The 54,046-nt window shown below is 54.1% G+C and carries 41 protein-coding genes and 1 tRNA gene (1 of these 42 running past the window's edge); 17 read left to right on the top strand and 25 right to left on the bottom strand.

The window, feature by feature from the left end:
- Positions 1 to 210: zinc ribbon domain-containing protein (locus tag FRY97_RS10080; RefSeq protein WP_211356841.1), on the top strand; the 210-nt coding region annotated here is incomplete at its 5' end.
- Between the two features lie 279 nt (positions 211 to 489).
- Complete coding sequence (locus tag FRY97_RS10075; protein ID WP_147167387.1) at positions 490 to 6,594, top strand: cadherin-like domain-containing protein; 6,105 nt, start codon at positions 490 to 492, stop codon at positions 6,592 to 6,594.
- Positions 6,595 to 7,155: 561 nt separating this feature from the next.
- On the opposite strand, the gene FRY97_RS10070 is transcribed toward FRY97_RS10075, so the two are convergent.
- Positions 7,156 to 8,310: an NAD(P)/FAD-dependent oxidoreductase gene (locus FRY97_RS10070; protein WP_147167386.1), complete on the bottom strand. Its 1,155-nt coding sequence runs from the start codon at positions 8,308 to 8,310 to the stop codon at positions 7,156 to 7,158.
- A 77-nt stretch (positions 8,311 to 8,387) separates the two neighbouring features.
- Here FRY97_RS10070 and FRY97_RS10065 point away from each other — a divergent pair, with 77 nt between their 5' ends.
- Positions 8,388 to 8,828: a DUF4293 domain-containing protein gene (locus tag FRY97_RS10065; protein ID WP_147167385.1), complete on the top strand. Its 441-nt coding sequence runs from the start codon at positions 8,388 to 8,390 to the stop codon at positions 8,826 to 8,828.
- Positions 8,829 to 8,924: 96 nt separating this feature from the next.
- Here FRY97_RS10065 and FRY97_RS10060 read toward each other — a convergent pair whose 3' ends face one another.
- The 6 genes from FRY97_RS10060 to FRY97_RS10035 form a co-directional block, all read right to left on the bottom strand.
- The gene (locus FRY97_RS10060) at positions 8,925 to 9,401 is read right to left on the bottom strand and encodes an ExbD/TolR family protein (RefSeq protein WP_147167384.1); all 477 of its coding nucleotides are present in this window, start codon (positions 9,399 to 9,401) and stop codon (positions 8,925 to 8,927) included.
- A gap of 118 nt (positions 9,402 to 9,519) precedes the next feature.
- Positions 9,520 to 10,074, bottom strand: coding sequence for an ExbD/TolR family protein (locus FRY97_RS10055; protein ID WP_147167383.1), 555 nt, complete (start codon positions 10,072 to 10,074; stop codon positions 9,520 to 9,522).
- A gap of 6 nt (positions 10,075 to 10,080) precedes the next feature.
- Complete coding sequence (locus tag FRY97_RS10050) at positions 10,081 to 10,566, bottom strand: hypothetical protein (RefSeq protein WP_147167382.1); 486 nt, start codon at positions 10,564 to 10,566, stop codon at positions 10,081 to 10,083.
- Between the two features lie 15 nt (positions 10,567 to 10,581).
- The gene (locus tag FRY97_RS10045; protein ID WP_147167381.1) at positions 10,582 to 11,442 is read right to left on the bottom strand and encodes a MotA/TolQ/ExbB proton channel family protein; all 861 of its coding nucleotides are present in this window, start codon (positions 11,440 to 11,442) and stop codon (positions 10,582 to 10,584) included.
- A 150-nt stretch (positions 11,443 to 11,592) separates the two neighbouring features.
- Positions 11,593 to 11,680: transfer RNA gene (locus tag FRY97_RS10040), tRNA-Ser, on the bottom strand.
- A gap of 138 nt (positions 11,681 to 11,818) precedes the next feature.
- Positions 11,819 to 12,628, bottom strand: a complete 810-nt coding sequence (locus tag FRY97_RS10035; protein WP_147167380.1) for a TatD family hydrolase — start codon at positions 12,626 to 12,628, stop codon at positions 11,819 to 11,821.
- Positions 12,629 to 13,043: 415 nt separating this feature from the next.
- On the opposite strand from FRY97_RS10035, the gene FRY97_RS10030 reads away from it, so the two are divergent.
- Positions 13,044 to 13,676, top strand: coding sequence for a ribonuclease H1 domain-containing protein (locus tag FRY97_RS10030; protein WP_147167379.1), 633 nt, complete (start codon positions 13,044 to 13,046; stop codon positions 13,674 to 13,676).
- A gap of 2 nt (positions 13,677 to 13,678) precedes the next feature.
- Here the strand turns inward: FRY97_RS10030 and def are convergent, their stop codons facing one another.
- From def to FRY97_RS10015, 3 genes are all read right to left on the bottom strand, one after another.
- Positions 13,679 to 14,233, bottom strand: coding sequence for a peptide deformylase (gene def / locus FRY97_RS10025; protein WP_147167378.1), 555 nt, complete (start codon positions 14,231 to 14,233; stop codon positions 13,679 to 13,681).
- The gene (gene ruvX, locus FRY97_RS10020) at positions 14,234 to 14,653 is read right to left on the bottom strand and encodes a Holliday junction resolvase RuvX (protein WP_147167377.1); all 420 of its coding nucleotides are present in this window, start codon (positions 14,651 to 14,653) and stop codon (positions 14,234 to 14,236) included. It abuts the gene before it with no gap.
- Between the two features lie 88 nt (positions 14,654 to 14,741).
- Positions 14,742 to 16,553 carry an ABC transporter ATP-binding protein gene (locus FRY97_RS10015; RefSeq protein ID WP_147167376.1) on the bottom strand — a complete coding sequence of 604 codons (1,812 nt, stop codon included), beginning with the start codon at positions 16,551 to 16,553 and terminating at the stop codon, positions 14,742 to 14,744.
- Positions 16,554 to 16,796: 243 nt separating this feature from the next.
- Between FRY97_RS10015 and FRY97_RS10010 the strand changes: the two genes are divergently transcribed.
- Both FRY97_RS10010 and FRY97_RS10005 read left to right on the top strand, forming a co-directional pair.
- Positions 16,797 to 18,707, top strand: a complete 1,911-nt coding sequence (locus FRY97_RS10010) for an AAA domain-containing protein (protein WP_147167375.1) — start codon at positions 16,797 to 16,799, stop codon at positions 18,705 to 18,707.
- Positions 18,708 to 18,962: 255 nt separating this feature from the next.
- A complete protein-coding gene (locus tag FRY97_RS10005; protein ID WP_147167374.1) occupies positions 18,963 to 19,277 on the top strand; it encodes an ArsR/SmtB family transcription factor in 315 nt (104 codons plus the stop codon).
- A 389-nt stretch (positions 19,278 to 19,666) separates the two neighbouring features.
- Here FRY97_RS10005 and FRY97_RS10000 read toward each other — a convergent pair whose 3' ends face one another.
- The 8 genes from FRY97_RS10000 to FRY97_RS09965 all read right to left on the bottom strand — a co-directional run bounded on the left by FRY97_RS10000 (position 19,667) and on the right by FRY97_RS09965 (position 29,292).
- Positions 19,667 to 20,386 (bottom strand): lipoprotein signal peptidase, encoded by a 720-nt coding sequence (locus FRY97_RS10000; RefSeq protein ID WP_147167373.1) that lies wholly within the window; start codon positions 20,384 to 20,386, stop codon positions 19,667 to 19,669.
- 827 nt (positions 20,387 to 21,213) lie between these two features.
- Positions 21,214 to 21,585: a TraR/DksA family transcriptional regulator gene (locus FRY97_RS09995; RefSeq protein WP_147167372.1), complete on the bottom strand. Its 372-nt coding sequence runs from the start codon at positions 21,583 to 21,585 to the stop codon at positions 21,214 to 21,216.
- Between the two features lie 176 nt (positions 21,586 to 21,761).
- Positions 21,762 to 22,241, bottom strand: a complete 480-nt coding sequence (locus FRY97_RS09990) for a hypothetical protein (RefSeq protein WP_147167371.1) — start codon at positions 22,239 to 22,241, stop codon at positions 21,762 to 21,764.
- Between the two features lie 28 nt (positions 22,242 to 22,269).
- Entirely contained in the window at positions 22,270 to 24,624 is a 2,355-nt protein-coding gene (locus FRY97_RS09985) for an OmpA family protein (protein WP_170254576.1), read from the bottom strand.
- Positions 24,625 to 24,737: 113 nt separating this feature from the next.
- Positions 24,738 to 26,057 carry an SWIM zinc finger family protein gene (locus FRY97_RS09980; protein ID WP_147167369.1) on the bottom strand — a complete coding sequence of 440 codons (1,320 nt, stop codon included), beginning with the start codon at positions 26,055 to 26,057 and terminating at the stop codon, positions 24,738 to 24,740.
- Between the two features lie 25 nt (positions 26,058 to 26,082).
- Complete coding sequence (gene rnc, locus FRY97_RS09975) at positions 26,083 to 26,817, bottom strand: ribonuclease III (protein ID WP_246141660.1); 735 nt, start codon at positions 26,815 to 26,817, stop codon at positions 26,083 to 26,085.
- A 540-nt stretch (positions 26,818 to 27,357) separates the two neighbouring features.
- Positions 27,358 to 28,605, bottom strand: a complete 1,248-nt coding sequence (fabF, locus tag FRY97_RS09970) for a beta-ketoacyl-ACP synthase II (RefSeq protein ID WP_147167368.1) — start codon at positions 28,603 to 28,605, stop codon at positions 27,358 to 27,360.
- Positions 28,606 to 29,052: 447 nt separating this feature from the next.
- Positions 29,053 to 29,292 (bottom strand): acyl carrier protein, encoded by a 240-nt coding sequence (locus FRY97_RS09965; RefSeq protein ID WP_147167367.1) that lies wholly within the window; start codon positions 29,290 to 29,292, stop codon positions 29,053 to 29,055.
- A 499-nt stretch (positions 29,293 to 29,791) separates the two neighbouring features.
- On the opposite strand from FRY97_RS09965, the gene pyk reads away from it, so the two are divergent.
- The 8 genes from pyk to FRY97_RS09925 all read left to right on the top strand — a co-directional run bounded on the left by pyk (position 29,792) and on the right by FRY97_RS09925 (position 40,001).
- Positions 29,792 to 31,225 carry a pyruvate kinase gene (gene pyk, locus FRY97_RS09960; RefSeq protein ID WP_147167366.1) on the top strand — a complete coding sequence of 478 codons (1,434 nt, stop codon included), beginning with the start codon at positions 29,792 to 29,794 and terminating at the stop codon, positions 31,223 to 31,225.
- 436 nt (positions 31,226 to 31,661) lie between these two features.
- Positions 31,662 to 32,666 carry a sugar phosphate nucleotidyltransferase gene (locus tag FRY97_RS09955; protein WP_147167365.1) on the top strand — a complete coding sequence of 335 codons (1,005 nt, stop codon included), beginning with the start codon at positions 31,662 to 31,664 and terminating at the stop codon, positions 32,664 to 32,666.
- 4 nt (positions 32,667 to 32,670) lie between these two features.
- On the top strand, positions 32,671 to 34,434 hold the full coding sequence (locus tag FRY97_RS09950; RefSeq protein WP_147167364.1) for a tetratricopeptide repeat protein: 1,764 nt from the start codon (positions 32,671 to 32,673) through the stop codon (positions 34,432 to 34,434).
- A 100-nt stretch (positions 34,435 to 34,534) separates the two neighbouring features.
- The gene (locus FRY97_RS09945; RefSeq protein WP_170254575.1) at positions 34,535 to 35,314 is read left to right on the top strand and encodes a DUF4292 domain-containing protein; all 780 of its coding nucleotides are present in this window, start codon (positions 34,535 to 34,537) and stop codon (positions 35,312 to 35,314) included.
- Positions 35,259 to 36,548: a murein hydrolase activator EnvC family protein gene (locus tag FRY97_RS09940; protein WP_147167362.1), complete on the top strand. Its 1,290-nt coding sequence runs from the start codon at positions 35,259 to 35,261 to the stop codon at positions 36,546 to 36,548. Before FRY97_RS09945 ends, FRY97_RS09940 begins: the two co-directional genes overlap by 56 nt.
- Before the next feature lie 96 nt (positions 36,549 to 36,644).
- Positions 36,645 to 37,859: a GTPase HflX gene (gene hflX / locus FRY97_RS09935; protein ID WP_147167361.1), complete on the top strand. Its 1,215-nt coding sequence runs from the start codon at positions 36,645 to 36,647 to the stop codon at positions 37,857 to 37,859.
- Positions 37,860 to 37,878: 19 nt separating this feature from the next.
- Positions 37,879 to 38,982, top strand: coding sequence for an aminopeptidase (locus tag FRY97_RS09930; protein WP_147167360.1), 1,104 nt, complete (start codon positions 37,879 to 37,881; stop codon positions 38,980 to 38,982).
- Between the two features lie 287 nt (positions 38,983 to 39,269).
- Positions 39,270 to 40,001 carry a hypothetical protein gene (locus FRY97_RS09925; RefSeq protein ID WP_147167359.1) on the top strand — a complete coding sequence of 244 codons (732 nt, stop codon included), beginning with the start codon at positions 39,270 to 39,272 and terminating at the stop codon, positions 39,999 to 40,001.
- A 100-nt stretch (positions 40,002 to 40,101) separates the two neighbouring features.
- Here the strand turns inward: FRY97_RS09925 and FRY97_RS09920 are convergent, their stop codons facing one another.
- The 5 genes from FRY97_RS09920 to FRY97_RS09900 all read right to left on the bottom strand — a co-directional run bounded on the left by FRY97_RS09920 (position 40,102) and on the right by FRY97_RS09900 (position 45,647).
- On the bottom strand, positions 40,102 to 41,505 hold the full coding sequence (locus tag FRY97_RS09920; protein ID WP_147167358.1) for an MBL fold metallo-hydrolase RNA specificity domain-containing protein: 1,404 nt from the start codon (positions 41,503 to 41,505) through the stop codon (positions 40,102 to 40,104).
- 452 nt (positions 41,506 to 41,957) lie between these two features.
- Positions 41,958 to 43,097, bottom strand: coding sequence for a hypothetical protein (locus FRY97_RS09915; protein WP_147167356.1), 1,140 nt, complete (start codon positions 43,095 to 43,097; stop codon positions 41,958 to 41,960).
- Positions 43,098 to 43,108: 11 nt separating this feature from the next.
- Positions 43,109 to 43,663 (bottom strand): hypothetical protein, encoded by a 555-nt coding sequence (locus FRY97_RS09910; protein WP_147167354.1) that lies wholly within the window; start codon positions 43,661 to 43,663, stop codon positions 43,109 to 43,111.
- A 43-nt stretch (positions 43,664 to 43,706) separates the two neighbouring features.
- Positions 43,707 to 44,294, bottom strand: a complete 588-nt coding sequence (locus FRY97_RS09905) for an RNA polymerase sigma factor (RefSeq protein ID WP_147167352.1) — start codon at positions 44,292 to 44,294, stop codon at positions 43,707 to 43,709.
- Positions 44,295 to 44,609: 315 nt separating this feature from the next.
- Positions 44,610 to 45,647, bottom strand: a complete 1,038-nt coding sequence (locus FRY97_RS09900) for a tetratricopeptide repeat protein (RefSeq protein WP_147167350.1) — start codon at positions 45,645 to 45,647, stop codon at positions 44,610 to 44,612.
- A 155-nt stretch (positions 45,648 to 45,802) separates the two neighbouring features.
- Here FRY97_RS09900 and FRY97_RS09895 point away from each other — a divergent pair, with 155 nt between their 5' ends.
- Positions 45,803 to 47,413, top strand: a complete 1,611-nt coding sequence (locus FRY97_RS09895; protein ID WP_147167348.1) for a hypothetical protein — start codon at positions 45,803 to 45,805, stop codon at positions 47,411 to 47,413.
- On the opposite strand, the gene FRY97_RS09890 is transcribed toward FRY97_RS09895, so the two are convergent.
- Positions 47,410 to 48,972 (bottom strand): M48 family metalloprotease, encoded by a 1,563-nt coding sequence (locus FRY97_RS09890; RefSeq protein WP_246141658.1) that lies wholly within the window; start codon positions 48,970 to 48,972, stop codon positions 47,410 to 47,412. The genes FRY97_RS09895 and FRY97_RS09890 overlap by 4 nt on opposite strands.
- 351 nt (positions 48,973 to 49,323) lie before the next feature.
- On the opposite strand from FRY97_RS09890, the gene FRY97_RS09885 reads away from it, so the two are divergent.
- Together FRY97_RS09885 and FRY97_RS09880 are read left to right on the top strand one after the other, a co-directional pair.
- A complete protein-coding gene (locus tag FRY97_RS09885) occupies positions 49,324 to 50,205 on the top strand; it encodes a mechanosensitive ion channel family protein (RefSeq protein WP_147167347.1) in 882 nt (293 codons plus the stop codon).
- Positions 50,206 to 50,264: 59 nt separating this feature from the next.
- Complete coding sequence (locus FRY97_RS09880) at positions 50,265 to 53,357, top strand: ligand-binding sensor domain-containing protein (RefSeq protein ID WP_147167346.1); 3,093 nt, start codon at positions 50,265 to 50,267, stop codon at positions 53,355 to 53,357.
- Between the two features lie 9 nt (positions 53,358 to 53,366).
- Here FRY97_RS09880 and FRY97_RS09875 read toward each other — a convergent pair whose 3' ends face one another.
- Positions 53,367 to 54,046 carry the 3' portion of a segregation and condensation protein A gene (locus tag FRY97_RS09875; RefSeq protein WP_147167344.1) on the bottom strand. 91 nt of this gene lie beyond the right edge of the window, so the window shows 680 of its 771 coding nt (coding positions 92–771); its start codon lies off the right edge, out of view; its stop codon occupies positions 53,367 to 53,369.

Below are 54,046 nucleotides of genomic sequence, written 5' to 3'. Positions count from 1 at the left end.
GTAAACGCCTGCGACAATTTGGCTTACCCCCACTGGAACGATAAACAAGTGGTTAAGATCAATCGCTTTTGCCCATCAAGCAAGACTTGTAATGTGTGCGGATGGATAAATCAAGATTTAAACCTTTCAGTTCGAAAATGGCCTTGTAAAAATGGACATCACTTAGACAGAGATGAAAATGCAGCAAAGAACATATTGAACGAAGGATGAAAAACAATATCGGCTGAGACGGCTGATTACACGGGTGGAGACTTAAATCAGACTTCTTTCGAGAAGCACAGGTCTGTGAAAACTGAAGCCCATTTGTCGTTAGCAAATGGGTAGTTCACTTTGTACTGAATGATCTTTCTGCCAAATATTGCTCTTTGAAGGGAGAGCCGTACATTTACCCCATTCCTAAAAACAGCCCAGCCTGAGCCGGTGCTCCCCGATCCTGTCCCGAACCGATGTTAATTTTTTCTCAAGCGTTGTAAAACACTCCGTACTAATATGCGACAACTTCTACTTTTACTCCTGATGAATCTATGGCTGGCCAGTACCATCACTGCCCAGACCGCCCCCAAAACAACAAAGCGCCTACTCCCCCTCAGTACAGTCCCTGTACTGGCAATGCCTCCTCAGGACAATGGCCAGCTCTGGGAAGAAGAACTCGCCCGGCGCGACAGCAGCGTCATAGCCCCCCGCTACGCAGTCAATATCCCAGTTGAAGCAACGCCCGATACGCATGGGCAATGGGAAAGCACCCCTGAAGGCCTGCACTGGCGCCTAAGGGTAAAGTCTGCCGGAGCAAAGTCCCTAAACTTTGGCTTCGGTGAATACTACATGCCCCCAGGCGGGGAGCTGATGCTTTACACCCCCGACGAACGGGCCGTACGTGGGCCTTTCACCCCCGCCGACAACGAGGAGCACGATCAGCTTTGGACGCCCCTGCTGAGCGGAGACGATATCATCCTAGATGTAAAGCTCCCCCACGGCAGCCAGCATTTGCTTAGGCTCAAACTTACCTATGTCAACCACGCCTTCCAGGATTTCAATGCCCTCATTTCCGGCTCCTGCAACCTTGATGTCATCTGTGGAGCTGCCGATGGATGGGGCATTGTAGATGATCACCGCGACATCATACAGTCTGTGGCTGTCATTTCCACCGGGGGCGGCACCTTTTGTACGGGCTTCCTCGTCAATAATGTGGATAACGATTGTACGCCTTTTTTCATGACGGCCGACCACTGCAACATCAATGCCAACAACGCACCATCGTTGGTCACCTACTGGAACTTCCAGAATAGCACCTGCCGGCAGCCCAATACTCCCTCAAGCGGGGCAGGTGGAGACGGGCAGCTCAACGATTTCAATACAGGTTCTATTTTCCGGGCAGCCCGCGCTCAGTCCGACTTTGTGCTGGTAGAGCTCGATGACCCCATCTCCCCTACTGCCAATGCCTACCTCGCTGGCTGGGATGCCACAGGGGCCAATATCAGCAGCGCCATTGCAGTACACCACCCTAGCACTGATGAAAAAAGGATCAGCTTTGAAAACGACCCGCTCTCTTTCACGACCTATGGCGGCACCACTCCGATCCCCAACTATACCCACGTACGAGTGGCCGACTGGGATGTAGGCACTACTGAGGGGGGCTCATCAGGATCGCCCCTCTTTGACCAAGATGAGCGTGTAGTAGGACAGCTACATGGCGGAGGTGCCGCTTGTGGCAACAACGCCTCCGACTGGTATGGCGCCTTTGCGGTGTCTTGGGATCAGGGCTCCTCCCCCAGCTCTAGGCTCAAAGACTGGCTGGACCCCAGGAATACCGGCACTTTAGTTATCGATGGCCGATGGGCCAGCAGCTGTTCCTTCGCTTTATTCAGCGAACCAGCTGTACAGCAGGCTTGCCAAGGAGAAAATGTAACCTTTTCCATCAATAGCAGCAGCGGCTATACCGGCAACGCCACCCTTAGCCTGAATGGGCTGCCAGCTTCAAACTACCAGTTGAGCAGCACCTCTGTCGCTCCGGAAGGCTCCGTTTCCCTTACCATTTTCACCTCTACCCTTGCCCCTGGCAATTATGAGATCGAAGTCATTGCCGCCAACGATGGCAATACCACTTCGACTTTTATGACGCTCAACCTGCTCGCAGGAGCCGCCACTCCCCCTGTCCTCTCTGCTCCTGCCAATGGTGCAACGGGCATTTTCCCCAACCCACTGCTCACCTGGCAGGGGGACAATAGCGGGGCCACTTCTTACACGGTCCAAGTGGCCAGCGATGCGGGCTTCAGCAATATCTTGGAGACCGCAAATGTAAGCCTGCCTGCCTTTCAGCCTACAGTAGCCAATACGGCAAATACATCTTACTTCTGGCGAGTCCAAAGCAGTACTTTTTGCGGCAACAGCAGCTTCTCCAACGCCTTTTCCTTTAGCGTAGGGGACATCAGTTGTGCCCCCTATTCCAGCTCCTCTTCCACTACAATCAGTGCCTCCGGTACACCTACTATCTCGAACAGCATCAACATCAGTGAGGACTTTACCATAGGGGCCATTACAGTCAGCTTAGATATAAACCATTCTTATGTCGGAGATCTTGAAGCGGTACTCATCAGCCCCAGCGGGACAACCTTCACGCTCTTTGACCGCCCCGGCGTTCAGGGCGGTGGCTTTGGCTGCCCCGAAGACAACCTGCTCCTCTCTTTCAGCGCAACTGCCCTTGCCTCCGCCAATGAGCTGGAGAATACTTGCGAGTCAGGAGCTTACGCCATCGAAGGAGACTTCCAGCCCATCAGCAGTTTTGCAAGCCTGAGCGGGCAGAGCAGTCAGGGCGATTGGACCTTGCAAATCACAGATAATGCCGACCAGGACGGGGGGCTGCTGACGTCTTGGGGCATTACCTTTTGCTACACCAACCCTGGGGCGCCGCCCTTTGTCGTTACCAATCAAGGGCTGACGGTAGATTACGGGGGAGCCGCCGCCATCTCGAGCACGCTCCTCGAAGCTGACGATGATGAAAGCACAGCTAACAACATTTCTTACACCTTGTCTTCTGCGCCAGCTGAAGGGGAATTACGGCTCAACGGGCAGGCACTGAGCACTGGCCAGTCTTTCACTCAGGCACAGATCAACAGTGGCCAGCTCTCTTACCTTCACCTGAGCGGGAACACCGCTTTATCGGATGCTTTCACCTTTGACCTGTCCGATGAGGAGGGGCTGCTGCTGATTGGCAGTACTTTCAATATCACCATTCTCATTGACCCGCTAGCAGTTACTGCAGTGCAGGGCGCTCCCGTTAGCTGTAGTGGGGAGGCAGATGCCAGCCTGTCCGCTTCCGCAAATGGCGGCATTCCCCCTTACCAATATGCCATCAACAATGGCCCGTACCAAGCTGATGGCAATTTTAACGGTATCCCTGCTGGCAATTATAACATTATCGTACTTGACCAACTGGGGAATACGGCCAACGCTGTACTAGCCATTGAAGAACCGGATCCGATCTCCGCTTCCGCTCTGACCGATGGCATGGACATCACCGTCTCTGCTCAAGGAGGCACCCCGCCGTTCTCCTATCAGATCAATCAGGGGGAGCCGCAGAGCAGCCCCGTCTTTTCCGGCCTGCCTAACGGCGTTTACGACATTACCGTTTCCGACGACAATGGCTGCACCTTCAGCCTGCAGGCCACTGTCCTGACCAACACCCTCAGCATTACTGCGGATATCCTTTCCAATGTCTCCTGCTTTGGGGAGAGCGACGGCGCGGTACAAGCTTCCGCAAACGGCGGGACGCCGCCTCTGCTCTTCTCTATCGATGGCGAAAACTTCCAGGAGAGCCCCGTTTTCTCCGGCCTGCCCGCAGGATCATACACCATCACCGTGCAGGATGCCGACGGGTTCAGCGCAAGCAGCAGCACGCTCAGCCTAAGCCAGCCGGGCCCTCTACAGGCTTCCGCTCTGACCGATGGCATGGACATCACCGTCTCTGCTCAAGGAGGCACCCCGCCGTTCTCCTATCAGATCAATCAGGGGGAGCCGCAGAGCAGCCCCGTCTTTTCCGGCCTGCCTAACGGCGTTTACGACATTACCGTTTCCGACGACAACGGCTGCACCTTCAGCCTGCAGGCTACTGTCCTGGCCAACACACTCAGCATTACTGCAGAGATCCTTTCCAATGTCTCCTGCTTTGGGGAGAGCGACGGCGCGGTACAAGCTTCCGCAAACGGCGGGACGCCGCCTCTGCTCTTCTCTATCGATGGCGAAAACTTCCAGGAGAGCCCCGTTTTCTCCGGCCTGCCCGCAGGATCATACACCATCACCGTGCAGGACGCCGACGGGTTCAGCGCAAGCAGCAGCACGCTCAGCCTAAGCCAGCCGGGCCCTCTACAGGCTTCCGCTCTGACCGATGGCATGGACATCACCGTCTCTGCTCAAGGAGGCACCCCGCCGTTCTCCTATCAGATCAATCAGGGGGAGCCGCAGAGCAGCCCCGTCTTTTCCGGCCTGCCTAACGGCGTTTACGACATTACCGTTTCCGACGACAACGGCTGCACCTTCAGCCTGCAGGCTACTGTCCTGGCCAACACACTCAGCATTACTGCAGAGATCCTTTCCAATGTCTCCTGCTTTGGGGAGAGCGACGGCGCGGTACAAGCTTCCGCAAACGGCGGGACGCCGCCTCTGCTCTTCTCTATCGATGGCGAAAACTTCCAGGAGAGCCCCGTTTTCTCCGGCCTGCCCGCAGGATCATACACCATCACCGTGCAGGACGCCGACGGGTTCAGCGCAAGCAGCAGCACGCTCAGCCTAAGCCAGCCGGGCCCTCTACAGGCTTCCGCTCTGACCGATGGCATGGACATCACCGTCTCTGCTCAAGGAGGCACCCCGCCGTTCTCCTATCAGATCAATCAGGGGGAGCCGCAGAGCAGCCCCGTCTTTTCCGGCCTGCCTAACGGCGTTTACGACATTACCGTTTCCGACGACAACGGCTGCACCTTCAGCCTGCAGGCTACTGTCCTGGCCAACACACTCAGCATTACTGCAGAGATCCTTTCCAATGTCTCCTGCTTTGGGGAGAGCGACGGCGCGGTACAAGCTTCCGCAAACGGCGGGACGCCCCCTCTGCTCTTCTCTATCGACGGCGAAAACTTCCAGGAGAGCCCCGTCTTCTCCGGCCTGCCCGCAGGATCATACACCATCACCGTGCAGGACGCCGACGGGTTCAGCGCAAGCAGCAGCACGCTCAGCCTAAGCCAGCCGGACCCTCTACAAGCTTCCGCTCTGACCGATGGCATGGACATCACCGTCTCTGCTCAGGGAGGCACCCCGCCGTTCTCCTATCAGATCAATCAGGGGGAGCTGCAGAGCAGCCCTGTCTTTTCCGGCCTGCCTAACGGCGTTTACGACATTACCGTTTCCGACGACAACGGCTGCACCTTCAGCCTGCAGGCTACTGTCCTGGCCAACACCCTCAGCATTACCGCAGAGATCCTTTCCAATGTCTCCTGCTTCGGGGGGAGCGACGGCGCGGTACAAGCTTCCGCAAACGGCGGGACACCCCCTCTGCTCTTCTCTATCGACGGCGAAAACTTCCAGGAGAGCCCCGTTTTCTCCGGCCTGCCCGCAGGATCATACACCATCACCGTGCAGGACGCCGACGGGTTCAGCGCAAGCAGCAGCACGCTCAGCCTAAGCCAGCCGGACGTACTCGGGGCTATGGTAGAGGCAGATGGGAACAGCCTTGGGGTAACTGCGAGCGGAGGCACCCCGCCCTACACCTATCAAGTTGATGGCGGAATTCCTCAAACATCCCCCATATTCCCTGGGCTGGAGAACGGCTTCTACGAAATCACTGTAATTGACAGCAACGGCTGCCTATTCACGACCGAGGCCACCCTCATAAGCGTACCGCTTAGTGCGGACATCAGCCTTGGTGCGGGAATCAGCTGTGCCGGAGCCGCCGATGGCGTCATCAGCATTGAAGGGGCAGGTGGCATCCCTCCTTATACCTACAGTGTAGATGGAAGCAATTACCAAGACAGCGGTCTATTCGAAGGGCTGCCCGCTGGCGAATATGAGCTACAGGTACAGGATGCGACCGGCACCATATTCAGCAGCAATTTCACCCTGAGCGAACCTGCGCCCCTTGGGGCTGCCCTAAGCCTTATGGGCGATACCCTGACCGTAACGCCGGAAGGGGGCACTCCTCCATTCAGCTACAGCTTAAACGGAGCTGCCTTCCAGACAGATAATGTTTACCCAGGCATCGCTACCGGAGGTTACGCCGTGAGCATCTTGGACGGTAATGGCTGTGCTTTCGACACTACGGCCAACTTAGTAGACCTTCCAGTGCATCCAAAAGCAGATTGGGACCTTTCTTTATACCCTAACCCTGGGAAAGGGGTTTTTACGGTAGAACTGAACCAGATCACCGGAACATGGCTAGAAGCTGAGGTTTTCAATATGCTTGGGCAGCGGGTATGGCATGAACGGGTCCGCAAGAACAGTATACAGGCCAAGTGGGCTTTCCATCTAGGCCAGCTGCCGGCCGGCACTTACAGGTTTATGCTGAGCGACGGATCGGCTAGCCAAAGCTTACCATTGATAATTGTACGTTAAAGCCCTTATGGGCAAATGCGTTTCAGCGGGGCGTTCCATTTAGATGGGGCGCCCCGTTGTTGTTGGGCGTAAACCAAGATGCCGCAGTCATTTATACTTTTCGGGCTTTTACAGCTTGGCATTGGACTAGTGCCTTAAGCCATAAATCTCTGATACTTAAGTTGAAGTTATTTTCCGGCTAATCAAGGCGAAGGTTCGCGACTTTAGCCCAAGCTAAAGGAGCGGTTCTTTAACGAAGAGTAGGCGGAAAAGAACGAAACTTGGGGTGGCAAGGATTTATGGCTTGAGGCACTAGCGCTGCGGAGGGGGGCTAAGGCCAGACCCGACGCCCGTAGGGCGAGGGGCCGAGCGGATAGCGAGCCCCGCAGCATAGCGACCCCTGCCGTCCGGCGGGGGTAGGCCCCATCCCGTTGGGCAGGCTGGCCAGGCCCCCTCCTTGCGGTAGGGGCAGGCAAAAAAAAGCAATCTGGCTTGTGCCCTTGTTGTTTATGTATTGGAGTTGGCGGGCATTGCAGTCAAAGCAGCCCCTTCTCCAACCATACTGCCCGGTGCGCAGCAAGCCTACTGCTGACGGCCCATAATTAAAGCAGCCCCTGTTTCTCCAACCAAAGTGCCAATGGCGACGCCCATACCTCCAAGGCGGACCGCAAGCGCGACGTGGTCAGAAACCGGCCTGATAATGGGCGATTTATGGCTGCCCACCCCAAGAATACCGCTCCACCAATGATCAACAGCTACCTCCTGCCCCGGCAGGATGACCTCCCTTAGTAAATTCAACAGATAGCCTTGTATAAGGGGGGTGGTGCCAAAAGCAGTTGTCGTTTCACCCTCCGGATCGAGGTTGCGCCCGCCCCCGAGCAGTACCCGCCCATTGATATGGCGGAAGTACGTGTACCCCCGGTCGTAATGGAAGCCCCCTTTCCAGCTAAGCCCAGGTACTGGAGCAGTCACTAGCACTTGGTTGCGAGCCGGTTTCAAGTCAGCCTCGGGGACCAGCTGCCCGGCAAAAGCATTGGCCGCAAGCAGCACTTTCCCTGCTTGTATGTAAAACCCGCTTCGGGTCTGCAGCGCCACACCGCTGCCCGTGTCTGTAAGCTCAGTCACCTCTATACCAGGAAAGAACAAGACCCCAGCCTGCTGTGCTAATGCGATAAGCTGGCCCATAAGCTTCCCAGGGTTCAGCAATCCTTCCGCCTGATTGAAAATCAGCTGCTTTACTCCCGCAAAGCCGAAAGTACCGCCCACTTCTTGCCCTGTTCTAAGAAAAACCTCCTTATTGCCTGTGATGCGATGAAGCTCCTGATTGAAGCGGCTCAGATTGTCCATACAAGCTTCGTACAACCGGTGGTCTGCAGAGCGGAACAGCTCAAAGCCGCCAACCTGTTCGTACTGCAACGCCCGGTCACCAATGCGCTGCCGCAGCCGCCTTAGCCCTTCCCAGCGGTCGGCGACCAAATTCCACACCTCTTCTTCGGGCCTGCTGCCCAAATCATCAAGGAGTTCGGAAGCACTGCCAAAACAGGCAAAACCAGCATTCCTGGTACTTGCGCCTATCGGCAGCGGCCCTCTTTCTAGAACAACGATACGTGCAGCGGGCGAAATCTCCCGCGCCCTTAACGCGGCGCTCAAGCCTACTATCCCACCTCCGATAATGGCCAGGTCAATGCCCTTAAAGAAAGTTTCCAGTTCCCAGTAGCTGAGGGCGTATTGAGGCATAGCAAGAGTCATTTGCAGGTAAAGGCTAAATTAGGGGACAAGCCTTATCTTTGTGGCGAAATCAACGAATATACCATATGATACAACGTATTCAATCTGTTTTTCTATTCTTGGCGGGCGGTGCTTCGCTTGGCCTATTCGGCCTCCCATTTGCCAAAACGCCAGCGCCTATTGCAGAGTCTGCTATTTTCAGCGATGCGGTCTACAATCTTAATGACCAAGTAGGGCTGATGGCCATCTTCGGCTTAGCTGGAGCTGCTGCGCTGATCAGCATCTTCCTCTTCCGCAACCGGAAACTTCAGATGCGCCTAAGCCTGAGCGCGCTCATTCTGAACATTGGCGGGTTAGCATTTGCGGGGCTTTACTTGTCTGAGCAGCTTACAGAAGCTGGCAAAAATGCCATCCAAGACGCAGCAGGTATGTATTTGCCCCTGCTCGCCATCTTCTTCTGCTTCCTGGCCTATCGTTTTATCGGAAAAGATGAGAAGCTTGTCCGTTCAATGGACCGCCTCCGCTAAGTAAACAAAAGGGAAGGCTCAAAACGAGAAGCGCCTTTTACTGCTAAGAGCAATAAAAGGCGCTTTTATTTATACCAAGTAACAGCACTGCTAAAGCTAGTTTTTGGCGTTCGGATCTTTTTTAGCTGAATAATTTACTTTCAGCTGCCCCGATTTGCGGAGCTGAGTCTTTACATCGGTAACGATACCCATAGTAACCTCTCCATCCACACGCAGGGAAGACGTAATCTGTCCGTGGCGGGCTTCCGGCACTTTGATTTTGTGCTTTTCAAGGAAGAGCGGAATATCAGCAATAGTAGCAAACTTATCGCCCAGCTGCAGGCGTGGCTTGGTACCATAGATATTCTGGTATTTCTGAGTAGGGCGGCCGATATAGAGGTAATTGACCAATGACTTTTCTTCCAGCTTGGTCAGTTCAGACGCATAAGGCGTAGAAACTTTGACCATGAGCTCAGCATCACGGAGTACTGTTACAACCATGAAGAAGAACAGCAGCATGAAGATGATATCAGGAAGAGAAGCCGTGGAAATCGCCGGTTTAGACTTGCCCCTTTTTTTAGTGAACTTTGCCATAATCTATCATTTTTGACAGCCTTTGCACAGGCCGATCGTGAAGAATAAAGAGTGCTAAAGGTGAAGGGAGCGGGCATACAGAAGAGCACACCCGCCGGCCTGATGTCTTTTAGCGTTGTTATTCCTCACCGAATGAAGTAGGTTCAGCTTCCGAAAGTACGAAAGGGATTTCTTCCCGAATCGCTTTCCGGTAGGCGAACGGCATATCCTCTGAATAAGGCACGCCGTAATTGCGTTGGCTCAACTCATCCCAAAGCTCGCTATAAGCGGCTTTCAGCTCATTGTACACCCGCAGGTAAGCATCATAGCTTGTACCGCGGTCGTTTTTGAGCGAAATAATCGCTTTGGTTGGTTTTTCAGCCATTTCAGGGTCTTGGTACGGATTGCTGATGAAGACCTTTGCGCGCTCGCGCAGCTCTTCTACCCGAGCAGGCTCGCCCCGTACAAGTAGCTGATCCTGTGCATTTACCAGAACTGAGAATACGTTACGCTGCTTCAGCTTGGTCACATCGGGCTCTTCCTCCGACCAGGGTGGAAGCTTGACCGTGATCCCTTTATCTTCTACGATCGTTGTTGTAACGAGGAAGAAGATGAGCAGCAGGAAGGCAATATCAGCCATAGAGCCTGCATTGATCTCGTTGGTCATCCGATCTCTGGTGCTCGTTTTTGCCATAATGCCTTATTTGAAGAGGTTAGAAATCTCAGAAATGACAAAGGCAGCTGCCGCAAGAATGACGAGGATAACAGTAGTTGAAATACCCCCTGAGATAAACTTCAGGTTGCCTTCAGTAAATACTGCACCGCCTTGTTCGAACTTATCAATTGCGCCCTGAATGTAAGGGGACACATTGGTGTCGGTCATAGAATAGGAGACGAAAAAGATAACCAACAGCGCCACAAAACCCAGGATGCCCTTCATAGAGCTTTTGAAGCTAGTCGCTACCTGGACCAAGCCAAACAGCACCATGGCGATTGCAGCAACGATGGACAGTGCGATTGCACCATAAAGCCCAAAGTCGAAAATCGTGGTTTCTGCTTGCTTCTCTTCCGCCATCGCTGTGAATTCTCCCATATTAGAGACCACAGAGATTAGGAAGATCGCGGTTATCACAACTCCTAAACCGAAGGCCAGTGTCTGGCCATTTTTGGTTAAGAATTTATACATAATGGTTGGTTTCTCTTACTTCTTGAAAATGTTGTTTGCTGCCATGATGTCTACCAGTGCGATAGAAGCATCTTCCATTTTGTTGACGATGCCGTCAATCTTAGAAACGATGTAGTTGTAGAAAATCTGCAAGATAATCGCTGTGATCAGACCGAATACCGTTGTCAGAAGGGCAACTTTGATACCACCAGCAACAACTGAAGGAGAAAGGTCACCTACCGCTTCGATGCGGTCGAATGCCTGAATCATACCAATTACCGTACCCATGAAACCAAGCATAGGTGCGATGGCAATGAAAAGAGAAATCCAAACCAGGCCACGCTCGAGCAAGCCCATTTGTACGCTACCGTAGGAAACGATTGCTTTTTCAACCGCCTCTGCACCGTCGTCAGCATTTTTCAGCCCTTCGTAAAGGATGCTAGCTGTTGGGCCTTGAGTTGACTTGCAAACCTCCATAGCGCCTTGAACATCGCCAGACTTCAGGTGGTCGTCAATACGAGCCAGCAGCTTATCTGTGTTGGTCGTTGCGATGTTAAGCGTAATGATACGCTCGATACAGAAAGCCAGGCCAAGGATCAAACAAACGAGTACGAAGCTCATGAAGCGCCAGTCACCGTCGATGAAGTACTTCTTCAGTACCTGATAGCCGCTTTGGTCCTCAGCCATTTCTTCTGCACTGCCAGCATCAGCTGCCGGTGCTTCCGGTTGCATAGGCTCGACCTCAGCTTCTGCCGCCGTTGTCGTGTCTTCTGCAGTGTCTTCCATTTGCTCAGTAGCCTCGCCTTCAGCTTCTGCTCCGCTGTCTTGTGCGTACACGAAGTTGCCTGAGGTAACTGCCATGCCAAGAATGAGCAGCAGTGCTATTAATTTTCGCATAGTCAATAAGGTTTTACGATTGTTTTTTAAAAGTTAGTCAAACCATGAGTTGAAGGCAGGCAAAATGGCAGGAACAGTATAAAAAACAGGGTTAGGCCAGTTTTTTCCTGCTAACAGCCTATCACCGGCCGATAATCTGAAAGTCATTAGCGGAGAGAGAGGGATTCGAACCCTCGATACCCTGTTAGGATATACACGCTTTCCAGGCGTGCCTCTTCAGCCACTCGAGCACCTCTCCTTTAATTCTGTCGCTATGGCCCAGACCTTTTATCCGGGCAGCTCACGAGCAAATATAGTTATTCAGAACCTTTTGCCAATATCGAGCCTCACAAAAATTGCAAAAAGATCATATTCCACAAAATACTTTTTGGGGCCGCTAGCTCTTAATGCCCGGCAAGACAGCCCCTTCTGGCAGCCGCTCAGTATTGAAAATGGTTTCTGCATTTTCGGTCGTTGCCCGGGCCACTGCCTCTAGGCTTACGCCCAAAACCTCTGCCACCTTCTCCGCTATAATACGGATGTATGCGCTCTCGTTGCGCTTCCCGCGGTATGGTGCAGGGCTCAGGTAAGGGGCGTCTGTCTCCAGCACCAGGCTGCTTAAAGGCAGCTGAGCTACCACCTTGTCGAGCCCTCCATTCTTGAAAGTCACTACCCCGCCTATGCCCAGCAGGAAACCAAGCGCTATAATCCGGTTGGCTTCTTCCAAGCTGCCTGTAAAACAATGGAAAATCCCACGAAGCCGGCTATCTTGTTCCTCCTCCAGGATCGCCAACACTTCCTCCGTGGCATCGCGGGAGTGGATGACAATAGGGATATCCAAAGCTTTCGCCCAGCGTATCTGCTGACGGAACGCATCCTGCTGCTGACGGAAAAAGGACTTATCCCAATAAAGGTCTAGCCCGATTTCGCCCACCGCGCAAAAAGGGCGGCTGCTCAGCCAATGCTCCACTTCGGCCAGCTCTTCCAGATAACCTTCCTGAACAGAGCACGGGTGCAGCCCCATCATCGCAAAGCACTGCCCGGGGTAGCTTTCTTCCAACTGCAACATGCCCGCGATAGAGGCCCGGTCGATATTTGGAAGAAAGAAACGGTCTATGCCATTGTCTAGCGCTCGCTGCATCATCTCCGCCCGGTCGGCATCAAACTTGCCTGCGTATAAGTGTGCGTGCGTATCTATCAGCCTCATATCCCTTTTTTCCGTTTCAAAATGCTGCGCGAAGATAACAGATTTCTGCTGCTCTCCTACCTCCATAACCAAGAAGAGGTGCGGATATGCCACCGCTCCTGCTTAGCCTTTAAGCGCTTATTTGGATGGGTTTAGTTGTAAAAGCCAAGCATTTATGCCTTCCTGCTGTAACTGCATAGCCGCAGGGTTCTGGCGAAGCTGCTAAATTTTAGCCTAGCATCTCTTAGTGCGGAAGCCAGGCAAAGCATCGATTGGCAGCAGGAACGAGCTGCAAATATGCTCTAAGATTCATCTACTTGTGTTTTTGGTGTATGCGGGGAAAAGGATTGAGGCACTTACCGGTATGGGATTGCCTGGAATTCGGGCTCGTGCCTTACCTTAGCGGCCAATTAACTCCGCTCTGTAAAAACTGCACATGGCAAAAAAAAGCAAATTCTATACCGTTTGGGAGGGGAGCACTCCCGGCGTTTACAGCACTTGGGCAGCGTGCCAAGCGCAGATCAAGGGCTACCCTAACGCCCGTTACAAATCTTTCCCCACCAAAGAGGAAGCAGAAGCCGCCTTCCGCGGCAGTTTTGCCGACCACATCGGGCAGGGCAGCACTAAGCCTAAGTCATCAAAACCAAGCCTGACGCCGCGCAGCGAAATCATATGGGACAGCATCAGCGTTGATGCGGCCTGTAGCGGCAACCCTGGCATAATGGAATACCAAGGGGTTGGCACCAAAGACAAAAGCCAGATCTTCCACAAAAAATTCAGCCTGGGCACCAATAATATCGGAGAGTTCTTGGCCATCGTACATGCCTTAGCCCTGCTCAAGCAACAGGGCGCCAATACGCCTATTTATACAGACTCTAAGATCGCAATGGGGTGGGTGCGGAAAAAAAAGGCCAATACCAAATTGGTGAAGAACCCAAAAACTGCAATACTGCATGAGCTCATCGCCCGCGCAGAGCATTGGCTGCAGCACAACACCTACCCCAACCGCATCCTCAAATGGGATACCGACAGCTGGGGCGAAATCCCGGCCGACTTTGGGCGCAAGTAGCCTTACGGCAAAAACTTCATCTTGTAGCCCGCTTGGACCTTGCCCTTCCTAATGTTGTCCAGCTTGCGCTTAACAAGCCGTTTCTTAATGGGCTTCAAGTGCTCCGTGAAAAGGATGCCATCGATATGGTCGTACTCATGCTGGATCACGCGTGCGTTGAAGCCCGTGAACACCTCCTCATGGGCATTGAAAGCCTCGTCCATATACCGTAGCCGGATCTGGGCGGGGCGCTCTACCTCGCCCCTTACATCAGGTATGCTCAGGCAGCCTTCCTCATAAGGCCAGACCTCGCCCCCTTCTTCTACCTTGTGGGCATTGATGAATACCTTCTTTATCCCTTCCCCTTCTTTGTCCTCCCGCTTGATCTGCTCGGTATCCACCAGAAAAAGCCGTATAGACTTGCCAATCTGAGGCGCGGCCAGCCCAACCCCTTCAGCGTAGTACATCGTTTCCCACATATCCGCTATAAGCTGTGCGAGCTCGGGGTAGCCTGCATCAATATCCCGGGCCTCCTTCTTGAGCACGGGCTGCCCGTATGCATAAATCGGTAAGAGCATCTATTGTCCTAAGTTTGAATCCATATAATCCCGCAGGATGATCACAGCGCTGATTTTATCGACCAGCCCCTTATCCTGCCGTTTTTTCTTCTTAGCCCCGCTTTGCCGGATGGCGGCCTTGGCCTCTTCCGAAGTAAAGCGCTCGTCCTGCATTGCGATCCTGACCCCCGGGAAGAGCTTCCCCAGCTTGCGGGCCAGCCCTACAACAAAGTGGTGGATCTGAGCCGGGTTCCCGTCTGGATAGAGGGGCTCCCCTATTACAATGGCCTCCACCTCCTCCGTTTCCATATAGGCCTTTAAGTAGGCCTCGAGCTCATGGGTGGGGACCGTTGCCAGCCCCGTGGGGATAATCTGCAGGGGGTCGGTTACCGCCAGCCCCGTCCGTTTGGTCCCATAATCAATCGCTAATATCCTAGCCAATGTTTTCAATTTAGGCTGCAAAGGTACTGCAGCGATCAGGTATTTGCACTATCTAGAGGGAGTTTCCGCAATTTGCCCCTTCCGGCCCTTACTCATAACCTTGAGCCTGTAGCTTGAACAGCTCGGCATATTTACCGTCTTTGGCGAGCAGCTCTTCGTGGCTGCCCAGCTCCAGCAGCTGCCCGTTCTCCAGAAAAAGGATCCGGTCTGCCATACGTACAGTGGAAAAGCGGTGCGAAATGATGACCGCCGACTTCCCGTCGATCAGCTCTGCGAACCTCAAGAACACTTCATGCTCTGCACGGGCGTCGAGGGCAGCGGTCGGCTCGTCCAAAATCAGCAGTTGCGCATCGCGCATATAGGCCCGGGCCAAAGCTATTTTTTGCCATTGCCCGCCGCTGAGGTCAATGCCCCCGGCAAAGCGCTTGCCCAACAACTGCCGATAACGCTCCGGCAGCGTATCGACCACCGTATCTGCAAGGCTCTTCTGAGCCGCCTGCTCGATAACGGATGCTTCTTCCAGCTGGCTGATGTTGCCAATAGCGATGTTCTCTCCAGCTTGCAGCTGAAAGCGGATGTAGTCTTGGAAAATGATGCCGATCTGGTTGCGCAGCTCCTGCAGCCCAAACGAACGGATATCTTTCCCGTCTATCAATATACGGCCCTCCGTGGGCTCGTAAAGCCGGGCCAGCAATTTGACCAGGGTGGTCTTGCCAGCCCCGTTTTCTCCTACCAAGGCCAGTTTCTCCCCTGCTCCAAGATGGAAGGATAGCCCCCGTATAGCCCAGCGCTCGCTGCCAGGGTAACGAAAGCCGACATCCTCAAAGGTAAAACCTTCACGGATGGGCTGGGGGAAGGGCTCAGGCTCTGCCGGCGAGGTGATCTGAGGGCTGATCGCCAAGAAGTCAAACAGGTCCTGCAAGTACAAAGCGCCCTGCGCAATTTTGGAAAACCGGTTCATCACCCCCTGCAGCATACCCCGCATCCGCTGAAAGGAGCCCGCCAAAAACGTCAAAGTGCCCAAAGTGATCATGCCGCCCACTGCCTGTAGTATGATGTAGACATAGGCTCCATAGTAAGATAAAGTGCCCAACGCGGACAGGGCGCTGCCCCACAGCGCACGGCGCACGGCTATGCCGCGGTTGGCCTGATAATAGCGTGTGGACAGGTCCGCAAAACGCCTTGCGATAAAACCCGACAGGTTGAATATCTTGACCTCCTTCGCCGTTTGGTCACTGGCACCGATATAACGAAGGTAATCGAGCTCCCTGCGCTCGGGCGTCCAGCTCCGGGTAAGGGAATAAGTGCGCTGATTGAAGTGGGTCTCCCCTAGGAAAGAGGGGATGACGGCGACAACCAGCAACAAGATCAGCCAAGGGCTGAATGCGATCAAGCCGCCGGCCAGGAAGAGCAGCGTGACCATATCCTGCAGTTGTGCAAGCACCTGTGACATCAGCACCGTCCGGCCAGTCGTCTGCCGGCGTGCCCTTTCCAGTTTATCGTAAAAGCCGGCGTCCTCAAACTGGTAAAGGTCTAGCCGGGCAGCATGCTCGATGAGGCGGACGGAAGTTTCGTTAGCAAACAAATCGCCCAGCAGGCTGTCCAATAAGGTAATGCCCCGGTTCATTAGATCGGAAAGTATGGCCAAACCCAGCTCTATGCCGACCAGCAGCCAAAGGTAATCCATGCCGCCGCTGCCTTCCATCAGGCGCAGCACCTCGTCTATGATCTCCTTGCCCACCCAAAGGGTTGCCAAGGGTATGGCCGACTTGAAAAGCCGCAGTGCCACATTGCCTAAAGCCATAACAGGGCTCGCCTGCCAGATCAGCCTAAAAAACGGGATCAGGTTGTGCAGTGCACTGAACTGCTCCCGGAAACCTTGTTTGTCCTTTTTCTCCATACCTGTGTTGAGGAGCGCTTTCCTCCGCGCCCAGTGATAACCATTGCCCGGCCCCTACGGTTGCCAGCACTTCCTGAGTCTTAACACTTGATGCACTTAGTAGTTGCCTCCCATGCCGAGCGGCTGTCAGGGCTGCTGCACACGTCCATTTCATACCGGTGCCGCAAAATTATGAATGAGGAGCAGCTAAACCCTTTACCTTAGCGGTCGTTTAATGGACTTCATGCAAACAATCCTGACACTATGCCTTCACCAACCGAAGAGCTGCAACAGCTCGCCGCCCTACTGCAGCTCGAAAAAGAAGAAGACCTGGAACAATTCAAACAGCGCGTACAGCGGCTTCCGCTCACGGAGCGCAAAGAGAAAGGCTATGCCTGGTACCCTGTGCAGGTCATCAAATCAGGCTACACCTACGGTGAGCGGGCTTACGTGACCATAGAACGGGATGTGCCCCAAGACAGCCACCACCACTTCAGGGCGGGCATGGTCGTCAATTTTTTCAGCCAGCAGCCAGGGCTGAAACGGCCGGAGCGCACCGGCGTGGTCAACTTCGTCAACAAAAACCGCATGCAGATCATCCTGAACAGCAAAGACCTGCCAGAGTGGATGAAGCTGGGGCTTGTAGGGGTAGACCTCCTCTTCGACGAACGCACCTACCAAGAAATGGAAAAAGCCCTTAAACAAGCGATGAATGCCAAAGGGGACCGCTTGGCTGAACTCCGGGACATCCTCTTGGGCGTACGCCCCACCCAAAACACCTCATTGGCGCACACTTATCTCCCCAGCCAGCTCAACCCCTCCCAGCAGGCTGCCGTCAATGACATCCTCTCTGCCAGAGATATTGCTGTCGTACATGGCCCTCCAGGTACCGGGAAGACCACCACCCTTGTACAAGCAGTGAAACAATTGGCTCAGCAGGAACACAATATCCTCGTCACTGCCCCTAGCAATACTGCCGTAGACCTCCTCGTGGAGCGCCTGTCCGCCGAAGGGCTCAATGTCACGCGCATTGGCAATATCTCTAGGGTAGACGAGCAAGTTATCCGGCATACGCTGGAAATGAAAATCAGCGATCACCCCGACAGTAAAAACATCAAGAAGATCAAGATACAAGCGGCAGAGGCCCGGCGGAAGGCTCAAAAGTTCAAGCGGAAATTTGGGCATGAAGAACGGGCAGAGCGCCACCGCCTTTTCCAGGAAGCCCGCGAGCTCTCTGCCTGGGGCAGGCAAATGGAAGACCGGCTGATTGAGCAAATCCTCGACGGCTCACAAGTCATTGCCGCAACCTTGGTCGGCACAGCTAATGACGTCATCAGCCGGCGCAAGTTCCGCACCGTCTTTATCGATGAGGCAGCCCAAGCCCTTGAGCCCGCTACATGGATACCCATTGCACGGGCCTCCCGCGTCATTTTCACCGGCGACCCCTTCCAGCTGCCCCCCACCGTCAAATCGCGGAAAGCTGAAAAAGAAGGGCTCAACATCACGCTCATCGAAAAGCTCCTGAAACGGCTGCCACAAGTGAGCCTGCTCAATGTGCAATACCGCATGAACGACGCCATCATGGCTTTCTCCAATCAGGCTTTTTACGAGGGCAAACTGACGGCTGCCCCGGGCGTAGGGGGGCAGCGCGTACCTCTCCTCCCTGACGACCCCATCATTTTCATCGATACAGCAGGCTGCGGGTTTGACGAAAAAATGCACCCCATGTACAAGAGCCGCTACAACCCCGAGGAGTTCCTCATCCTCCGTGAGCACCTCTACCAGCTGATCAAGGCAAAACCGGAGGGGTATGAGCCTAGCATCGCCATCATTTCGCCCTACCGGGAGCAAGTCGAACATATGCAGCAAATGATCGAAGAAGACGAGGGCTTGCAAGCCCTCGATATGACCGTCAACACCATCGACGGTTTCCAGGGGCAGGAGCGGGACATCGTCTTCATCTCCCTTGTACGGTCCAACCCCAAAGGGGAAATTGGGTTCCTGAACGACTACCGGCGGATGAACGTGGCCATCACCCGGGCCAGACAGCAGTTGATTATTGTAGGGGACAGCGCCACTGTGGGGGCAGATGAGTTTTACAGCCGTTTCCTTTCCTTCTGCGAGGAAGAAGGGGGCTACCAAAGTGCTTGGGCTTATCTCCAAACCCCTGACTAACCTTGGCTTTTAGCCACACCAAAACAGGGAACGGTAGCTTTTTTAAAGAAAACGGTAGTTTTTTAAAGGAAAAGGTTGTTTAAGATAACAAAAAATCCCATATTTGTGAATGTAAGATATGGGGAAAGATGCTGTTGTGTCCTTCCACACCCTACAAAAAGCAACTGTCCAACTTAAAATGGGCCGTCCAAATGGGCTGCTACCAACTTCAACACTTTTGCCCCCAAACATTTAGCACAGTCCAAACAACCTACTATGAAAAAAACAAATGTAAGCGTAAACGACGAGCGCCTTCAGGTTTCTTCCGAAGTGCTCCGCGCCATTGCTCACCCGCTCCGCATGCAAATCCTTGAGTTCATCGACCGCAACAGTGAAATCAATGTCAATAAAATTTATGGCACGCTAGGGCTTGAGCAGTCTATCACTTCACAGCACCTGCGCATCCTCCGCACAGCCGGCCTCGTCGACACTGAACGAGACGGCAAGTATATCCACTACAGCCTCAATTACGATAAGATCGGCGGCACCATAGAGGCTATCAGACGGTTCTTGGAGCAAGATCGCGTCTAATTAGAAAGCATAATAGAGAAAACACACTGGATTACTAAGGAAGGCTGTCCTTCTGCATTGGCTGAAGGCAGCTTTTTTTATTGCTGCCAACAGGGAGGTAACTAAGCGGCCATTCTCCCCCATTCCTGATGGTACAGGGGCCTGCCCCTGCCTCGCGGCAGGGAGCCGCTATGCTACGGGGCTCGCTCTTCGCTCGGCCCTGCCGGGCTTCCCACCCCTTCGCAGCGCTAGGCCGATGCCCGAGCAGCCTATAACGGTTACGAAATTCTGGTTTGTGACACTCCGGCAGCAAGGCAGCTGCCTCGGTTCTTTGCTAGGCTGCCACAGTCAGGCCCAGCGCATCAGCCTGCGCCCATTTGCACACAACCACAGCACCATCAGGCTACAGGCTACGGCTCAGGGTTCGCAGGTACGCCTTGCCCAGGCCGGTTCTCTTCCCGCCCAATATCCTCCTCCCTGCCCGCTGCTGCCGTAGGAGCCACTTCCACCTGCTGATCTTCCTGATGGAAAAAACTGCGCTGAAACAGCAGTATATAGATCACCCCTGTAGAAATAGCCGCATCAGCAATGTTGAAGACTGGCTTGAAGAACATGATGTGCTCACCCCCCCAAATAGGGACCCAATCGGGCAGATAGGTATTCACCAATGGGAAATAGAACATATCCACTACCTTCCCATGCAAAAAGCTCGAATAGCCCCCCCCTTCCGGGAAAAGCTCTGCCAGCCCTCCGTGATAGGGAGACTCAGAGAAAATGATGCCATAAAAAGCACTGTCAAGTATATTGCCCATAGCCCCAGCGAGAATGAGCGCGAAACCGATAAGCACACCGGAGGATACTCCCCCACGGATCAGCGTCCTCAGGTAGTAAATCAGAAAAGCAACGGCGATGATACGGAAAACACTAAGCGCCAGTTTGCCATAAGCCCCGCCCAAAGTCATGCCAAATGCCATGCCGTTATTCTCCACGAAATGTATCAAGGCCCAGTCCAGTCCCAGAAGGCTGAACTCCTCTCCATATTCCATGTGGGTTTTTACCCAAATCTTCAGGGCCTGATCTGCCACGAGGACAGCCAGCACAATGAATGTTATCAGCAGTGATTTTTTCAACTTTCTAACCTTTTTTGGCAAGCAATTGGGGTGAACACCTCGGCCCGCTCCCCTTTGCGGCACTGCTGCAGGGGAATCAAGGCTCGGCTATTATTAACGTAGCGGGCAGGCCCAGGGTTGTGCGCAAAGCTACAAAATACCTGCTACCTCTCTCCACCTGCCACCGTATAAGAAGCAGGCTTATCCTGCATTTGCCTGCCCTTCCCAGCGCAAGTGGCACCCCGGCACGAAGGGCCGGATCAGCAACGATCAGCCCTATTGTTTTTCTGCGAGAGGCGGGCCTAAGCTTACCGCTGCGCCCTGACGCTACAAAAAAGCCATTGATGAAGCCAAGCAGCCAAAATGTTCTAGCCAAAACACTGCCCCCGCATCGGCTATTGCTGATACGGGGGCAGTGGCTGCTGAGCGCTTTTCTGGAGCGGTTTCGTCATGAAAACCAAGGACTTATGTCCGCCTGCCATACCAGTATGGCCTTGGCTAAGCCGCTAAATTTGAGTTTGGCAGGCCAAATAAAAAATCAGCGAAAGAGCCAAGCTCATAAATGGTTGATTTACAACAAAAAAACATGCACTAAGCAAGTACAGGGCGCAAAAGGCCTACAGGCCAATCCTATGGGCGTGAACCAAAATGTCGCAGGCGTTTATGCTTTTGGGGCACTAGCCTGGCATTGGCCTAGCGCTGCGAAGGGGCGGCAGGCCTGATAAGGCCGAGCGGATAGCGAGCCCCGTAGCATAGCGGCACCTGCCATCGGGCAGGGGCAGGCCCCTATCACATTGTGCGGGGGCAGGCAAAAACGACAATCTGGTTTGCGCCCAACCCTATCATGCTCAGCGGTTTTGCTTAGCTTCAATGCTGAGGGTAGCATGAGGCACTGCACGCAGCCGCTCTTTGGCTATCAATTTGCCAGTGACACGGCATACGCCGTACACCTTATTTTGGATACGGATGAGCGCATTCTCCAAGTGCTGAATCAGCTTCCGCTGCCTTGCGGCCATATTGGTCAGCCGCTCATTCTCAGCGGTCCCTATGCCGTCGTCAAGCCCTTTTACTTTGGCATCCGGGTTGTCTGCCATATCAGAAAGCTGATCAAGGTAGAAGCTCAGCTCGCGCTGCGCTTTGTCCAGTTTCTTCTGGATCAGGATACGAAACTCCTCCAATTCTTCGTCAGAGTAACGGGTTTTTACGAGATTTTCATTCATAGCGACATTTGATTTGACCAGACTAATCCATGCCAGCTCCCCGGCACGAGGAGCGCCGTGCACGTTTATTTCTCAAAAAGCTGCCGCAAAAATACAAATTCACCCCTTCATTTCCCAGCGTATTATAAAATTTGCAAAAAGGGGCCCCATACAGGAAAAACAACTCATGCAAGGGTTCATTCCGTCAAGCCGTCAACTACCGTTTTCAGACAGACAAAAAGCGCTTCTTGGCCTTCCCGGCTGACCAACTGCTGTTCGTCTTCCTCGTCTTGTGTCAGAGCATCTTCAATGAAAGCCAATAGGTCCTCCTGCCGGGCCCCCTCAAAGAAGGGGTCCAACCTAGCGCGGAAAGTCCCCCCCTTGTTGCCGTGCAGGACATTCCAGTTGTCCTCTTCCAATTCGCTCAGCCGCTGCTCGTCCACATCAGCCAATGCTGTGCCGGACTCCTTCACTGCCGTCCAGATGACCAAGAGCAGGTAAAGGAAATATTCACGCTCTTGAGCGGTGAAGGCCTCAAAGCTTTCAGAGAACCCGTAAGCGAGCAAAACCGGAGACGCTTCCTTTAGTGCCTCTAGTGCTTGCGCAAAGGCAGCTTCATCCTGTAGTTTAGCTGCTGCTGCTTCTATGAGGTCTTCCGGAATAAATGGGGCGGCCATATTGTTGCTTTATGATGGTGAGTGAAGTCTATTCAACTGCAATGATACGAAGCTCCACCCGTTCTGCCGCCCCCTCCCGGGCAGGAAATGCTTTGCCATACCCCCTAACTTTCAGCCGCTGCTCTGAGATACCGTTGCCCACCAGATAATTCCGGATAGCGGTTGCCCGCTCCTCGGTCAGTTGCAAAGCTTTGGCGTAAGAATAGCTGTCCCCCACATGAGCGCCCACTTCCACGGCCAGCCCTTCGTGCTCATTGAGGAAGGCAAGAACGCGCTTGAGCTCATGGTAAGCAGGAGCTGTCAGCAAGCTGCTGCCAGGCTGGAAGGCAACACTATTGAGCGGGATGTTCCGCCCCAGCTCAGCAGGAATGAGCAGCAGGTCCTGATCCACCTCGACAGGGGCAGGAGGTGCTCCTGCCGGCAGCACCAAAGGGGCTACGGTTTCCTCTGCAGGGCTTTCCTGCAGCCTTTTTTCTACTAGCCGGTCGAGTTTTTCCTGTACAGCCGTCCGCTCCAGCTTTTTAGCCTGGTACTGAGCTTTAGCCTGCATCCGCTTTTCCACTTCTGTCCGGAGCTCAGTGCGCAGTGCGGCTTCAACATCTGGCCGCATAGCGGTTTTCAAGTCCGCCTGCAGGTCTTTTTCCCAACCCGTCAGGCTATCATCAGGCTCTGGGGCCCCACCTTTGGCTGCCCATTCCCTGGCTGGGGCCCGCTGAGCATTCAGCCCTTCCCGGATCTGCTGTTGCAGTGCTTTGGTTTTTTGCTCCAGCTGCAACTGCTCCGCTTCGCTGAGCACTGGCACCCGGCTTACCTCAACCTCCAAGGGCACCTCTCTGCTCAAGGCTTGTGCTACCTCGGGGGCCAGCTCTGCCTCTAGCTCTTCCTGGGCTTTTGCCTTCAGCTCTTCAAAAGTTGGCGGCTCCTCCCACATGTGCCGCTCGCCTGAGGCCATCTCCTCTTGTGCTTCTTGTGTAGCTTTTTCATGCGTGTAATACCGGCGGAAGCGGGCTTTCATATCCTCCAGCTCACGGCGCGAGGCTGCCTCCTCATCGTAGCCATCATCAGGCAGCGTATCGCGCACTGGCGCTGCATGCAAGACCATATAATTGAACCGGTGCTGCAGGGCTTCTATTTCCGGGTCGGAAAGATCAATAGCAGGCCCTTTATGCTGTGCAGCAGCAGCCTTCTGCCGCCATTCGGCCTGCATAGCAATCAGCTCCTCGTCCAAGTTGCGGAGGTGAAGCTGCAAAGCGCGGATCTGCTCATCGGCCCCACCTGCTACCGAAAAACTGCCCGCCCCCGCATCGGCAGAGGCCATGGCCGCCCCAACCGGCTGGCTTACGGCAAAGAACCCAGGGACATCAGCACGCAGTGCCCTTTCGGCCCCAGCCGGTACCACTACCTGGAAAGAGCCATCCGCAGCCGTCTCAAACCGATGTACCGTTTGCCCGGCGTAGGGGTCTTCAATTCGCACAGGTGCAGGCAGCGCACCAGGGCTGCCCGCCACTGCCACCCGCCCTTTTACCAGGATAGCCGGTTCCGGCAGCAGCTCCTCAGGCAAAACTGCGGTAAAGATGTCTGCATCCTCCCCCACTGGGCGACGGGAGAAATAGGCTGGCACTCCAGATACCGGGAGGGAAACCTGCAACTCATCCGCATCTGTATTTACAGCTGGCCCTAGGTTTACAGGGGTGCTCCACCGCTGCCAGCTGTCATCTATGCGGCGAGATACATATAAGTCAAAGCCTCCTTGCCCACCGCCACGGTTGCTTGCAAAATAAAGGGTTTTACGATCGGCAGCCAGAAAAGGGGACTGCTCATCGGCGGTGGTATTCAATGTAGCGCCCAACGGCTGTATCTCTTGCCACTGCCCGTCGCCCCTGGAAATAGCGAATACCAGATCGCTGCGGTTGGGCCCTGCTTCCCGGGCAAAAACCCGGGCTCGGCCATCGGCGCTCTGTGCGGCTGCCTGAAAACGGACAGACTGCCCTTCGCCGGTGGGCTGCCAGAAGCGCCCGCCCTTTTCAAAAACCAACAAGCGCTGCGAGGAGGGGCGCAACACCGCCATGTGGGCAGCCCCAGGGCCCGACCAAGCCGGATAATCTGCAGCGGGCGAATTCACAGGTGCCCCCACATTAACGGCCTTAGACCAAGTTGCATCGCCAGACTGATAAGCCGCCCATATGTCGGGCTGATTATCTGTGCCACGGTTTTGAGGGTGCCCGGCGCGGGCAAAAAATAAAGTATTGCCATCAGCAGAGATGACCGGGCAAGACTCGTCGTACGGGGTATTGACTGCTTCGGAGACCGTCACTTGGGCTGTGGCGAGCCAAGGCCAGGCACAGCACAGGAAAAAGAAGGGGAAGATTTGTTTTTTCATCATTGTCATTCAGGTTGGGCCAGGCAGCAAACCATGGCAGCTTACCTTACAGACGTAAAAACAAAAAAAAGTAATGCTGGGTTGGTATAACCCACTGATTAAAAACAGCTTGCCGGCTATTCTTCATCGGCATCCGGGGCAGTATCCTGCAAATTGATGACCCTCCCTTGGCTGAGCGCTGCTACAGGCAAGAAAGCGCCCTGCTCCCACTGCCCAAACATTGCCACAGGCTGCTCCTGTGCCACGGCTTTCAGCGCCCAGCGCACGTCACCTGCCAGGTTGAGCGGAAGGCCGTCCCCATTGGCATCTACAGCCAGCCACTGCCCGCCTTGGCCTTCTCGTATCGCTACAGCAGACAAAAGAGCGGGGAAAGTGTACAACCACGGGTTGTGCCGTAAGGCCTGTGCATAGGCTGTCCCGAATTCGGATACAGATGCATAACCAGACAGCCGCTCGAGCGGCTCATACCACGGCCGGTGCTTTTTCAGCAGGCCACGTACGGGGTAAGCCCCAGGATAAAAGACGACCTCGGCTTGCAGAGCGCTCCCCAGCGCCCACTGCCCTTCAAAACGGGCATTCCCCCATACAAAATCGAGCAGGAGGGCGTATTTGCCAGATACTTCGCCCAGCAGCCAAGTGCGGCGGTAGCGGAGCTTCTCCTCCTCCCCTTCGCTCAGCCCGATCACCAGCCAATTGTCCATTACCCCCTCGCCGGCCAGCAGCTCCTCTTTTTTCTGATTTACCCCAGCATAAGCCAGTACCTCTTCCTGCATAGGGATGCTCAGGGAAGCGATCTGCCGGAAGGCCTGCACAAATAGATAAAGCTCTGCCACGAGGGCTTGCACCCTATGTTGCCAGCCAGGCTGCTCCACCACTTGCGGCATGCCCCGCAAACGGCGCCCAATGCTGCCCATTTTGGCGTCGACCATACGTGCTGCAATACGCTCCCAGAAGGCTTCAGGCTGATGCCCCAAAGAAGAGATGCCTTGGCGAGCTAAATCCTGCAGCCATTGGTCAAGCTCATCAACACCAGCAGCCATAAGGCTTAGCCGGCTGCCCAAGCGGGAGAGCGAACCGGAAGGAGGGAGGGCAGGGGGCTCAGGGGGCGGCTGACGGAGAAGGAGGGCTGCCCAAGGCGGCAAGGCATCTGCCCGGGAAAACCGATCGTTGTGCCGCAACAGCATCCAAAGCAAGCCAAGGCTGTGCCGGCAGGGGGAAAAGCGCGAACTGCAGGAGCAGCGGGCTTTGCCCCCTCCATCTATCTGTATGATACATTCGTAAGTACGCTCGCCCTGAGACCGGCAAAGGCCCCAAAGGTAAGAGCCATCACCGCCCAGCCCTTCCCATAGCTTGGCCCGGGCAAGGCTCTTGCTCCGGTTGTACACTAGCGCGTTGGGCGCCAGTTCCTGTATCGATGCGGGCGTCCACTCTGTCATAAAAGAAAAGTGAAAGAGCTGCAGGTCAAGCTTCGCTCTCCAAAATGCCCATGCTCTGCATGGCTTTTTCGGAAGCCATCTGCTCTGCAGACTTTTTGTTGAAATCGTCGGCGGTGGCCACCTTCTGGCCATTGACCATGACCGCTACCTTGAAACGGTCGCGCTTTTCAAACTTATAGCGGGCCAGGAGCTTGTAGGATACCGTCTGACCATTTTTCTGGCACCACTCCAGCAATTGGCTCTTGTAGTTATCGTCTACGGTTTCCAGCTCGTGCACATCCACATAGTTGCGCAGGATTTTGTTGACGACAAAGCGCTTGGTGCCAACGTAGCCTTTTTCCAGGTAGACCGCCCCAACGAGCGCTTCAACGGCGTTGCCCAGCATAGAACGGCTGAGGCGGGTTTGGTTGTACTCGTTGAGCAGCATATCCAAGCCCATCTTATCACCGATTTGGTTGAGCGATTTCCGCTTAACGATTTTGGAGCGCATCTTGGTCAGGAAGCCTTCGTCGCTGTTGGGGTACTTCTTGAAGAGGTACTCCGCAACGATCGTACCAAGGACTGCATCGCCCAAGTATTCCAGCCGTTCGTTGTTCTGAACGGCATAGCCTTTTTCGGAAGAAGAAGATTTGTGGGAAAAAGCTAGGCGGAAAATTCCCATGTTGGCAGGGGTAAAGCCAATGAGCTGACGCAAACGACGGGCGAAAGCTTTGTCGTTAGACAGGAAGAAATTGTAAAATCTTAGTACAAGCCGCAACAAAACGTATGAGTTTGTTAAACAGGAATACAAGCCCCGTTGGCAGTCTACTGCCGGTACGGCTACCGGCCATTAAGCAATAAGAGCTCTCTTTTTGCTTAACAGCTGTGCCCGGTTTGAACGGCCTGATGCCCAATGAAACCCGTTGGGCGATTAGACGATGCTGAGTACTCGCTCCTAAAGCGGATCACCAACACAAGACTTGGTGCGCCAGGCCATTGTAGCAGGAAAAGTAAGCTGTCCTCAACCACGCGCCGGCTTTTTCTAGGAGCTTAGCTTAAGCTAAGCGGCTGGAAAAAGGCATAGCGTGGGAAGGGAAGAGCCCTTTTACCCCTGCAATGATGCCCGGCGCATCAAATCTACAGTCTAAATCAGGTTGCTGTCCAGCCCCCTCCTGCTTGCCATCCTTAGAGAAATACAAACAGCAAACAAAAAATGATGCTTGCCGACGGTAAAGCCCGTTCAGCCTGCAATAAGGGCACTGGCTAACAAATAGCGCAAGCCCCTACGCAGCACCGGCTACAGAGGGGCTAACATGAGGGGCTAATCCTCAAATTTCTTGAATATGACAGAAGAGTTGTGCCCGCCAAACCCGAAAGTGTTGCTCAGCACAGCCCGCACTTGACGCTGCTGAGCTTCATTGAAGGTGAAGTTCAGCTTGCTGTCCAGCTCGGGGTCATCTGTGAAATGATTGATGGTAGGCGGCACAAATTGATGCTGTATCGCCAGTATACCAGCAATCGCTTCTATGGCACCTGCTGCTCCCAGCAGATGTCCGGTCATCGACTTGGTCGAGCTGATGTTGAGGTTGTAGGCGTGCTCGCCAAACACTTTCTGAATGGCTTTCACTTCTGCTATATCACCCAAAGGGGTAGACGTGCCATGCACGTTGATGTAATCAATATCTTCAGGTGCCAACCCGGCATCGGCCATGGCCATCCGCATGACATTGCCCGCGCCGAGGCCCTCCGGATGGGGGGCAGTAATGTGGTGGGCATCTCCTGTAGCGCCCGCCCCAACAAGCTCCGCATAGATGGTAGCGCCCCTTTTTTGGGCATGCTCCAGTTCTTCGAGTATGAGCGTGCCCGCCCCTTCGCCCAGCACGAAGCCGTCTCGGTCTGCGTCAAACGGCCGGGAAGCCGTCAGATAATCATCATTGCGGGTAGAAAGCGCCTTCATAGCGTTGAACCCCCCTATGCCAGCTTTGGAAACTGCAGCCTCAGAGCCTCCGGTAATGACGATATCCTGCCGGCCAAGCCGTATATAATCGAACGCTGTGCCGATGGCGTGGGAAGCAGACGCACAGGCGGAAACTGTGGCAAAGTTGACCCCGCGGAAACCATAACGTATGGAAATCAGGCCAGCAGCGATATCCGAGATCATCTTGGGGATCATAAAAGGATTGTAGCGGGGCATGCCATTGCCCGTGATAAAATCCTCTATTTCTTTTTCAAGGGTTTTCAGCCCGCCAATGCCCGACCCCCAAATGACACCAGCGCGGTCAGCATCAATGGCTTCGGTATCTATGCCGGAATCAGCCATAGCCTCAGCTGTGCTCACCATCCCATAGATAGTGAAATCATCCATCCGGCGCAGCTCCCGTTTATCAACAGAAGCAGCTGCGTCGAGGCCTTTGACCTCACAGGCGAAGGTGGTTTTGAAATTGGTGGCATCGAAGTGTGTAATAGGTGCAGCTCCGCTTGTTCCACGCTGCAGACCTTCCAGATAAGCTTGGATGCTGTTACCGATAGGCGTTACGGCGCCCAATCCTGTTACGACAACCCTTTTCATTGGCTTGAAATTATTTGATTAGGCCGGGGAAAATGGTACAAGCCCGGCGTAAAAAGCCCGCCTTGGCGGCTTTGAGGCAGAGAACCCTAAGCACCGGCTCAATTTGTAGGGCGTGAGGAAAAAGTTAGTGGCAGTTTTTCAGCTAAGCTGCCCGCTTTATGCTCTGCGCCGTTAAACAACCGGCTTTTTATGACGTTCGTGAGCTTCTTGTGTACTATGTTTTGGGCTTTGACTGGGCAGGGCGGCTATCTTTACAAGATTTCAAGTTCTGGGGGGAGCAGCGAGCTGCCCCGCTTTCCACATCCGCCCAAGCTTCTTTCGAATTCGTGTTTTGGCAAGCAGCCGCGAGAAGAAGTCACAGCCTTTGCCTAGGTCAGAACACAAATCAGGGGTTCCTGTCCGGAAACCCCTAACTTGTATTCTAATTCTTTGGAATAGCCAACGCTATTAACCCTCTACTTGAGATTCCAGGTAAGAGACAGCCTGACCTACGGTCTGAATTTCTTCGGCCTGCTCATCAGGAATAGCAATATCGAACTCCTTTTCGAACTCCATGATGAGCTCGACAGTGTCCAGAGAGTCGGCACCCAGATCGTTAGTGAAGTTAGCGTCCGGATTTACCTCTGATTCGTCAACGCCAAGTTTGTCGACGATGATCTTTTTAACTCTTTCTGCAATGCTAGACATAAGTGGATTCGCTTTATTGGTTTACAATTGCGATGCAAAGTAACGTAGAAGAACCTTGATAACCAAAGTTTTTCAAAAAAAAGTTGCCCTTGCTGATAGGCGCTATCCCCTGCCATTACTGAATTCCAGCGTTTTCAGCTCCCCGTTGGGGCCAAAGCGGGAAGCGGGATTTGCCTCGCGGCCCCTCCCCTGCCCTCTTCTTGCAGCGGCTGCTGACAGCTCAGGTTTTTTGCCCTCGAAAACAGGCTCATGCAGAATTTACTTCCTCAAAACCTTCTTTTGCCTTTTTAATACCCCGCAATTTGATTTTTTTCAGGATTAGCGTACTTTTACACAACCCTAATTATTGTAAATTTTACACTTAGTGAGCAACAGGTCTGCTGACTTTGTTATAACTTTGATTTCGGGCGCTTGCCTATTGCAAGGCGGCAACACCATGCAGCCGGCAAGCCTGCCAAAAAAACTGATTTGCCCGCCCAACTTTAAATACCATCGCAACATGAAAATCGTTGATCATCAAAATACCAAAATCGTAGCCACTGTAGGCCCAGCTTGCAGCAGCTACAACCAACTGCTCGAACTCATAAAAGTAGGTGTGGATGTCTTCCGCCTCAACTTTTCGCATGGCTCGCATCAGGACCATCAGCAGGTCATTGAGCACATTACCTACATCAACGAAAAGTACAACCTCCACATCAGCATCCTGGCCGACCTCCAAGGGCCCAAGCTCCGGGTTGGCAAAATCAAGGATAACGCCCTAGAGCTCAAGGAAGGGGACATCATCACCTTAGTGAATGAGAAATGTGTGGGCACAATGGAGAAGATCTACATGAGCTACGAAAGTTTTGCCCGCGATGTCAAAGTAGGCGAGCGCGTATTGGTAGATGACGGCAAGCTTGTGTTCGAGGTAGTAGAGACCAATGGGGAAGATACCGTACGGCTCAAGACCCTTTTCGGGGGCACCCTCTCCTCCAACAAGGGGGTCAACCTGCCCAATACTAAAATCTCCCTCCCCTCCCTTACGGAAAAAGACTTGATCGACTTGGAGTTCATACTGACGCAGCCCGTCAACTGGATCGCCCTGTCTTTTGTGCGCTCGCCCAAAGACCTCAAAGACCTGCGCAAACGCATAGAAGCCAAAAACCACCCGGCCAAAATCATTGCCAAAGTCGAAAAGCCGGAAGCGGTTGAGCGCATCGACAAAATCATCAAGCATTCTAATGGCATCATGGTGGCCCGCGGCGACCTCGGCATAGAAGTGCCTATGGAGCGCCTGCCTCTGATACAAAAAGACATCATTGCCAAATGCATTCAGCGGGCCCGCCCCGTCATCGTTGCTACACAGATGATGGACAGCATGATCACCAACCCAAGCCCGACCCGGGCAGAAATCACGGACGTGGCCAACGCGGTGCTCGATGGGGCCGACGCGGTGATGCTAAGCGGGGAGACCTCTGTGGGCAAGCACCCGGTCAAGGTGGTGGAAGCCATGAACAAAATCATTGAAGAAGCAGAAACGCACTACAACTTTGAGGGCCGCAGGCCGGTAGCTACGCCTAAAACACGGACTTTCCACTCTGATGTCATCTGCTTTATGGCCGGGCAGACCGCCATCGATGTCAACGCTAAAGCGATCGTAGGCATGACCAGCTCGGGCTATACCGCTTTCAAGGTATCTAGCTACCGCCCCAACTCCGACATCTACATCTTCTCCGACCGCATGCACATGCTGGCCACCCTCAACCTCGTATGGGGGGTGCGCTGCTTCTACTATGACCGGTTCACCACCACTGACGAAACCATTGCAGACGTCATGGAGATCCTCAAGCGGGAAGGGCGTGCCAAAACAGGAGATATCATCATCAATACCGGCAGCATGCCCCTGCACCGCCGACACCGGACCAATATGATGAAGATCACGGAAGTGGAATAAAGGTCCCGCCCCTACCTTGGGCGCAAACCAGATTGTCGTTTTCTTAGGGGCCTGCCCCTGCCCGATGGCAGGTGCCGCTATGCTCCGGGGCTCGCTGCCCGCTCGGCCCTAACGGGCTTATCACCCCTGCGCAGCGCTAGGCCAATGCCAGCCAAAAGCCCGAAGAGCATAAACGCAAGCGGCACCTTGGTTCACGCCCCCTACTTTCCTTGTCATTTGAAGGGCATGCCAGCTATCTGGCATGCCCTTTGCATCTATCTGCCCATATTGAAGGGCACGGGCCAAGTGCAAATGCTCAGCCTACAGGCCCTATCCCCTTTTTTAAGCCTTGGCTTTAAACCTGCAAGCCCTTAATCCGCTTTAACTATAAGCTTTGAGACAATAGCTTGGACATCTGGCCTTTGCCAAACGGCCTTAAAATCAAAAAACAACCCTGATGAAGATTATCATTCCTATGGCAGGGCGGGGCTCCCGCCTGCGCCCGCATACGCTCACCATCCCCAAGCCGCTGCTCCCCGTGGCCGGCAAACCCATTGTACAGCGCATTGTTGAAGACTTGGCAGAAGCGCTCAGCGAGCCCGTAGAGGAAGTCGCTTTCATCATCGGCGACTTCGGCAAGGCAGCCGAAGAGCAGCTCAGGGGCATCGCCGCAGGCATAGGCGCCAAAGCCTCCATCTATACACAAGACGAGCCGTTGGGGCCGGGCCATGCCGTGCTATGCGCCAAACCCAGCCTCTCTGGCAACTGCATCGTTGCATTTGCAGACACCCTGTTCAAAGCCAACTTCGCTTTTGACCCTTCCGAGGACGGCATCATATGGGTACAGCGGGTGGAAGATCCTTCTTCCTTTGGCGTCGTGAAGACGAACGAAGCCAACGTAATTACAGAATTTGTGGAAAAATCACCGACCTTCGTCTCTGATATGGCTATCGTTGGGCTATACTACTTCCGGGACGGCGATCGGCTACGGGACACCCTGCAGCACATCGTGGAAGAGGACATCCGGGACAAAGGCGAATACCAGCTTACTACTGCCCTTGAGCTGTTGAAAAACGGAGGGGTGCAATTCAGGCCTTCGCTGATTGAAGAGTGGCTGGACTGTGGCAACAAGGACAACGTAGTAGCCACCAACCGCCGTATGCTCCAACTGAAAGACGGAAAAGAAGCCTTGGTCGCAGACAGCGTTATGGTAGAAAATGCCGTTATTATCCCGCCCTGCTACATAGGCGAAAACACAGTGATCCGAAACAGTGTCGTTGGCCCGCATGTTTCCTTGGGGCACAATTCAACGGTTGAGCAGTCCGTTATCAGTGATGCGGTCATACAGAACGAAACCCAAATACGCCATGCCAATATCAGCAAAGCCATGCTCGGCAACTTCGTCAGTTTTGAAGGAGAGCCCGCTGCAGTGAGCATAGGCGATTACTCTGAACACAAATGATACTATGACAAAACTCCAATGCGCCAAGCCCCCACAAGCTAGCTTATACGGCCTGAGCCTCAAAGCTGTCCTGCTGTGCACGTTCGTCTTATTCAACTGGGCACCTGCGCTGGCACAAGAAGAAGGCCGCACCAATGAGGATGCTATCAAACTCCAAGAACTGCTCATAGAAGCCAGCCGGGAAAAAGTCCTCGGCAATTATGAATCTGCTGCCAAAATCCTAGAGAGCGTCTTGGAAAAGGACGCCGAAAACTCGGCAGCATCCTTTGAGCTGGCACGTGCATATGAAGCCCTTGGCGAGACGCAGAAGTGCCTCTCTTTTGCCGAAAAGGCAGTAAAAATGTCCCCTGATAATACTTGGTTCCTCCGCTATCTGGCAGACATACAGGAAGGAGCCGGCCAGTACAAAAAAGCAGCAGCAACTTATGAACGCATAGTAGCCTTATCGCCCAACGACGAACAGAACCACTACCGGCTGGCCCTGATGTATGTGCGGGCACGGGAAATCAAACTGGCGCTTGGGGTGTACGACGATATTGAGAAAAAATATGGCATTAGCGAGGAGCTCGTCCGCAAAAAGCACGCCCTTTACGTAGGCAGAGGAGACGACAAAAAGGCCGCTCAAGAGCTGCAGCGCCTAATCGAGGCCTTCCCTGCCAATATGGGCTACCGCCACCTGCTCGCCGGCTTCTTCGAACAGATAGGCGATCAGGAAGCGGCCCGGGAAGTCTATCAGTCCATCTTACAGTTGGACCCCGGAAACGCTAAGGCCCAAATGGCCCTGGCCGGGCAGTCTGCCCAAACCAATGAAGACCTCCAATTCATCCGGGAGCTCCGGGCTCCTTTCTTGCAGGCTGATGCAGATATTGACCTGAAAATTGCCCGCCTCCGCCCATTCCTTGAGCAGGTCGCCGAAACCGGGGACAGCAGCATTGCGAATGCGGCCCTTGAGCTGTCCACTATCCTGGAAGAAGTGCACCCTTTCCAAGCTAAGAGCTTTGCCATCAGTGGGGATTTCTTGTTCTTGTCGGGCCGTAAGGAGGAAGCACTGCCACATTACCAAAAAGCACTGGAACTGGACAAAACCGTTTTCATGATCTGGGAGCAGGTTATGTACATTTATGAACAAACCTTCCAGTTTGAGGAATTGGCCAACTTCAGCGAGGCCTGCATGGATTACTTCCCCAATCAGCCCGTAGTCTATTACATGAACGGGCTGGCCTTGTACCATCTAGAACGCTACCCCGATGCGCTCAGCGCCCTGCGGCAAGGCGCATTCATGGCGGGCGGCAACACCATGGCCGCCATTCAGATCCTTACTGCACAAGGGCTGGTGTATGAGGCGCAAGGCAAAAAGGACAAAGCCGACACCGCATTCGGGGAAGCCCTGGGGAAAGATAAAGCGGCCCCGCCAACGCTCAGCCGCTTGGCCTCAGTCTTGGCTGAACGTGGAGAAAACCTCAGCGAGGCAGTCGCTATGGCCCAGAAGGCTGTTGACCTGCAGCCGGGCATAGCGGAGTACGAGGCCAATCTCGGCTGGGCGCTCTATCAGCAAAAGGACTACGCTAAAGCGCAACAATGGCTTACAGCAGCGCTTGGGCACGGTGGGCAGCGCAGCCCCAACATCCTTGAGCGGGCAGGAGATACCGCCTACCAACTGAGGCAAGCAGAAAAAGCCAGCCGGCTGTGGAAGGAAGCAGTCGAAGCCGGAGGGGCGTCTAAGGAGCTGCTGCAAAAAGCCGCATCGGGCAAATTGGTAGAGCAATAGCCCTGCATGCTTTATTTTTTAAATGGCAGATGCAACATATACCGCTCCTCTTTCGTCTTTGAGGCGAGCAGGCCTGCCCGCAAGCAAAAGAAAGCACGGCATGAAACAGATACTGACTTTTTGGCTGCCCCTGGTACTGTCGGGGCTCTTACTCGCTGGCTCTGGATGCAACAGCGCCAAAGCCGCTCGCAGCACCTCCAAGAAGGAGATGTCAGCCGCTACCCTTTTGGGCCAGCTTGCCAAAAACCGCGTCTCACCGGAATGGTTCGAAAGCCGGCTGAAAATCAACTATGCAGGCGAGGATATGTCTGTATCCGCCTCCGCCACCCTGCGCATGCGCAAAGACAGCTTGGTCTGGCTCAGCGTAAAGAAGTTCGGATTTGAAGTGGCCCGTGCCCAGATCACCCAAGATTCTGTTTTCGTCATAGACCGCATCAACAGCGAATACACTGCTGCCCCGCTTGACTACCTGGCCTCCTCCTACGGCCTGCCCGCGAGCCTGCAACAACTGCAGGACTTCCTTTTGGGCAATCCTGTATTTTTCGCCACTAAAGGCTTGACAGCGGAGCCCCTCGGCCCTACTTACCGCCTCTCGGGCGGGCACGAAGGGCTCGACACAGAGTACCTGATCGGAGCCGATGACTTCCTGCTGAAGAAAATCACCCTGAGCGATACCCGCAATAAACAGGAAATGAGCGCTTTGCTTAGCGAATACGGCCCAGTGGAAGGAGCAGGGAATTTTTCTTACCTTCGTAACCTTACACTGTCCAGCCCCTACTCGGGCACAGCAGAAGTAGCCCTGCAATTCAGCAACCCCGTTCTCAATGTCCCGACGCAAACACAATTCAGCATACCGCCCCGCTATACTCCGGCTAAGTAAGACGGCCCTGCCTGGGCTGCTGCTTTTTGCTGCGCTCCTATGGGGTACGTGCGCCCATGGGCAAAACCGGCAACAGCTTGAACAGAAGCGGCAGCAGCTGCTCCGGGAAATCAGAGAGACAGAGCTCGCACTGGACGAGACCAAAGAGAACAAAAACGCAACGCTCGAACAGTACCTCGCCCTGAAGCGCCAAATCCGTAACCGCCAAGAGCTGATGACCACGCTCAAAACCGAGATCGGGCATGTCGCCCGCAGTATCGAGCGGTCTGAAGAAGTCCTCAATGCGCTAGAGTTGGACATCGAGAAGCTAAAGGCCGAATACGCGCACACCATCCGGGGCGCCTACCGGCACCACCTCAGCAACAGTATGCTTATTTTCCTGTTTTCGGCAGACAGCTTCAACGATGCGTTCCAGCGCTGGCAGTATATACGCCAGTACGACCGCTTCCGGAAAAAGCAGGCTTATAACATCCTACAGACCCAAGCCATGCTGGCAGAGCGGGCACAAGGGCTAGAAGCCCGGAAGCTGGAACAAGAGCGGCTATTGATCACACAACAGCAGCAGCAAGCCCTGCTAAGCCGTGAACTACAGGACAAGGATCAGCTGCTGGCTCAGCTCAACAGCAACGAACAGGAGCTTATGTCTGCCCTCAATGAGCAGCAGCAGGCCCACGAGCAGCTCAACCAGGCTATAGAAGACATCATTGTAGCTGAAATCGCTAAAAAAAGGCGGGCCTCGCGAGAGCGCCTTACTGCGGCAGGGGCCTCCTCCGAAGGCCCGGCAGAGCCCGAGATGCCCAAAGTAAGCCCCGCCAGCAGCCCAGACGCAGGCACCGATTTCGCCCAAATCAAAGGGCAGTTCCCCTGGCCGGTCCGCAGCGGGCGCATCAGCAAGCCTTTCGGGCAAGTTATAGAAGTAGAAGACACCGGGCTCAAACTCCCCAACAACGGTATCGAAATCGAAACCGAGCCACAAGCACGCGTGTTCCCGGTCTACCCGGGCGAAGTCACCCACATCACTTTCGTGCCGGTTTACCAAAACGCTGTGCTCCTCAATCACGGGGACTACTACACCTTGTACTACCGCATTGAAGAGGTGTTCGTCAAGAAAGGGGACTTTGTGGGCCCAGAGAGCCCCATCGGGCGCTTGGGGCCGGAGAAGACAGCTGTGCATTTTGAAATCTGGAAAGGGACTCAAAAATTGGACCCCTCACAATGGTTAAAAAAGCGCTGATCCGAGGAACGAAGGCCCCAAAGCGGCTGTTTAAAATGGGCTGTTGCCCCAAAGCTGCAGCCTAAAACGAAAAGCAACGACGCGACGATTAAAATTATGGCAAACGACTGGACACTTGGCGAAAAGGATAAAAAGGGGCTCAAACAAGAAACGGAACATGCCGTGCTCGTTGGCCTAATCCAAAAATTGCAGACAGAAGAAGAAGTAGGAGAATACCTGGATGAGCTGGAGTTCCTCGCACTGACTGCAGGCGCAAAGACTGCAAAACGCTTTACGCAGAAACTCCCCCACCCAGACAGCCGCACCTTCATCGGCAAGGGCAAGCTCGAAGAAGTGCAAGCTTATATCGAGGAGCACGAAGACATCAGCATGGCCATTTTTGATGATGACCTCAGCGGAAAACAGGTCAACATCCTGGAAGAATTCCTGAAGGTCAAAATCATTGACCGCAGTACGCTCATCCTGGACATCTTCGCCAGCCGGGCACAAACGGCTCAAGCTAAAACGCAGGTAGAGCTCGCTCAGCTGCAATACCTCCTGCCCCGCCTTCGCGGCCTATGGACGCACCTCGAGCGCCAAAGGGGCGGTATCGGTATGCGGGGGCCTGGCGAAAAAGAGATCGAGACGGACCGCCGTATCGTACGGGATAAAATCTCCCTGCTCAAAAAGAAGCTGGACAAAATTGACCAGCAGAACATGACCCAGCGCAAACAGCGGGGGCAAATGATCCGGGTAGCGCTCGTTGGGTACACCAACGTGGGCAAATCTACCCTTATGAACCTGCTGAGCAAATCTGATGTGTTTGCTGAAAACAAGCTCTTCGCCACCTTGGATACCACGGTGCGCAAAGTTGTCATCGACCGTATGCCCTTCCTCTTGTCTGATACGGTGGGGTTCATCCGAAAGCTTCCTCACCACCTGATCGAAAGCTTCAAATCCACTTTGGACGAAGTCCGGGAGAGCGATGTCCTCCTGCATGTGGTAGACATTGCCCACCCTCAGCACGAAGACCATATCCGCACAGTGAACAGCACCTTGAAAGATTTAGAAGCGCTGGATAAGCCTACCCTTTTAGTATTCAACAAAATCGACCTCTACCGGGAGCGCAACTACGATGACTACCTTACGGAAGAGGGCAAGCAGGAGATAGAGAATGGGCTGAAAGGCTCCCTTCAGTTTACCTTCGACCAAGAGTGCATGTTTGTATCTGCCCACACCAAAGAGAACATCAATGCCCTGCGTGACCGGTTGTCTGCCATAGTCAAGGAGCAGTACATGATCCGATACCCTTATCAGGCTAAGCACTGGTAGCTAACCAAAAATGACAAGAATGGCTGAAATGCTTCAAAAATATGCCCGCTTGCTGGTAGAATATTGCCTCAGCACCCAACCGGGCGACCAGATGTTTATCCGCAGCACCACCCTCGCTGAGCCCCTCGTCCGGGAGGTATACCGGGCAGCCCTGCATGCCGGGGCGGCCGTAGAAGTTGACCTCTCCTTCAGGGAGCAAGGCCGCCTGCTGCTTGCAGAAGGGAGCGATTTTGCCCTACAGCAGGTATCGCCCCTGTACAAGGAAGCTATGGCTTCTTTTGATACCTACCTCAACATCATGGCCCCGTTCAACCTAAGAGAAGATCAGGGGGCCGACCCCGAAAAGCGCAAAGTGCGGCAACAAGCGCATGCCCCTTATCAAAAACTGTACTTTGAACGGACAGCAACTCTGGACATGAGGCGCAGCCTCTGCCAATACCCTACCCTAGCCAATGCACAGGAAGCAGGGATGTCATTGGAGGAATACGAGCACTTTGTTTTCAACGCCTGCCGGCTCTACGATGAAGACCCCGTACAAAGCTGGATGCAGGTACGTGAAGCGCAGCAGGGGATTGTCGACCTGCTCAATAGCAGGGAGGAGATCCATTACAAAGGCGATGGGATTGACATAAAGTTCAGAGCAGGCCATACCCGGAAATGGATCAATTCGGACGGACGGACCAATATGCCTTCGGGGGAAGTCTACACCTCTCCGGTAGAAGACTCGGTCAACGGTGTGATCCGCTTCTCTTACCCCGCGCTATATATGGGGCACGAAGTGGAAAACGCAACCCTCTACGTCAAAGATGGGTATATTGAAAAATGGGAAGCTACTCGCGGCAAAGCGTTTTTGGACCAGATCTTCCAAATCCCGGGCACCCGCCGATTTGGGGAGGCCGCTATTGGAACCAATTACCAAATTGACCGTATGACAAAAAACATCCTCTTTGACGAGAAGATAGGCGGCACCGTACACATGGCTATCGGCCAATCCTACCTACAGGCGGGCGGAAAAAACGAATCTGCTGTACACTGGGACATGATTACCGATATGACGCAAGGGGGCGAAATCTATGCTGATGGGGAAAAAATATACGAAAATGGCAGGTTTTTAACCCCTTAGCCGTAAACCAATGCCCCTTCCCCTGCATTCTCTTTCCGCAAAAGGGATAGCCAATAGCACTTGGAACAGCTATAAATTTCAGTTGCGCAAATTTTAGGGGATTTGAATTTTCTGTATAACTTGCAATAGGAAATGCCTTTTGACCCCAAACCAAACATAACCGCAGCAGGCGTTTAAGCAAAAGCCCATCATTTCCGGGCTGGAGCTGCCCCAAAAGCATTGATGCCCTGCGTCTATATTGAGAAACACAATTCATTTTAAAACCAACACATTAATCTCCTTAAACCGTGAACAATAACATTGCATTTCTAGAATTAAAGTATGGCAACATTTACGGTGGGTACCCCAATTTCTACGCGATCAGCGAAATCTGCTTGCTCGTTTTTGAACAGGACACCAACCGTATTTTCATCGAAACCTTTATCAACAATGCCAACATTGACTTTGTCAGCGTCTATTCCAAAGTAGATGAACTTGGGCATACCGTTGGGCGGATAAAGGAGGTCGTCAATATGCGGACACACCGCCGCAAGCCTTACGATGAAGAGTTCCGGCTCGACGAGCGTCAGCTGGCTTATGCGTTCAAACAGCTGCGCCCTTCCAAAATGCCTATCCGCAACTTCCTGCTGAAAAACCTCCGGAAATACCGCTTCCGCGACCTGATCACTTTTGACGGCCGCCGCGATGTGTTCCTCTGTGAGCGCGCAGGCGCCCGCTTCGACCGCTACAATATCGTCGACCTTCAAAAGGACCTCAACAAGGAAACGGATTACCTCTTCTCCCTCAACAAGCTCGCTGTGGTGACCAATTTCGAGCACGACCGCAGCTACCTGCGGACCAACAACCTCGAATATTGGCTGCACCCTATAGCCGACCGCCAAATTGTGCCCCGATCAGCAGCTTATGATGCAGCCCGCCTGATGATGATCCACAATGAATACCGCTTCCATCACGATGACTTCATGATGAAAGGGGCGCTGCTGCTCAACAAAATCCAACAGAACAAGCAGTCTGAATAACCCGCTCCGGGCATAAGGAGACTTCAACTTGATACAAAACGGGCAAGCACTTTTACAGTAGCTTGCCCGTTTTTTTCCTCTCCCAAACCACCCCACGCATTTACAACCGGAACGCCTCCCCGAGCTCCGGTATAGCCACATCATCGAAGCCATACCCCGCAAGGGTTTCCCGGAATGCCTCTTGCCGGTCTAGTGTGCCATGCACGAGAAAAATGCGGCGGACTTTCCCCTTCTGATTCTTCAGGAAAGCAGCCATCTCATGCCGGTCTGCATGGGCAGAAAAGGAGTCCATCACCTCAACTTTTGCATTTACCGGGCGCTCATCCCCGAAAACGCGCAGCATCTTTGCGCCATCCCTCAGCCGGCCGCCGGGGGTGTGAGGCGCACAATAACCCACGATGAGAAAGGTATTGCGGGGGTCGTCGATATGATGATAAAGGTGGTGCTTCACCCGCCCTGCGTTCATCATACCTGATGAGCTGATGATGATACAAGGCTCTGTGGAGTGGTTCAGCTTTTTAGAAATGGCGGCATCGCGCACATATTTCAGCCCGTTAAAACCAAAGGGGTTCTCGTCTATCAGCAAGTACTCGTTAAGCTCTTTATCAAAACACTCGGGGTGTGCCCCAAAAATAGTCGTAGCGTTGACAGCCAGCGGGCTGTCCACATAAACAGGGATGCGGGGCAGCTTGCCGGCTGTCTCCAGTTGATCGAGCATGTAAACAATCTCCTGCGTACGGCCCACGCTAAAAGCAGGGATGACCAACTTCCCCTTTTGCACCACACAGGTCTCCCGAATAATGCGCTCAAACCGCGTCATCTCATTCGGGGCATTCTCATGGTCGCGGTCACCATAAGTGCTTTCGCAAATGAGGTAGTCCACTTCGGGCATTGGCATAGGGTCGCGCAGGATCGGGCGGTTAGGGCGGCCAATATCCCCTGTAAAACCAAAAGACAGCTGCCGGCCCAACTGATCGATACGGATAGTGACGGACGCACTGCCTAAGATATGCCCTGCATCCCTGAACAAGACTTCCACCCCATCGTGAATGCGGAACCAACGGTTGTAGCTATGCCCTTCAAACTGATTGAGCGCGCGCTCAGCATCCTTTGCCGTATAAAGCGGCTCCGTCAGCTGATCTTCCCTGCCCTTCCGCTTTTGGCGTTTGTTAAAATAGTGCGCGTCCATCTCCTGTATCTTAGCACTATCAAGCAACATGATCGCACAAAGGCTACGGGTGGCATGTGTGCAGTGGATATCGCCCTGATAACCATCGCGCACCAGCTTGGGGATGCGCCCGCTGTGGTCGATATGCGCATGGGAAAGGATCATGCAATCCACAGACTCAGGGTCGAAGTTCCAAGCTTCATTAAACCCTTTCATCTCATCGGTATTGCCTTGGTAAAGGCCGCAATCCAAAAGGATGGTAAACCCGTCGTCGAGGGTGAGCAGGTGGGCACTGCCGGTGACTTCCCGGGCAGCCCCGCAAAATTGTATCTTCATGTTGGGAAGATAATAAGAATTGCCGGAGCCGGCAACCAAAGGCGTATTTGGATTTCACACGATAGGCGCTACGCCCAAATACAAGCTGGGCGTGAGCCAAAATGTCGCAGGCGTTTGTGCTTTTGGGGCTCTAGTGCCTCAAGCCATAAACACTTGCCACCCCAAGTTTCGTTCTTTTCCGCCTACTCTTCGTTAAAGAACCGCTCCTTTAGCTCGGGCTAAAGTCGCGAACCTTCGCCTTGATTAGCCGGAAAATAACTTCAACTTAAGTATCAGAGATTTATGGCTTAAGGCACTAGGCTGGCATTGGCCTAGCGCTGCGAAGGGGTGTACAGCCCGACAGGGCCGAGCGGACAGCGAGCCCCGTAGCATAGCGGCACCTGCCCGATGGCAGGGGCAGGCCCCATCCCGAAAAGCAGGCAGGGCAGGCTTTGCGCCCATACAGCTCCGCCCTAATCTTCCTGCTCCACTAGGAGGGCACCGTAAGATAAGCGAGCCCGGAGTGCGGCTCCAAGACGGCTGCTGCCCACCTCCCCCTTCACCTCATGCAGGGCAGGGGCTTCTTTCTCATAATGTACCTTCAGCCCCTTAGGGTACCGTATGCCAGCGTACTGCGCTTTAGCATCCAAGCGGAAAGGGGCTGATTGCTCAAACTGTACATGAAAATCCGTAAAACGCCCATTGAGGTCAATCTGCTCGAGCCCTTGCTCAATGCCCCCTATAAAAACACTACTGCTGTCCATCTCCACTTTAAGGTACTGCCCTATGTTGGACAAGAACACCTTAGAGAGGCTACTGTGGATAGTGACCGTCCCAGCCTTCGAAACATCAAGCTCATCGTACTTTCCTGTATTCTGTAGCGTGCCTACATTCTTGATCCGGTAAGTATCATAGCGCGTATTGGTGGTCAGCACCCCTATATCCTCCGCCTTTGCGACCGTATAGCGGCTATGGATTTCAGCAGTGCCGATATTCTCCAGCCAAGCTTCCGTGTGCAATAGGTTGGCACTCAGCTGTCCTGCTTCATCCACGCGTATATGCCCATGCTGTAGATTGATGGAAGCCAGGCCGCCCAGTGCGCTGCAATTGATATTGCCTTGCCTGACCTGCAGGTTGACCAGCCCTTCAATCTCCGATATGTCAACATCGCCGTACTCATTGCTGACCTGAACCGTCACATTGTGGGGCAAAGTGACTTTAAGCGCAATCGAATAGTCTTCGGGCTCCATTGCCCCCCAAGACCACCACTGTGTTTCTTTTGGCGCAAGCACCGTAGATACCGTCACCAGCTGAGGCAATGCCGACACCTGATTGCCGACCCGCTCGAAAACTTGGCGGGCACGTGCTTCCCCAGAGGCTCTGACCTCAGTGTAGACCTCAACCAAGGCCACGTTGCGCTCCCAGCCTCGGACCACCACCGGGCCGTACTTATTGGATAACTTGAGGACTGCCCCCGGCTGCATTGGGACCCGCTTTTTTATGGCACGGGAATATACGCCCGGGGCATTGGCATACACCTGCGCGCGCCCCTCTTGCTGCAGCCCCATCAATAAGAAGAGCACGCCAGCCCAAACCGCCCATATTTGATTCATGATTGCTGCTGTTAAATGAGGCTGTTGGAAGATTCCGTGGTTCCCAGCTCTATAGGCTCAGGGTTGGTCATTTGAATGCGGCTGAGCACCCTTTCCAAAATGTACACCTTGGCCCGGTAGGTATCCAAAAGGCTGCGCACCAGCTCCTCTTCCTTGCCCGGGGGGGCTACCTCCAGCTCAGCTTTGATCTCAGCCATGGCCTCATCCAAGCGCTCAAGGTCTGCCCGGACAGCGTCCGCCTGTTCATAACTGACGAGCTGCTGATACTTCTCTTGTATGCGCTGTTGGTAGTCCGCTTCCATTTTAGCAAACTGTGGGTCGACCAAAGCCGCTATCCCTCCATCCACAACCGGAGCAGGCTGTAAGTAAATGCCAAGGGCAGCCCCCATGCCCACAAGAGCAACGACTGCCGCAGCAGAGCGGATGGCCTGCCAGAGCCTGTGGCGCTTTTGAGCCCGGTCATCGAGCTGTGCGCTCACCCCCTGCCAAAGGCTGAGCCCCGGGCCTTCCACCTCGAAGTGGCCCCGGTGGCTTTCGATAATTTTTTCTATTTGTTCGCTCGTCATAATCATTACAATCTAAAACCCATTGGCTGTTGCCAGCCCTTTTTCACAATAGTTTACGAAGCTTTTGCCTGGCCCGGCTATACTGCGACTTTGAAGTCGCTTCTGAAACGCCTAAGATGTCAGCGATTTCTTTGTGGTCGTAGCCTTCAAAAGCGTAAAGGGTAAAAACGACCCGGTAGCCGTCCGGCAATTGCAGGACCGCTTTCCGGATCCGTTCAATTTCTGCCTTTGTCGCCACACCCTGATGATTGCCCCCTTCGGGCTCCGGTGCAGTCTCTTTAGCGTGCTCTTCCTCGAGCTCCTCCAGGCGGAGCCGGTTGCGCTTCAGGTGGTTGATACAGTTGTTCACGACAATCCGTTTGATCCATGCGCCTATTGAGGCTTGGTAACGAAAAGTGTGCAGCTTGGTGAAAACGTCCACAAAGGAGTTTTGCAGCAAGTCTTCAGCGTCTTGCTCATGCCGGAGCATGCGCAGACAAACGTTGTACATCGCATTGGAATAGAGTTTGTAAAGCTCAAACTGGGCCCGGCGGTTACCACGCTTGCACTTCTCGACGATGTCTTGGTGCGTACTTGCGTAATCCAATTTCAGGTGTTTGTGTTCTTCAGCGGGTGATGTTATGGCATGCATGTCTTCAATTTAGCCGTTATCCCTCACAAAGACCAACAAAAAAGGAAGAGGTTGCACCAGACCGTACAGCCTCTTCCTTTTTGTTGCCCCAGCCTTTTAGGCGCCAACCAGATGTTGTTCTTCTCTGGGCCTGCCCAGCTTGCTCCGCGGTATGGGGCTTGCCCCTGCACAGTGTGAGAGGGGCCACCCCTGCCTAACGGCCAGGGCCGCTACGCTCCGGGGCTCGCTGCCCGCTCGGCCCTAACGGGCTTTACACCCCTGCGCATCGCTTGTCCGATGCCATCAAAAAGCTCGGCTTTAGCCCCTGCTTTCCCTTTAGCCCTCCTGCTTGAGCCGCTCCACCCCAGCCTGTGCATCCTCATAATTGGGGGCCATGCGCAGCGCCTGCTGAAAATCCGCCAGGGCTTCTGCAGCTCTGCCCTGCAGCTCCCGGCTCAGCCCTCGGTAATAATAAGCCCGGATATGAGTAGGCGATACTTTGAGCGTCAAATCAAACTGTGCCTCTGCCTGGGCCAGAGAGTCCATATCCAAATAGATCAATCCGGAGTTGTAGTAGGCCTCATCGTACTGCGGGTCCAACACAACAATCTGCCCATAAAGCCCAATAGCTTCCTCTAAGCTGCCCTTAGCTGAAAGATAATCGGCCTTAGCATGCAGGGCCACGATATCATCCGGGGCCACCCGGGTAGCGTTGTCAAAATAACGCAGGGCCAAGGGGTCATCCCGCTCTGCGTAGAGTTGCCCGAGATTGATCCAGCCATCTACAATCGTCGCATCGAGCTCCACCGCTTTCTGGAAACTATTGATAGCGCGCACAGTATCGCCACTTTCTTTGAAGTTCATCCCGAACATAAAATAAGCTTCGCCGTTTTGCGGGTCCTGCTTCAGCAGCTGATCGATCACCTTCATCGACTCCTCGTGCTGCCGCAGGATGAGGTAGTACTCGCTCAGCTTGAGCAGCGTCTTTTCATCGGTGGGAAAGCGTTCTGAGGCCTCCTTCATTACGCCAAGGGCTTCGCGCGACTTGAAGTAGTCCAAGTACGCATCTGCGAGGCGGTGATAGTAAGCAGGCTGCAGGCTGTCCAGCTTTACTGCTATGGTGAGGTCCCGGATCGCTTCATCGTATCCGTCGTTTTCATAAAACAGCACACCACGCTTTGCATACAAGCTTGCATCTTCTGGCGACTTGCTGATGGCTTCCGTAAGCCCATCGATAGCAGGGTTGCCAGTAGTGCCGAGGGCTTCTGTTGCCGTATCAGCCGTTTTTTCCTGCCCGCCGCAGCTGCTGAGGCCTGCTAGCACAATAATAGCCATGCCCAACAATATCCGTAGTGTCATATTACCAACTTTCATAGGCGCTCCCGTGTATAATGTGTGTACAAACCCTTAATGAGGCTTCCTCATTAGCCAGGTATATTTCTAACCGGCGAAGATAACAAATTAGCCCTCGCCGACAGGCCTTTCGGGGCTGGCAGTTGTGCAAGCCCCCGGCCAGAATGCGTAAACACATGAAAGAAACGCTGATTTTCCTCGCTCTGTTGCTTGGCTCCTACAAAAACGGGGGCGCCCAAAACTGGCCTGCAGTTTTCCTAACCGACGGCGACGCCAATGAGGCCATCCTTGCCCTACAGCCTTTGCCCGATGACGGCTGGGCTTCCGCAGGGCTCTTTACTGGCTCCTCCCCTTTTCCAGGGCAGCCGGGCAGCCAAGGCAGGGCCGACCTATTCTTGGCCCGGTATAATGAGGCCGGGCAATTGCTATGGTCTGTACAGGGAGGGGAAAGCGAGAACGAAGAAGTCTCAGGGCTGGCCCTGCACCCCAGTGGCGACCTCGTGCTGAGTGGCGCCTTTTGGGGCAGCCTTACCCTAGGCGATACCACCCTGCAGGCAGGCAGCAGCCTCCGGGCACTTTTCATTGCCTGCTTTTCGCCTGAAGGCACATTGCGGAGGGCCTACAAAATCGGAGGGGAAGGGCTCAAGGACCTTGCCGGGCTGCATTTCCTGCCAGATACCAGCATGGTCATCAGTGGCTATTTTGAAGCATCCCTCGAGCTGCCAGACACCATCCTACAGAGCCAGGCCGAACCGGGCAGTACCTCACTGTTCGCTGCCCGGCTAAGCCCCAATGGGCAAGCCCTTTGGGTACAGCAAGCAGGCACTTTTGGCAACATCCGCATCCAAAGCATGGCGGTCGCCCCTGATGGGCAGATCAATGTAGGGGGGAATTTCGACAATGAGATCGAGCTCGCCGGTACCACGCTGGATGCCGGCTTTTTCAATCAGGACGTCTTCCTGGCGGCTCTTTCTCCGGAAGGAAACTGGCTGTGGGCGCGCGACCTTGGTGGGGTAATAGACGACGAGCTGACGGCCATGGCTACTGATGCAGAAGGGAATGTGTACGCCGCGGGGAATATAGTCGGCGTGATGACCCTGGCTGATACCCTGAGCATCCAAAGCAGCAATGGGAATGCAGACATTTTCCTGGTCAAATACCTGGCTAACGGGCAGCCAGCCTGGGCCAGGGCACTCGGCGGGCCAGATGTGCAGGCTGGGGCAAGCCTGGCAGTAAATGATGATAATGTAGTGGTGCTCGGGGGGAGTTTTCAAGGCCCTATCAACTTTGATGGGATAAGCGCAGACGCTGGGACAGATGGCGCATCTTGGGGGCTCACTTCCGCTTTCCGTGCCAGCGATGGCAGCACCCGCTGGCTGGTCCCTATCCCTGCTGACCTTCTAGGGCTGACCCAAGCGTTGAGCTTCCGCAGCAATGGCCAGCTTTTGGCAGGAGGCACTTTTGGGCAGACCGCTATGTTCGACGGCCTTACGTTCAGCAGCGAAGGCAACACGAGTGCATTCACTGCACTGCTCAACCCTGTGCTCACGCCTGCCTCAGCCCGCCTGCACACGCCCAGCCGCCTAAAGGCTTTTCCAAACCCCACTTCCGGGTGGGTCACGCTTCAGGGGCTGACACGCCAAAGCCCCATCCGATGGTTCGACAAGCTTGGGCGGCCAGTGCAGCCGCCCAGGGCGGGGCTGGCCTTTGACTTGACCGGCTACCCACCGGGGGCTTATTTTGTCGTGGCCGGGCAGCAGCGGGCCCAAGTGCTCCTATTGCGCTAAGGGCGAGGGCTGCCCTTCTGCGTCACCTTGAACAGGGTGCCTGCCGCAACCATATCGTCCAACGACATCCCGTTGAGTATGGCAAACTCTTCCAAGCGGCTGGCCGGCACGCCCTGCTGCCGCAGCAAGCTCTCCAAAGAACCGCCCCGCGAGGCCTCCACGATTTTAATCCGCTCGGGGGCAGCGTTGATTTTGCCAGAATCGGTAAGGCGGGCAAAGCCATTCATAGTGCGGTCGAACTGAGGCTCATACTTACTGTACTGGGCTTGGTAAGCCATGCCCAAAAGCTGGTAGACCCGACCGCCGTATTCAATGAGCGCTGCTTTGAGCTGTATGACCTGGCCAGACTGTGCATCTGCTTGTTGGCCGGAAATGAAACGAGCAGGTAGCCCATTGACCTGTTTGTTCTGCCGGCCTGTGACCTGAAAATTGTACTGCTGCAGAAAGGCTTCTTCTGCCCTTTGCAAGGTAGGCTGCCCAGAGAGGGTAAGGACAAGCAAGGCTTCACCGCCCTCCGGTGCCATCTGCACTTGGCTGGGGCTGTTCACTGTCTTCCAGGCATTGGGCACAGGGAAGAAGAAAAGCAGCTCCGGGTGGTAAAAAGCGTTGCCCTCCACATAGCCCTGCCTAGGGTCTTCCCCATAAATGAGGCCGTCTATCATGCGCAAGTAGCTGTCTCTGCCCACTTCCAGCCGCTGATTGCTGTAGCGTTGCTGCCACTGCTGAGCCTGTTGCCGGGTATTTTGGTAGCGGTTGGCCGGGTCTGGGTGGGTAGAAAGAAAGGTGGGCAGCCGCCCACCGGCCTGATCGCTCAGCCGGCCCAGCGTCTGAAAGAAATCTGCCATTTCTCGGGCATCGTACCCAATCTTCGTGGAGTACTCCACCCCAAGCCGGTCCGACTCGCTCTCTGCATCCCTTCCGTACTTCAGGAAGAGCAGGGAGAGCCCTTGGCTCGCTACATCGGCAAACTGGGCAAACTCAGGCGAAACGACAATGCCAGCAATGAGCCCAATTTGCCCCAGCATCTGACGGCTGTACTGCCGGGCCGAGTGCCGGGCGGTAATGTGCCCAATTTCATGCCCCAATACGCCGGCAAATTCTGCCTCATTGTTAAAATGTGCCATGATGCCACGGGTGAAATAAACATAACCGCCTGGAAGGGCAAAGGCATTGACCACCGGCGAGTCTAACACCTTGAACTCATACTTCAGGTCTGGCCGGTGAGAAACCCGGGCCATAAGCTGCCCCTTAGCATTGATAAAACGCTGCAGATCTGCATCCTCGTACAAGCCGTAAGCTGCTACGATCTGCGGGTCAGACTCCATGCCCATCTGTTGCTCCTGCCCTTTGCTGAGGAGCATCAATTCCTTTTTCCCGGTAACGGGGTTGGTCGCACAAGAAGCAAGCAGAATGGCGATGAATGCCAATAGCCCTATGTGCAGGGCCGAGTGCCTATCGAGATGGCAGGATATACTCATGGCTGTCGTTGTTTTATAGTAAGGAGAAAAACGGAGGCTGTTGCTCCAATTACCGTTGAGCTTGTTCTTAAAGATAAGCATAGCTCGGGAGATGTTCAAAGCGTTTGCGCCCAACTGTGATGGCCATGGAGCCGATGGGGCGGCGAGAAATTTAGATCGGGCGACACTCGCCCGCCCTGCCGCTTGGTTATACGGATTTCCGTTTTATATTAGATTTGATGCGCCGGGCAACCCTGTAGTGGGAAAAAATGAGTTGTTTTCAGCCACGCGCCGGCTTTTCTAAGGAGCTTACCTAAGCTCCAATGACTGAAAAAAGGCATAGCGTGAAGAAGTAAAGCGCCCATTCAACCCTATAATGATCCCCGGCGCATCAAGCCTATTCCACCCTCCACCCCTTCAAAAGGTTTTATCTGCTTTAACACCAGACCAAATATGACTCAGCAAATTGCCATCTACATTATCACAGTCCTGGCAGGCGGGGGGCTGACCCTTTGGGCCACCTTAACGGTAATATCCAGGTATAAGCAACGAAAAATCCGGCGCATCAGTGAGCTGGATGAATTCAATGCCGTCAATACAGAGCTGCCCCCTACCGACCCCAGCGAGGCCACCCTTCAACAAGCGGCCGACAATATTTCCGGGCGGTTCAGCATCATCCGGAAGGGCGCAATTGTACTGATCACACTGGCCTTCCTACTCCTAGCCCTAGTGCCCTTCCACAAGGTATTGCCACTGACCTCCATTTCGGTCCTGATCTCTGCTTTTGGTATTGTACTAGGGATCGCAGCTCGGCCCGTCATTGAAAATTTCATTTCAGGCATCCTCCTGAGCTTCTCTTCCAACATCAGGCTTGGGGACACCGTCGTTATCGATGGGCAATATGGCACGGTAGAAGACATTTCCTTCTTGCATACCTGCGTAAAAACCTGGGACTGGAAGCGCTATATTATTGCCAATTCGGACATGATCCGAAGGGAAGTCATCAACTTCACCGCTAAAGACAATCTCATATGGGCACATGTAGAGTTTTTCGTAGCCCCGGCCGAAGACCTCCAGGAAATCAGGCGCATAGCACTCGATGCAGCCAGGCAGCATACTGCACCGGGCATCACAGAAGCCCCTCGTTTTTGGGTGATGGCCATGCAGGAGCAATCCACGAAGTGCTGGGTGGCTGCTTGGGCCAACTCCCCCGCAGAGGCTTGGGAGCTTCAGCACAACTTGCGCACCACGCTGACGCTCGCCCTGCGCAAAAAGGGGATAGCGCCCCATCTGAACCATCACCAATTAGCCAGCAGTGCCACAGTGCCAAGCTAGATGGCCTGATCATCGCTTAATTTTCCGTATTTTGGAGCTGTCATCATATCCATTATCAAATGAAGAGGCTCTGGTGTTTCCTATTGTCCTTCGGGCTGCCCGTACTTGTCTTTGCACAAGGCAATGTACAGGTAAAAGTCTACGACTTTGAGGACGGCCTGAGCCACCGCGTTGTGTCTAAAATCGGACAGGACAGCCAAGGCTACATTTGGATGGCGACCATCAATGGGCTGAACCGGTTTGACGGGTATGAGTTCATGACGTATGCTCCACAGGAGAAAGCGGCCTACCTGCCACAGGCATCGTTTACCGACCTATTGATAGGTGATGCCGATTTTTGGCTGGCTAGCCCCAACTACCTCACCCGCTTCGAACCGGGCACCCATACAGTAGCATCTTTCAAAATCAAAGCGGGGGATGTCCAAGCCCGGCAAGCCTTGGTGCCACACAATCTGACGCCAGGCCCAGGCGGGCAGCTTTGGGCTGCCGCCTATGATGAACAGAGCGCCCGCAGCAGCCTCCTACTGATACAGCCCGACGGGCGTTTTGAGACGGTCATGGAGCTGGAAGGGCAGAATATTGGCCGCCCAATGGCACAGATAGGCCCGGCCCTATTCCTCGGCGCATCTTCACATGAGCTTTTGAAAATTAGTGCAGCAGGCGCTTTGCTGCAGCGCTACCCCCTTCCCGGGGATAAGCAATCTCCTATATCTCAACTTTATGCCCTGGGGCAAACCCTTTACATTCTTTGCGTGAACGGCGAGCTATATACGTTTACAGAAAAAAATGGGTTTGAACTGCACCCGGCCAGCATCCGGGCCGAAGCGGCCAAAGCCCTATACGTAGAGCAGGATGGGAGCCTTTGGATTGGGGGGCGGGGGCTATTGTTGTATTATGATGCAACTCGCGGCACGGTCTCCAACTACGCGCCGGCTGTCCGGGAGATCACTAAGAACACCGCGACTTACCAGCAAATATTCCGGGACCGGTCAGGGACCATTTGGATAGCTTCCGACTTTGGAGCCATCCGCCTCGTTCAGGCAGAACGGCTATTCAGCCATTATCTTTCGGACGGGAGCGAGTACTGCAGCAACATTTACTGCAGCATCCGGGGCATTACCGAAGACCAATCCGGGCAGGTGTATTTCTCCTACTACAACTCTATACACGTCCTCAACCCCAATACCGATGGGCTGCGCCCACTGTTCCCGGTCAACAACTTTTTCAACTTCCCCTTTGGGCTTACTTACCACGAAGGGGCCCTATACACCGGCAATGGGAAAAGGATAGACCTGTCTACCCTTGAAGTAAGGGACATCCTGGAGCTGCCAGATAAAGACCTGGGGCATGTGGTCCCCGACCGTGATGGCACCCTATGGATGGGCTATCTCCATAACCTCTACCAATACGATCCCGGACGGGACGCGCTGACGCGCTACGACGGCCCTTCCGGCCAATGGGATACGCTGGATGGCAATATCAGCTACCTCCACCTCAGCCCAAACCCTGAAATCCTTTGGGTAGGCACGCTGAACAACGGCCTGCACAAAATGAGCAAAGCCGATGGGCGGGAGGCCCATTTCCATACCGGAAGCGAAAACGGCATGGCGCTGCGTCACGATCAGGTCAATGTAGTCTATGAAGACCCTGCAGGGCGGGTTTGGGCGGGCACGGGCGCTGGGCTGCACTGCATTTTCCCTGAAGGGGATAGCATGAGGGTGTATACCACTGCAGAGGGCTTGCCCAATGACTTCATCAATGGCATTTTGCCGGAAGGCGACTCCTCCCTCTGGATCAGCACCAACAATGGGCTGAGCCGGTTCAGCCTTAACACAGGTACTTTTCAAAATTACTTTATGGAAGATGGGCTGAGCGCCAACGAGTTCAACCGGATTTCCTTTTTCAAATCACGGGCTGGCCGGTTGTACTTTGGCGGGCTCAATGGGCTCAATGCTTTCTTCCCTGGCCCCGCATTTCTTGAGCAGCGGGTAGAGCACTTGGACATCCCTCTGTTGTTCACGCAGTTCAGCAAGTACGATGCGGCCAAAGATACCCTGGTACTGCAACGGCATGGGCTAAACCCCGACATGGCCATTGAGCTTTCTCCCTGGGACCGCATTTTCACCTTTAATTTTGCTCTGGCCGACTACCACCAGCCACAGGATAACATTTTTTCTTATCTACTTGAGGGGTATGATGAGGATTGGAGCCCGCCCGGCCCGGGCACTATGGTGCGCTACAACAATATCCCTGCAGGCACCTATACCTTCCGGGTAAGGGCCAAAGCAGGCAGGGCTGAACAGCACTGGAACAGCCAAGAGCTGGCCATACCTATTGTCATACACGAAGCATTCTACCGCACTTGGTGGTTTTGGCTTGCCTGCGGTGCTGTAGTCATTATGGCCACATACCTCATCATGCAATATCGGGTAGCTAGAGCGCAGCAACAGCAGAAAGAGCTTGAGCGCCTGGTAGAAGCCCGTACCCGCGAACTGGCTCTGGAAAAGCAGAAATCAGAAGAGCTCCTGCTGAACATCCTCCCCGCCGAAACGGCGGAGGAGCTGAAGGAGTTCGGCTTTGCCAAAGCCAAAAGGCACGAGCTCGTCACGGTCATGTTCTCAGACTTTAAAGGCTTTAGCCGGATCTCTGAGCAAATGGACCCCGAAGACCTCGTAGCTGAAATAGACCATTGCTTCCGCGGGTTTGATGAGATTATCGAGCGGTTTGGGCTGGAAAAAATCAAAACCGTAGGCGATGCTTACCTCTGTGTGGGCGGCATACGGGACAATGATGGGGACGAAGCAGTAAGGGTGACCCTTGCAGCTATGGAAATTCAACGGTTTATGGAGGAGCTGCGCAAAGACCGCCTGCGCGAGGGAAAACCTTTCTTTGAAGCCCGTATCGGGATACACACCGGACCGGTGGTAGCGGGGATAGTCGGCATTAAAAAATTCGCCTACGATATTTGGGGCGACACTGTCAACCTCGCTGCCCGAATGGAGACGAGCGGAGAAGCAGGGAAAGTCAACATTTCGGGAGAAACCTTTGCGCTGGTGCGCAGCCACTTCCGCTGTGAGTACCACGGGCAATATACCGAAACGCGGGGGGAGAACATTTCCATGTATTTTGTCAAAGAATATACCGGCGACTGACGCCCCATCTCACTCCTCTTCCTCCACTGTATCGCCGGCGCGGTAAGGCTCCACCCAAAAATTATTGTACCCCAGCCCCACTGTAATGCGGATTTGCTGAAGGTTGAGCAGCTCTAGCATAGCCAAGAAAGTCACAATGGCATGTATGCGGTTGCGGCAAGCGCTGAATACCTCCGTGAAGGTGGCACGCTGCCCTTTGCTGATCTGTTTCAGGATATGCTGCTGTTGCTCCTCTATCGTATAACTGAACTGCACAATCTGGTGGACAGCCTTGGGGTGGGCATACTCAAAGCGCTCGACGACCCGCTCGAAAGCCCGCAACAACTTGAACAAGGTGACGGATTCTAATTCTGCATCTACAAGCGCTTTGGTCGCAATGCCCTGCAGCTCACGCACTACATTGCCCCGGTAGCGCTGTTGCCCTCTGCGCTCTTCGAGCCTGCGCATTTCTTCGAGCACGCTTTTGTAACGCTTGTACTCCATAAGGCGCTGCACGAGCTCTTCCCGTGGGTCAATTTCATTGCCGGCCTCATCCAAAGGCTTGCGGGGCAGGAGCATTTTTGCTTTGATGCGGCAAAGCGTAGCCGCTACCAAGATGAACTCGCTTGCTAAGTCAATATTCATTTCCTCCATTTGCCGGATGTAGGCGAGGAAATCATCCGTAATCGTAGCGATCGGGATATCATTGA

Origin of the sequence: Phaeodactylibacter luteus, from assembly GCF_007993045.1 — a bacterium.
Taxonomy (GTDB): domain Bacteria; phylum Bacteroidota; class Bacteroidia; order Chitinophagales; family Saprospiraceae; genus Phaeodactylibacter; species Phaeodactylibacter luteus.
This window is presented reverse-complemented; position numbering and strand designations above follow the sequence as displayed.

Excerpts from the sequence above, each read along its gene's own strand:
- FRY97_RS09905 (WP_147167352.1), bottom strand. The coding sequence starts at position 44,294 with ATGCATGCCATAACATCACCCGCTGAAGAACACAAACACCTGAAATTG.
- FRY97_RS09890 (WP_246141658.1), bottom strand. The coding sequence starts at position 48,972 with ATGCTTATCTTTAAGAACAAGCTCAACGGTAATTGGAGCAACAGCCTC.
- FRY97_RS10055 (WP_147167383.1), bottom strand. The coding sequence starts at position 10,074 with ATGGCAAAAACGAGCACCAGAGATCGGATGACCAACGAGATCAATGCA.
- FRY97_RS09920 (WP_147167358.1), bottom strand. The coding sequence starts at position 41,505 with ATGAAGATACAATTTTGCGGGGCTGCCCGGGAAGTCACCGGCAGTGCC.
- FRY97_RS09945 (WP_170254575.1), top strand. The coding sequence starts at position 34,535 with ATGAAACAGATACTGACTTTTTGGCTGCCCCTGGTACTGTCGGGGCTC.
- FRY97_RS09980 (WP_147167369.1), bottom strand. The coding sequence starts at position 26,057 with ATGACAGAGTGGACGCCCGCATCGATACAGGAACTGGCGCCCAACGCG.
- FRY97_RS10030 (WP_147167379.1), top strand. The coding sequence starts at position 13,044 with ATGGCAAAAAAAAGCAAATTCTATACCGTTTGGGAGGGGAGCACTCCC.
- FRY97_RS10045 (WP_147167381.1), bottom strand. The coding sequence starts at position 11,442 with ATGCGAAAATTAATAGCACTGCTGCTCATTCTTGGCATGGCAGTTACC.
- FRY97_RS09940 (WP_147167362.1), top strand. The coding sequence starts at position 35,259 with ATGTCCCGACGCAAACACAATTCAGCATACCGCCCCGCTATACTCCGG.
- FRY97_RS09915 (WP_147167356.1), bottom strand. The coding sequence starts at position 43,097 with ATGAATCAAATATGGGCGGTTTGGGCTGGCGTGCTCTTCTTATTGATG.
- FRY97_RS09910 (WP_147167354.1), bottom strand. The coding sequence starts at position 43,663 with ATGACGAGCGAACAAATAGAAAAAATTATCGAAAGCCACCGGGGCCAC.
- fabF (WP_147167368.1), bottom strand. The coding sequence starts at position 28,605 with ATGAAAAGGGTTGTCGTAACAGGATTGGGCGCCGTAACGCCTATCGGT.
- FRY97_RS09895 (WP_147167348.1), top strand. The coding sequence starts at position 45,803 with ATGAAAGAAACGCTGATTTTCCTCGCTCTGTTGCTTGGCTCCTACAAA.
- FRY97_RS10015 (WP_147167376.1), bottom strand. The coding sequence starts at position 16,553 with ATGGAGAAAAAGGACAAACAAGGTTTCCGGGAGCAGTTCAGTGCACTG.
- pyk (WP_147167366.1), top strand. The coding sequence starts at position 29,792 with ATGAAAATCGTTGATCATCAAAATACCAAAATCGTAGCCACTGTAGGC.
- FRY97_RS09950 (WP_147167364.1), top strand. The coding sequence starts at position 32,671 with ATGACAAAACTCCAATGCGCCAAGCCCCCACAAGCTAGCTTATACGGC.
- FRY97_RS09990 (WP_147167371.1), bottom strand. The coding sequence starts at position 22,241 with ATGGCCGCCCCATTTATTCCGGAAGACCTCATAGAAGCAGCAGCAGCT.
- FRY97_RS09880 (WP_147167346.1), top strand. The coding sequence starts at position 50,265 with ATGAAGAGGCTCTGGTGTTTCCTATTGTCCTTCGGGCTGCCCGTACTT.
- FRY97_RS10035 (WP_147167380.1), bottom strand. The coding sequence starts at position 12,628 with ATGAGGCTGATAGATACGCACGCACACTTATACGCAGGCAAGTTTGAT.
- FRY97_RS09995 (WP_147167372.1), bottom strand. The coding sequence starts at position 21,585 with ATGAATGAAAATCTCGTAAAAACCCGTTACTCTGACGAAGAATTGGAG.
- FRY97_RS09985 (WP_170254576.1), bottom strand. The coding sequence starts at position 24,624 with ATGATGAAAAAACAAATCTTCCCCTTCTTTTTCCTGTGCTGTGCCTGG.
- def (WP_147167378.1), bottom strand. The coding sequence starts at position 14,233 with ATGCTCTTACCGATTTATGCATACGGGCAGCCCGTGCTCAAGAAGGAG.
- FRY97_RS09930 (WP_147167360.1), top strand. The coding sequence starts at position 37,879 with ATGGCTGAAATGCTTCAAAAATATGCCCGCTTGCTGGTAGAATATTGC.
- FRY97_RS09955 (WP_147167365.1), top strand. The coding sequence starts at position 31,662 with ATGAAGATTATCATTCCTATGGCAGGGCGGGGCTCCCGCCTGCGCCCG.
- FRY97_RS10060 (WP_147167384.1), bottom strand. The coding sequence starts at position 9,401 with ATGGCAAAGTTCACTAAAAAAAGGGGCAAGTCTAAACCGGCGATTTCC.
- FRY97_RS09965 (WP_147167367.1), bottom strand. The coding sequence starts at position 29,292 with ATGTCTAGCATTGCAGAAAGAGTTAAAAAGATCATCGTCGACAAACTT.
- FRY97_RS10010 (WP_147167375.1), top strand. The coding sequence starts at position 16,797 with ATGCCTTCACCAACCGAAGAGCTGCAACAGCTCGCCGCCCTACTGCAG.
- hflX (WP_147167361.1), top strand. The coding sequence starts at position 36,645 with ATGGCAAACGACTGGACACTTGGCGAAAAGGATAAAAAGGGGCTCAAA.
- FRY97_RS10070 (WP_147167386.1), bottom strand. The coding sequence starts at position 8,310 with ATGCCTCAATACGCCCTCAGCTACTGGGAACTGGAAACTTTCTTTAAG.
- FRY97_RS09885 (WP_147167347.1), top strand. The coding sequence starts at position 49,324 with ATGACTCAGCAAATTGCCATCTACATTATCACAGTCCTGGCAGGCGGG.
- FRY97_RS10075 (WP_147167387.1), top strand. The coding sequence starts at position 490 with ATGCGACAACTTCTACTTTTACTCCTGATGAATCTATGGCTGGCCAGT.
- FRY97_RS10050 (WP_147167382.1), bottom strand. The coding sequence starts at position 10,566 with ATGTATAAATTCTTAACCAAAAATGGCCAGACACTGGCCTTCGGTTTA.
- FRY97_RS10065 (WP_147167385.1), top strand. The coding sequence starts at position 8,388 with ATGATACAACGTATTCAATCTGTTTTTCTATTCTTGGCGGGCGGTGCT.
- FRY97_RS10005 (WP_147167374.1), top strand. The coding sequence starts at position 18,963 with ATGAAAAAAACAAATGTAAGCGTAAACGACGAGCGCCTTCAGGTTTCT.
- FRY97_RS09900 (WP_147167350.1), bottom strand. The coding sequence starts at position 45,647 with ATGAAAGTTGGTAATATGACACTACGGATATTGTTGGGCATGGCTATT.